We start from the raw sequence: 56478 nt of genomic DNA on the forward strand, positions 1-56478 counted from the left end.
GGCCAGATCCTCCGGAATGGAGGGGCTCAGGTGATGGCACACCATGAGCATGTCGAGATGCTCGTCGAGGGTGTTGACCGTATGCGGCCGAGTCGGATTGGTGGAGCTGGGCAGCACATTCGCGTACGCGGCGACGGTGATGATGTCGGGCGCGTGCCCGCCGCCCGCGCCTTCGGTGTGATACGAGTGGATGGCCCGTCCGCGAATCGCGGCCAGGGTGTCCTCGACGAATCCGGCCTCGTTCAAGGTGTCCGAATGCAGCGCCACCTGGACGCCCGAGGCATCGGCGACGGTGAGGCAGGCGTCGATGGCCGCCGGGGTGGTGCCCCAATCCTCATGCAGTTTGAAACCCGCCGCGCCGCCGCGCAATTGCTCCCACATGGCTTCCTGGCGCACGGTGTTGCCCTTGCCGAGCAGCACGATGTTCACCGGCCAGCCGTCGGTGGCCTCGAGCATGCGGCCCAGATGCCACGCACCGGGGGTGACGGTGGTGGCCTTGGAACCCTCGGCGGGTCCGGTACCGCCGCCGACCAGCGTGGTGATGCCGCTGCCGATGGCCTCGTCCAGGATCTGCGGGCAGATGAAGTGCACGTGGCAGTCGATGGCCCCGGCGGTGAGGATGCGGCCGTTGCCCGCGATGATCTCGGTGGAGGGTCCGACCACCAGATCCGGATGCACCCCGGTCATGGTGTCCGGGTTACCGGCCTTGCCGATGGCGCTGATACGGCCGTCGCGAATACCGATGTCGGCCTTGATGATTCCCCAGTGATCGATGATGACCACACCGGTGATGACGGTATCGGGGGTGCCCTCGGCGCGGGTGGCGCGGGCCTGGCCCATGGATTCGCGCAGCACCTTGCCGCCGCCGAAGACGGCCTCGTCACCGGCGAGTCCCGGTCCGCCGCTGCGGTCTTCGGTGATCTCGATGAGAAGGTCGGTGTCCGCCAGGCGGATTCGGTCGCCGGTGGTGGGCCCGAACAGCTGGGCGTAGCGGGCGCGGGAGAGTTCGGCCATCAGGCGTCCAGCTTTCCGGGAGGGGTCAGGCTGATGCCGTGCACTTCGCGGGTGCCGCCCAGCGGAACGAGCGAAACACGCTGGCCCAGACCGGGTTCGAAGCGTACGGCGGTACCGGCGGGAATATCGAGGCGGCGGCCGTGCGCGGCCTCGCGATCGAAGGCCAGCGCGGAGTTGGCCTGCGGGAAATGCACGTGGCTGCCGACCTGAACCGGCCGGTCGCCGGTGTTCACCACATCGACCTCGATGCGATCGGCTCCGGCATTGAGCTCGATAGTGCCTTCGGCACAGAGGAATTCACCAGGCACGAGCGGAGCTTGCGGAGCTCGCATTGGATTCAGCATGACTCAGCCGATCGGGTGGTGGACGGTGACGAGCTTGGTGCCGTCCGGGAAAGTCGCCTCAACCTGTACGTCGTGAATCATCTCCGGCACCCCCTCCATGACATCCGCGCGCGTGAGCACGGTCCGCCCCGAGGTCATCAATTCGGCGACGCTGCGCCCGTCCCGCGCCCCCTCGAGCACATGATCGACGATGAGCGCCACCGACTCCGGATGGTTCAGCTTGAGTCCGCGAGCCTGCCGCCGCCGGGCCAGCTCGGCCGCATAACTCAGCAGCAGGCGTTCCTGCTCGTGCGGCGACAGTCGCATTCGGGCTCCTCGGCGAACGGCGTGGCGGGTCGTCGGCCATTCTGACATGACCCGCGTTACCTGGATGTTTCGTCCGAGATCAGCCCTATCGCGCCGCGATTCAGCCCTGTGCGGCGAGGTTCTGCAGGCGCACCTGACCGCGCGCCACGGTCCGATCCTGTTCATCGGTGATCACCACGACCCACAGCTGCTGGGACCGCCCGCGATGAATCGGCGTGGCGACCCCGCGCAATACGCCCTCGCGCACCGCCCGCAGGAAGTCGGTGTTGTTGTTGACCCCGACCACGGTCCCGCGATCGCCCAGCCACACGCTGCCCGCGACGCTGGCCAGGGTTTCGATGACGGTGCAGTACACCCCGCCGTTCACGATTCCGGCGGGCTGATGCTGGCTCGGCGTCACAACCCATTCGGCCGCAACCCGATCCGGGCTCATCTCGGTCATCTTCAGCCCGAAGGTGTCGACGAAGGTGCCGGCGGCGAATTGGTTCATCAGCTCGGGAGTCACATCGGCCATGGACTTGATCGAGGAGAAGTCATCGGTCATGACCTCACACTCGCATGTCCGCCCGAAATACGAAGCGGCGGGCTCCCCTTGGATAGGGGAACCCGCCGCGGCAATGGACCGGGGGTCTCGGCAGCCCTCCGGACACTCACTCGGTCCCAACGCCGATTCCAAGTGTAGGTCAGGCTTACCTAACAAAGCAAGCCCTTCACTCGGTCCGGCCACTCCGCTGAATCTTGTCATTGACAACTTAACTTCCATTGTGGAATGTTGGTGGTATGCCAAAGATTCCGTGGATCGCGGTCGCCACCCCCGCCACCCCCGAGGTGCAGTGCATGGCCTCACGCCTGCAGGTCAAATCGCTGCGCGATGTGCCCGGCTTCCTGATCGCCTCGATGGCGCTGTGGCGGCAGGCCCGCCGCTCGCCCGGAGCGGTCGGCGTGGCCCTGGACGCCGAACTGTTCAAGGGCACCTTCTGGACCTATTCGGCCTGGACCGATAAGGCCGCCATCTACGCCTATGCGGGGGCGGAGCCGCATAAGTCGACCATCGAGCGCAAGCGAAAAGTCATGAAGGATGCCACTTTCACGTTCTTCAGCGCACCGGCCGCCGAGCTGCCGATGAGCTGGGATGAGGTCCGCACGCGGATCGCCGCGCAGGCCGAAGCCGACCGGTCGGCACACCGACCCGAGGAGTAACCGGGATTCGGCGGCGATCACTGCCACTATTGGCCGGGTGACCGAACTGCTGATCGTGAGCGTGACCGCGCTCCTGGTGATCGCCGCCTCGGCCGTAGCGGGTCCCCGGCTCGGGATCGCGTCCCCGCTGGTGCTGGTGGCGATCGGTGTCGTGGTGAGTTACCTGCCGATGTTCGCCGGAGCCCATATCGAGCCCGAGTGGATTCTCGAAGGGGTGCTGCCGCCGCTGCTGTACTCCTCGGCGGTCTCCATGCCCGCGATGAACTTCCGGCGCGAATTCGGCGCCATCAGTGGACTTTCCGTGGTGCTGGTGGTGGGCACGGCACTGGCGCTGGGCCTGTTCTTCATGATCGTCATCCCGGATGTGGGCTTCGCGTGGGGTGTGGCGCTGGGCGCGATCATCAGCCCGACCGATGCGGTGGCGACCTCGATCATCAAACAGACCTCGGTCTCCAAACGCGTGGTCGCGATGCTGGACGGCGAGAGTCTGCTCAATGACGCGACCGCGCTGGTGCTGCTGCGCACCGCGATCGTCGCCACGGCCGCGACCTTCTCGTTCTGGAGTTCGGTCGGCATGTTCGTGTACTCGGTGCTGGTGGCCGTCGTGATCGGCTGGTGCGTCGGGCGGCTCAATCTGATGATCCGCAAGCGCGTGACGGATTCGACGGTCAATACCGTCATCTCCTTCACGGTCCCGTTCGTCGCGTCGGTGCCCGCGGAGCTGCTGGGCGCATCGGGTCTGGTGGCGGCGGTGGTGGCCGGTCTCATTACGGGAATCCGTGCGCCACGGGATCTTTCGCCGCGCAACCGGCTCTCGGATTCGCAGAATTGGCGCACCATCGAACTCGTGCTGGAGGGCGCGGTCTTCCTGACCATGGGTCTGCAGATCCGCACCATCGTCGCCAAGGTGCACGACGATCACGGCGGAGTCGGCACGGCCGTGCTGATCGCGGCGGGCGCGCTGATCTTGACGCTCGCGGTGCGCGCGGCGTTCGTCGCCCCGCTGTTGCGCGTGCTGTCGAGCAGCGTCCGCCGCGGTGAACAACTGCAGCCCCGGCTGGAGAGCATGCAGGAGAAGATGAGCACCGATGCGGGCAAGCAGGAAATGCTGTCCCGGTCGACCAGCCGGCGCACACTCTCCGAGCACGATATCGACCGCCTCGCCCGGCGAGTCACCAAGGGGCTGGCCAATATCGAGTACTTCCTGCGCGAACCGCTCGGCCCCCGCGAGGGCGCGGCGGTCGTCTGGGCGGGGATGCGCGGCGCGGTGACCGTGGCCGCCGCGCAGACCCTGCCCGAGGACACCCCGCAGCGTTCGGTACTGGTGCTCATCGCGTTCGCGGTCGCGCTCATGTCACTGGTCGTGCAGGGCGGCACCATCGGGCCGCTGTTGCGGATCCTGCCCGCCGATACCGATCCGGGCGAGTCCGAGGAGCAGACCCAGACCGAACTGACCCGGATCATGGAAATGCTGCGCGAGAGCGCGCAGACGGTGCCCGAACCGCCGCATCCCGACGGTGAGCCCAGCCGGGAGACCTTCGAAACCTCGCGCGACCATCGCCTCGCCGTCATTTCCGCCCAGCGCTCCGCACTGCTGGACGCCCGCGATAACGGCACCTTCGACGCGGATGTGCTCGCGAACGCACTGGCCAATCTCGACGCCACGGAGATCGCGATCGAGCTGCGCGGCACGCTCACCGGCTGAACGCGCCCAGGGTGTCCGCTGGGACAATCGGGCACCGGGGAGTTTGAACGGCTGGACAAGAACCGCTGGTACGTGGCGTACGACTATCGAATGGTCCACGTTCCAACTGTTCTTAAGGATCCGTTCCCATGAAGAAGAATCTCGTCACCATCGCCGGCACCGGAGTCATCGCCCTGGCCGCGCCCGCGCTCATTCTCGCGGCGGGCACGGGTACCGCGAGTGCGGCGACCGTGACTCCCCCGGCTCCCGCCGCACAGCAGCAGCCGTCGAATCCGATCGCGAGCGGTGCGGCGGTCGGCGCGGGTATCGGAGCCGGTGTCGGTGCGGTCGGCGGCGGCATTGTCGGCGGGGTCGCCGGGCTGCCGGTGGGTCTGGCCGGAGCCGCGATCGGCGTGCCGATCGGTGCGGCCACGGGCGCTGCCATCGGCGGCGTGATCGGCCTGCCCGCGGTCCCGCTCGAAGGGGTCACCGTTCCGGGTGGCGCCATCACCGGCGGATTGGTCGGCGGCGCACTGGGTTTCGCGGCCGGTGAGGCGGTACCGGTGGCGGTCGGCGCGGGTGTCGGCGCGGCGATCGGTACCGGTGTGGGTGCGGGCATCGGTGCGGCGGTGGGCGCGACGAACCCGAACGCGGTACCGAATGTGGTGCACTGACCGCATCCGCGACGGCTACCCGGGATCGCGGACCGCGATCACCGGAGGCCGCGCCGCAGGCGTAACAGCCGAAGTTCCAACTGCGCCAGCAATATCGCGTCCGCGTCCTGCAGATCCAGTCCGCTGACCTCCTGCACCTTGCGGAGGCGATATCGCAGCGTATTGATGTGCACATGCAGCCGGGCCGCCGCCGCGTCCAGCACGCCGCCCGATTCGAAATACGCGGACAGCGATTCCAGCAGTTGCCCGTTCGTGCCCTGTTCATCGGCCAGCACGCGCAGCGGGCCCGAGAACGGCGGCAGGTCAAGCGAATCCGCGTAGTCGGCGAGGCGGCCGAGCAGCATCGGCAGCGCCACATCCGCCAATCGCGCACTCGCGGAGCCGGGTTCGCGCAGCATGGCGGACAGGATCGCATCGGCCTGCGCCCGCGCCACGGCGACCCGCGACACCGCCGCGATCGCGGGGGCGACGGCAATGCGATAGTCGGTGCCGTCGAGCGAGCGGCGCAGGAAATCATCTGCCAGCGAACGAGTTTCGGTGGCGGCGGCATCGTCGTCGAGTCCCGGCCAGCCCAGTAGCGCGTAGAGCACGCCGTCATTGCGCAGCACCACGCTGGATGGATGGACGGCGCTGAGATAGTGCTCGAAGAGGCTGTCGACTCTCCGCCGATCCGCGATCAGCGAACCGTCTCCCCTACCCGGCGCATCGCGCGGATCCTCCGCGCCGATCGCCAGCACCACCAGCGGTCCGGGCGTCAATCCGAGCCGATTCGCCGCGATCACCGCTCCCGGCCCACCCGCGAAGATGGTCTCGCCCAGTTCACGGCGCTGCTGCCGGATGGCCGAGGGCGGATTCATGGTCAGCTGTGCGAGCTGCAATGCCACGATGCGCGTCAGGTAGCGCAATTGCCCGGCGGTTTCCGCCGATAGCGGCTCATGCACCACGATCCAGATGTAACCAAGGATGACGCCGCCGCTGCGCACCGCGATCGCGACCCGGGGCATCGGCTGACCGTCGATCGAATGCGCGGGCACGAATACCGGATCCGGGGACTTCGCGATTTCGGCGAGCACGCCCTCCTCGGCGAGCAGTCGCACCCAGCCCGGCCGGACCGATCGCACCAGAATCGATTCGACGCGCAGTCCATCGGCCCCCTGCTGTCCGGTCGACCAGGCCAGCACCTCGGAGGTTTCGGATTCGATGGTGACCGGTCCACCGACCAGGGTGCTGATCGAATCCGCCAGTGCGAAAAGCTCATTCGCCGCCGAACCGTCGGCGGCGGGCTGCGATCGAACGCGGTCGATGAGCCGCTGGCGCAGGCATACCGCCAAATCCAGCCAGGACATATCCTCGCGCACCCAGACCACCGCGATATCGGCGGCCAGATCCGCGGCGATCTTCGCGGCCGTCCCCTTGACGACCACCCCGGCGACGCCATCGCGTTCGCCGGCGGCCAGCAGCGCGCGCACCCGGTCCTCATCGTCCACCCCGACGGCCAGGACCAGCGCACCCGGCTCGACGAGCGAATCGGCCGAGTCGAATAGTTCGATACTCGTCACCGGGCGATCCGCCGAACCATTCGCTTCGAGCAGTCGCGCGATATCGTCGTCGAATCCAGCGACGATATGCCGAACGGTAGCCACGACACCATTCATAGTTCCGAAGGTAACCGCTTATTGCCAAATACCGCACGCGTACCGGTAGTGAAAAAGTAGACACCGGCGGGCGGTGCGCGGACTGTCGGCGCGAACAAATACCGGCTTTCACCCTTGATCACCGGGACAAGACCGGCCACCCCCGAGCCCGGAAGCATCACGGTATGACGTTCACCGGATCATGGCTCCGCAGGCAGTGGCCGACCCTCGTAATCCTCACCGTCGCGGGTCTGGCCGCATCGATCTACGGCGTATTCGCACCCGTGCATCCGGCGCGTAAGCACGGTTCCATCGATCTCGTCGTGCGGCCGGAGCGCATAGCGAACGGCTGGCTCGTCTATCGCACCCCGGATCGGGCCGATGCCGCTCACCGCAACCGTGTGATCGACTGGGCGACAATGATTTCCGGCGATGCGGCCATCGTATGCACTCCGGATTGCGCACACCTGGCCGATAGCGCCTACCGCGGCCCCTGCACGCTGGACCACCTTCGCGCCGATATGGCCCGGCCGAACTCCATGCCGGACATGACAATCCACCTGGAGGACGGACTGGTGACGAGAATCGTGGAACTCCCGCACCGATGCGCCCGTCCAGGAAGATAGCTAATCAATTGCCATAAGTGTCATCAATGGCGTTGTGCAAATTCATGGACCTCCGACTCGGAATTTCTCATTTCGACAGTTTCGGATTCTTCAGCGGGCTCCGCATCACCGACATATGCCGACCAGAGTCGACGGTAGGGACCGTCGGATTCGAGTAGGTCCGCATGTCGTCCGGTTTGCAACAGGCGCCCCTCGCCGACCACCACGATGAGGTCGGCGGTGGCCGCGGTCGCCAGGCGGTGCGCCACCACGATGGTGGTGCGGCCCGCCGTCAGCACCTCCACCGCGGTCCGGACCCGGGCATCGGTGGCCAGATCCAGCGATGCGGTGGCCTCATCGAGGATGAGGATGTCCGGATCGACCAGTTGGGCCCGGGCCAGCGCCAGCAGTTGACGCTGGCCCGCGGACAGGGCCGCACCGTGTGCGCCGATGGGCTGGCGGTAGCCGTGTTCGAGGGCGGCGATCATCTCGTGCGCGCCGACCGCCCTTGCCGCCCATTCGATTTCGGCCGGGGTGGCATCGGGTTTGCCATACGCGATGGCGGCGTGCACGGTATCGCCGAACAGGAACGGTTCCTGCGGCACCACACCGAGGCGATGCCGATAGTCACGCAGCCGGTAGTCGCGGATATCGACGCCGTCGACCAGCACCGCGCCGTCGGTGGTGTCGTAGAGCCGCGCGAGCAGTTTCACCAGGGTGGATTTGCCCGCGCCGGTCTCGCCGACCACGGCGACCTGCTGACCGGGCGCGATCCGCAGGTCGATCCCGGACAGCACCCGGTTTCCGGCGGTGTCGTAGGCGAAACCGACTCCGCGGAATTCGATATCGCCCGCGAGCCCTTCGACCGGGCGGGCATCGGGCGCGTCCGGGGTGGCGACCTCCTCACGCATGAGCACGCCGAGGCGCTCCACGCCGATCACCGCCTGCTGATAGCTGTCGAACACCTGTGACAGCTGCTGGATGGGCGCGAACAACAGATCCACGTACAGCAGGAATGCGATCAAAGTGCCTGCGGTGAGCACACTTTCGCGGACCTGATGCACACCCACCGCAAGCACGGCCGCGGTGGCGATGAGCGACATGATCTCGATGAACGGGAAGAACAGCGCCATCAGCGTCTGACTGCGCAGTCGCGCGTTGCGGTATCCCCAGGAGCGCCGGTCGAATTCGCGCTGATTCACCGCTTCGCGGCGGTACGCCTGGGTCACCGCGATGGTGTCGACATTCTCCTGTAGATAGGCGTTGGCGGCGCTGACCTGCTCACGCGCCAGGTTGTAGGCGGGCACCGAGGCGCGGCGGAAGGCGATGGTCGCCACCACCAGCACCGGGAGCAGCGGCAGCACCACCAGGGCCAGCCCGGCGTCGATGACGACCAGCGCGACCACGACTCCGGCGATGGTGAGGGTGCTGGTGAGCGCCACCGCGAGACCGGTCTGCAGGAAGGTGGACAGACCGTCGACGTCGGTGATCATGCGGGTCATGATGCGCCCGGCCAGTTCTCGTTCATAGAACTGCAATCCCAGGCGCTGCAATTGCGCGAACACCTTGACCCGCAGGCCGTAGAGCAGCCGCTCCCCCGCGCGCCCGGTGACCCGGACCTGCGCGACCGTGATCGCCCAGTCCACCGCGACCACCACCAGCGCCAGGCTCGCGGCGATCAGCAGGACGCCGCGCGCGTTCTCGAGCACGCCGTGGTCGATGCCGAAGCGCACCAGGAAGGGGATCAGGATCTGTGCCAGGGCGTCCAGGGCGACCAGGCCCAGACCGGCCAGCAGCGGCAGCGCGAACGGGCGCAGCAGTCCCGACAGATCGAAGGAGGTGTCGGGGGTGTGCGAGAAGTGTTCGGGCACTTCGGGTTCCCCGGACAGCGGTGGCAGGCGATCGATGAGGGCCTGTACATCCCCGCTCGGCGGTGCGCCCGACATCATGCCGCCGCCGACGCCGCCCATCGGCCCGGGCGCGCCCGCGGCGCGCTGGGAGAACGCCTTGGCGATCTGTTCGAGCACCCGGCTCTCGTCGCCGTCGGATTCGGCCTGCGCCCAGAGTCCTTCGGTGGGAACCGATTCCGCATCGGTCTCCAGATCGATGGCGATGCTCGCCGGATCGGGCGGGGTGAACAGGGCATGGAACAGCTCACCCGAGCGCTGTAGTTCGTGCAGCGTCCCGAGTTCGGCGATGCGGCCGTCATCGAGTACCGCGACGCGGTCGGCCAGCGCCAGTGTCGAAATGCGATGCGCCACCACGATGGTGGTGCGCCGTCGCACCTCGGCGGCGATGCGGGCGAAGATCTGCTCCTCGACCTGGGCGTCGATGGCCGAGGTGGCGTCATCGAGCACCAGGATCGGCGCATCGGTGATCAGTGCGCGCGCGAGTGCGAGGCGCTGGCGCTGGCCGCCCGAAAGCCGCTGTCCGCGTTCACCGATGAGCGTATCGAGCCCGTCGGGCAGCGCGGTTACGAATTCGTCGGCGGCCGCCAATCGCAGTGCGTGCCAAACCTGCTCGTCATCCGCCTCGGGTCGGCCGTAGGCGACATTGGCGCGCACCGTATCGGCCATCAGCGAGGTGTCCTCGAACACCATGGCGACCTGGTCGCGCAATTCCGGCAGTTCTCGAATATCGGTGCCGTCCAGCAGGATTCGACCACCGTCCGGATCGAAGAGCCGGGGCAACAGCTGCACCAGAATCGATTTGCCGGAGCCCGCCGCGCCCGCGATGGCCACCGTCTCGCCCGCGTCGACGATCAGGTCCAAGCCGTTCAATACCGGCGGCTGATCCTCGAATCCGAAACGCACATCCTCGAATTCGATGCGCGGCGCGTGTTCTGCCCGTACGGTATCGAGAGCCCTGGTTCCCGCCGCCCCCGTCTCGGCGGGAACCGGTGTCTCGATCACCTCGCGCACCCGATCCAGGGATGCCTTGCCCTGCTGGCTCACCGTGAGCAGCATGGAGAACATGCGAATCGGCGTCACGAATGATCCGAGATAGGTCATGAACGCCAAAAAGGTGCCCAGCGTGATGGATTGGTGCAGGGCGAGCAGCCCGCCCACGATCAGCACCAGCGCCTGACCGGCGGCCGGAATCGCCTGCATCAACGGTGTGAAGCGGCTGGTGATCCGGGTGATCCGCAGTCGCGACCGATACAGATCGCGCGCGGATTCGGCCAGCCCGTCCAGCTCGCGTGATTCCTGTCCGAAGCCCTTCACCACGCGCACCCCGGTCACCGCGGCCTCCACCCGCATGGCCACCTCCGCGGCGCGCGCCTGGGCGTCCCAGTTGGCCGGGAACAGTTCGCGCTGACTGCGTTTGGTGATGAACCACAGCGCCGGGATGACCAGCAGCGCGATCGCGGTCAGCGCCGGGGACATGGTCGCCATCAGCACCAGCGACACCCCGAGCAGTACCGCGTTCCCGGTGACCAGCGGAACCAGTTGCAGGAACATCTGAATCAGCGTCACATCGGTGATGGCGCGGCTCACCACCTGCCCGGTGTACAGCCCGGCCCGCTGCCGCCCGTTCAACCGCAGCAGCGCCGCGAACAGATCGCGGCGCAGATCATGCTGCACATCCAGGGACAATCGCGAGGACCCCACCCGCCGGGTGTATCCGGCCCCGAACCGCACCACGCCGATGACGAGCAGCAGCGCCACCCACGGCACCACCGATGCCGCACTCGCGGTGAGCGTATCGACCACATGCCGCACGATCAGCGGCAGGATCGCGGTGAGCACCGCGGCGATCACCGACCCGACCGCCGCGGCGACCACCGTCCGCCGGTGCGCGCCGCATCGCCGCAGCAGATACCGAATCCACCCGGTGGCCTCGGAACCGGCCGCCGGGGCCGATTCCGAGGCCGCGGAACCGAAACAGTCCGAGCCCGAACTCATCCGGCGACCACGAGCGCGCCGGCGGCGTCGAACTGGTTGACCGGGCGTTCGAGCCCGTAGTGCCCGCGCAGGGTGGTCTCGGTGTACTCGGTGCGGAACAGGCCGCGCCGCTGCAGGATCGGCACCACCTCGTCGACGAAGCGCTCCAGGCCCGAGGGCAGCACCGCGGGCATGATGTTGAAGCCGTCGGCCGCACCGCGGGTGAACCACTCCTCGATGGTGTCCGCGACCTGTTCGGCGGTACCGGCGAAGGTGTGGTGCCCGCGCCCGCCGCCGAGCCGGGCGATGAGCTGGCGCAGCGTGAGTCGTTCGCGCCGAGCGAGATTCACGATCAGCGTGAACCGGCTCTTGGCCCCCTGGATCTCATCCTCGGTGGGCAGATCGTCGGGCAGTTCACTGTCCAGGTCCAGATCCTCGACCGGAATGCCCCAGGTGCGGGCGAGCTGACGCTTGGCGTATTCGGGCGAGATGAGCCGCTCCAGTTCGGCATCCAATTCCCGGGCGTGCTCCTCGGTATCGCCGATGACGGGCACGATGCCGGGCAGGATCTTGATGGTCTCGGGATCGCGGCCGATCGCGACCGCGCGGCGCTTGAGGTCGGTGTAGAACTCCAGTCCGTCCTCGATGGTCTGCTGCGCGGTGAACACCGCCTCGGCGTAGCGGGCCGCGAATTCCTTTCCGTCCTCGGAGGATCCGGCCTGCACCAGCACCGGATAGCCCTGCGGGGAGCGCGGCAGGTTCAGCGGTCCGGCGACCTTGAAGTACTCACCGTCGTGATCGATCTTGCGGACCCTGTCCGGATCGGTGTGGATACCCGATTCCTTATCGGCGAGCACCGCGTCATCGGCCCAGCTGTCCCACAGTTTCGTTGCCACATCGACGAATTCGGCGGCCTTGGCGTAGCGCAGCGCGTGATCGGGCACATCGTCGAGGCCGAAATTGCGGGCCGCGTCCGCACCGGCGGTGGTGACGATATTCCAGCCGACCCGGCCGCCGGACACCCAGTCCACCGAGGCGAATCGGCGCGCCAGGTTGAATGGGGAGTTGTAGCTGGTGGACGCGGTGGCGATGAGCCCGATCCGCGAGGTCTGCACCGCGATCGCGGTGAGCAGGACCGTCGGCTCGAGCTTGCCCGCCGGGCGGCGGCCGGTATCGCCGAACAGCACCGGGCTGTCCGCGAAGAAGATGGAATCGAGCTTGCCGCGTTCGGCGATCTTCGCCAGATTCACATAGTGGTCGATCTTGGTATTCGCGTTCGGATCGGATTCCGGCAGCCGCCACGAGGCCTCGTGGTGGCCGGTCGACATGAGAAACGCGTTGAGGTGCAACTGCTTCGGGGACATGCGGTTCCTTACTCAGACTCCGGCCGGGACGACGCCCAGCGCGGTCAACAGGGTGCGGCGGTAACGCTGGAATTCGGGCTCGCCCGGATCACGTTGCGCCGGCAGATCGATGGGCAGGTCGACGGTGAGACGTCCGGCGTCCAGCACCAGTACGCGCTGTGCCAGCGTGATCGCCTCGTCCACGTCATGGGTGACCAGCAGGACGGTCGGGGTGTGTCGGGCGATCAACTCGCGCAGCAGCTCGTGCATCTTGATGCGGGTGAGCGCGTCCAGCGCGCCGAACGGTTCATCGGCCAGCAGCAGATCGGGCTCGCCGACCAGGGCGCGGGCCAGCGCCACGCGCTGCTGTTCACCGCCGGACAGTTCGGACGGCCAGGCGCGGTCGCGGCCGGTCAGCCCGACCTCGGCCAGCAGGTCGCGGCCCTCCTGGCGGCGGCTGCGCGGTTGTCCGTACAGCACATTGCTCAATACCCGCTGCCACGGCAGCAGTCGCGAATCCTGGAATACCACCGAGGTTTTCGCGGGCACCCGGAGCGTGCCGGACCCCTCGACATCGCGATCCAGTCCGGCCAGTGCGCGCAGCAGCGTACTCTTACCGGAGCCGCTGCGGCCGAGCAGGGCGACGAACTGACCGGGCGGGATGGACAGCGAGATATCGTCCAGCACAGTGCGATTCCCGAAGGAGCGCACCAGATCCCGGGTGCGGACGCCTAGTTCGAGATCGTGCGACGCCATGACAGCACCCTGCCTTCGATCAGTCGGATACCGGCATCGGAGATCAATCCGAAGACCCCGTACAGCACCAGGCAGACCAGGATGACATCGGCCTGACCGTAGTTCTGAGCGCTACTCATCATCTTTCCCAATCCGTCTGTGGCATTGACGGATTCGACGACGACCAGAAACAGCCAGGCCGAGGTGACCCCGAGCCGCAGCCCGAGGAAGAAGCCCGGCAGCGAACCCGGGATCACCACGCTGCGAATGAACTGCAACCGCGAAACCCCTTGCACCTCCGACAGTTCCACGAATCGCTTATCGATGGCGGTGAGCGCGGCATGGGTTTGCAGGTATACCGCGACCACCACGCCCAGAGTGATCACCACGATCTTGAACGTCTCACCGATGCCCAGCCACAGAATCATCAGCGGAATCAGGCCCAGGCTCGGAATGGCGCGCTTGACCTGTAGGGGACCGTCGATCAGCGATTCGCCGAGCCGGGACAGTCCCGCAATCAGCGCCAGCACGGTGCCGATCACAACGCCGACGCCGAGACCGATTCCGGCGCGGGTCAGCGAGGCGAGGGTGTTCTCGACCAGGGTGCCGTCGCGGAACAGGTCCCAGCCGGTGCCCAGGACGGTCCACGGCGCGGACAGTTTGCGCTGATCCAGCAGGCCGTAATAGCTGCCCGCCGACCAGGCGGCGAGCACCACGACCACGCCGAGCAGGCGGGCGAACGGTACCGGTTTACGAAGTCCCAGGCGGCGCAGGCGACGCCGTTCCACGAAGGTCTCGGCGGGCCGGGCGGTGGTGAGCGCCGGGCGCGGCAGTGCGAGTGTCATTGCGACTCCTTGGTCCGGTACTGGGCGGGCACCGCATCGGAGGCGAGCTGTTCGAAGCGCCTGTCGAAAAGCTGGGCGGCATCGAAACTCGAACCGAAATAGCCGGAGCGGGTGACCAGGTCGATGGTTTCCTGCTCCCACTTGATGGCGTCATCCCATTTCGCGGGGTAATACGGCTTTTCCACGGTGCTCAGAATTCGGCGCGCGGAATCCGGTGTGACCTTCTGGTCCTTCACGTAATACGCGTCGAGCCATTGGTCCGGATGCTCCCAGGCCCAAATATCGGTGCGCGCCCAGATCTTCACGAATTCGGTGATGGCGGCGAGTTTTCCGGAATCCTGGAGTACGGCGGTCGGCGCCCAGAGAATGGTCAGCGCGTCCACCGCGGGCGTTTTCACCGCGCGAGCGCCCTGTTCCCCGTACTGCGCCAGGTAGAGGGTGAGCTGCGGTTCGGCCAGCGGGGCGACATCGATCTGCTTGCCCTGCAACGCGGTGAGGAACTGCGGGCTGTTCAACTCGACGAGTTTGACATCGCTCACCGAGAGGCCCGCAGCCTGCAGGGTGCGCAATACGACCACGCCCTGCGCCTGCCCCGGCGAGAAACCGATGCGCTTACCGCGCAGGTCGGAAAGACTGTTGATCGCCGAATTCGGCGCTGTCGCAAGCTGATACAGCGGAGTCGAGCGCACCTTGACCCCGACGATCTTCGCGTCGACGCCGGTGGCGTGCGCGTGGATCGGCGGAATTCCGGCATTGGTGGCCACATCCAGCGCGCCGCCGCGGAAGGCCTGGATCACATCGGGTCCGGCCTGCACCACGGGCCAGTCGGACACGGTGAAGGGCAGGGTGTTCGACTGTCCGGACGCCTCCAGGGCGACCCGGGCGGTATTCACCGAAATGGAGAGTTTGGTGCCGGGCGGCACGCTGGTCGGCAGCGCCGCCGAAAGATCGGTATCGCCGCCCTTGGTGGCGCAACCCGCGACCAGTAGTGCGGCGGCCAGGACCAAACCTAGCCCGGGAATAGCAGAGCGCATTGGTGACTCCTGATAGAACTGCGACGGAACGAAATAGAGGAATCCGGGCAGCGAAGACAGGAGCGGGTCTCGGAACCGAGGGTGGCGGCAGGATTTCGCATAGCAAGACTCTCGCGGAAAGCGTTGCGATCGGGCAACATTCGTTCGACTTAAAATAAGTGCGAATCAAATCCCGACCGGCCGCACCGCCTGTTCGGCGGCGGCCACCACCGCGAGCGGATCGGTGAACAGCCGCTGTAGCACCGCGGCCCCGGCGGCGGTCTCCAGCACCCGCCCGAAGAACGACGATCCCGAGATCACCTCCTCGGGCCGCTCGCAGGCCGAGAACCGGCGCACGCCATCCAGATACGCCGCGCGCACGCCCGGCACCCGAATGAGTCCGGGATCCACGATCACCACCGCGTCCGGATCGAGCAGGTCGATCACCACCGCCACCACCCGCGCCAGAATGCGCGCGCGATTCACGAACAGTGTTTGCGCCGCCGGGTCGCCGACCGCCACGGACACCAGATCCGGAACACCGCGCACCGACAGACCCAGTTCGTGCGCGGCGGCCACCAGCGCGCGATCGGTGCACTGCGCCAATTCGGATTCGGCGGTATCACCCCCGGCCAGCCGGGTGATCGCGCCCGCGGCCGAGCGCGGGCCGTAATGCACCCGCCCGTGCACCGAGAACGCGACGTCGATGACATTGCCCGCGAACAGCACCACGGTGGCGGCGGTGCTGCCCGCATGCCCGAAGAGCTGTTCAGCGTGCACCAGCGCGCGGGTGTGACTGTCCAGGGTCACCGGCAGTCCGGTGTGCTCCGAAAGGTAGTGCCGCACGGCCACATTGCGCCACGGCAGGGTGCCGTGCTCGATAACCGTTCCGGCCGCGCTGTCCACCCAGCCGCCGATGGCGACGCCCAATCCGATGACGCGCTCGGTCAATTCGGCCCGCAACCGCCGCACCTCGGCGGCAGCGGCGGCCAGAATCACCTCCGGTGCCAGGGTCGCGTGCGGTATGCGATGCGAAAGCCGCACGGTCCCTGCGATATTCAACACCGCGACGGTGCAGTGGTCCGCGGCGATATGCACCCCGATCACCACATTGCCCGCGATATCGAGCACCAGCGGCGAATGCGGGCGACCCATCCCCGCAGGCCCGGCGGTTTCGGGCAATTCAATGAGCAGTCCGGCCGCGGTCAGCGCCCGCACCTGCGAGGTCACGGTCGCGGGCGACAATCCGGCCGATTTCGCGATCACGCTACGCGGCGCGGTGCCCTCCTCGAGCACCGCCCGCAGCACCGCTCCCGCACTCTTGTCCCCGCTCACCATCCCCGCACCTCCACCGGAGCGACACCGATCAACGCAGCGGGAAGCCCTGTGCCGCAAGCTGATCGCGGAGGCGATCGCGGCCCTTGAGCGCGGCGGCCGAGGCCAGCCGGGCCAGGACGCGCTCGGTCCAGGAATGTTCGAGGCGCTGTTCGGAGTAGAACTCGGCGATCCGGGTCTCGTACTCGGCGATATGCGCGCTCTGCGCGCCAGCGTCGTATGCCTCGGCGTGCAGTACGGCGTCCTGCGGCAGGCGCGGCTTCACCCGCGCGTCCTCGGACGGATCCGGAGTGCCGACCACCAGGCCGACGACCGCGAAAACCCCAGGCGGCAAAGCCAATTCGGCCGCCACCTGCTCCGGATGGTTTCGAATCGCGCCGATGTACACGGTGCCCAGGCCCAGCGATTCGGCCGCCACCAATGCGTTCTGCGCGGCCAGCGCCGCGTCCAGGAACGCCACGTAGCTGGACTCCAGGTAGTCCGCGCCCTCCAGCGGGGCGTCGCGCTCGGCGGCCAGTCCGCGCAACCGGGCCAGATCCGCGGTCCACACCAGCAGCACCGGGGCCTGCCGGATATGTTCCTGATCCCCCGCCAGCGCGGCCAGTCGCGCCTTGCGTTCGGGATCGCGCACCGCGATCACACTCCACGCCTGCAGATTCGAGGAGGTCGGCGCGGATTGCGCGGCCGAGATCAGCAGCCGCAGCGTCTGGTCCGAGATCGGATCGGGCAGATACCGGCGTACCGAGCGATGCTCGTGGAGCACCCGCAGCACCGGATTCCAGTGCGCGGGCTCGACCGGGGCGGGGTCGCGGTAGCGCTGGGCCACCACCTGTTCCGGGGACGGGGCGATCTGAGTCATGGCGAGTATCGTCGCCGTGATGACCGCCCGAGTCAGCTATTGACCGCAGCTCGATTCGAACCCACAGCCGGGCCGGGGGCTCACAGCTCCGCGAGCAGCGGGAGCAGCTGCGTGCCCTGACGTTCGATCTCGGACAGGTACGGGGTGTCGGACAGCACGAAATGCGTGATGCCGAGATCGCGATAGCGCCGCAGGGATTTGGCGACGTCCTGCGCCGAACCGACCAGCCAGGTGGTGCCCGCGCCGCCCCCGCCGAAGCGGCCCGGCGTGGTGTAGAGGTTGTCGTCCAGCACCTCCCCGCGTGCGGCCAGATCGAGCAGGCGCTGCTGTCCGACCGCCGTCTGCCGCCAATTCTGCTGTTCGCCTTGCCTTTCGGCCATCTCCGCCACCTTCGCCTCGGCATCGGCCCATGCCTGTTCGGTGGTATCGCGCACGAAAGTGGTGACGCGCAAGCCGAATTCGAGCGGTGCGTGCTCGCGGCCCAGTTCATCGCTCAGCGCGCGCAGTCGTTCGATGCGCTCGCGCACGCCCTCCAGGGGTTCACCCCAGAACAGCTGCACATCGGCCTCGGTCGCGGCGACCCGTTCGGCCGCATCGGACGCGCCGCCGAAGTAGAGCGTGGGATGCGGGCGACCCTCGCGCGGCGTAATCCGGGGCACCACGGTGGAATCGGTGACCTGATAGTGCTCACCGCGGTAGGTGACGTTCTCCTGCGTCCAGAGCTTGCGCACCAATTGCAGAAACTCTTTCGTGCGCCCGTACCGCAGCGCCTGATCCTCCTCGCTCTCGCCGTACGCGGGAAGATTGTCCTTACCGGAGACGATATTGATCCGGACCCGGCCACCGGAGAGGTGATCGAGCGTCGCTGCGGCGGTGGCGAAATTCGCGGGCCGCCAGTAACCGGGGCGGACGGCGATCAGCGGTTCGAATTTCTCGGTGCGCGCGGCCAGCGCGGTGGCGACGGTGAAGGTATCCGGACGCCCCCACCCGGTACCCAGCAGCGCGCCCTTCCAGCCGTGTTCCTCCAGCGCCCGCGCCTGCGTGGTCAGCGCGTCCAGACTGTTGTGGCCGATGCCCGCGGTATCCCCGCGATGCCCCGGATCGATCTGATTGGGGATGTACCAAAGGAATTCGACGCTCATAGCGATGATTGAACCCGCGCGCGCACCATCCGCTGAGAGATAAATTCCGCGCGATTCCAGACAACGCTCACCACACCCGACAGGGCGGGGTCACCGCGTATCCGTCCGCGCGGCGTGGGAAGTCAGACGCTCGGCATCGACCACGGCGATGATTCGCCCCTCGTGCGTGATGACCACCGGGCCGGTTCGCCCGTCCAAGCGCGCGACCGCGTCCGCGAGCGGAGCCGTGCTGCCCACCACCGGCAGCGCCTCGGACAGGTGCTCGCTCACCGGATCCGTATCAGGTGCCTCGGCCAGCCCGGTCCGGGTGATGCTGCCGAGCAGTTCGGTCGCCACCAGCGGTCCGGATGCGTTGCGCTGCAACACCACCGGGAGCGCCTCGGCCGTGCCGAGCAATTCCCGCGCCGATGCCACCGGTGCGCCCGACAGCACCACGGGCACGGCCTCGCCGCCCAGATCACCGAGGATCGATCCGACGGTCGGTCCGGCGACCGGACCGGTCAGCTCGAAACCGAAGGTGCCCAGCCACTCGTCACTGAAGTACTTCGACAGGTAGGCCCGCCCGGAATCCGGTGCGAGCACCACCACGACGTCATCGGGTCCGAGTGCACGCGCGGTACGGAGCGCGGCGGCGATCGCCGTCCCGGAGGATCCGCCGAGCAGTAGCCCTTCCTCCCGCGCCAGCCGGTGCAGCACCCGAATCGCCTCGGCGTCGACGACCTGTTCGATACGGTCGACCACATCCACCCGGTACGCCTCCGGCCACAGATCCTCCTCTGTCTCGGGGTGCAGGAAGTGACCGACGGCCTCCACGAACCAGATTCGGCCGTCGCCGCCACCGTACACAGAGGTTTCCGGGTCCGCGCCGATCACCCGCACCGACCCGCCGGATACCTCCTTCAGGAAGCCGCCGGTACCGCTGATGGTGCCGCCGGTGCCGATGCCCGCGACGAAATGCGTTATGCGCCCATCGGTTTGCGCCCAGATCTCGGGACCGGTGGTGGCGCGGTGCGCGGCGGGATTGGCGGGGTTGTCGTACTGCCCGGCGAACCACGCGCCGGGGATCTCCTCCACCAATTTCAATGCGACACTGCGCAAATGCTCCGGATGCCCGACCGGCCGCAGTCCAGGCGTGATGTGCACTTCGACACCGTAGGCGCGCAGCAGCGCCTTCTTCTCGGCACTCACCTTGTCCGGCACCACCACGATGGTGCGGTAGCCGCGCGCCGCGGCGATGGCGGCCAAACCGAGTCCGGTATTGCCGGAACTGGCCTCCACCACGGTGCCGCCCGGACCCAGTTCCCCGGACGCCTCGGCGGCCAGCAGCATGGCGCGCGCCGCGCGATCCTTCACGCTGCCACCGGGATTGAGGTATTCGAGCTTGACGTACACGGTGGCCTGAATGTCATCGGTGACCCGGTTCAGCCGCACCAGCGGCGTATTGCCGATGGCATCGGCGAACGAGTCGTACGTGCCCGCGGTGGCGGCGGATACGGCGGTCATGCGGCGGCCCTGCCTGTCTCGCCGAGCGCGTCGAACAGCTCCCGGCGTAGTCGGAGATATTCGGGATGGTCGTGATCACGCGGGCGTGGCAGGTCGATCGGTAAGTCCCACACCACTTTTCCGGGCCCCGGATGCAACATCGGGCCACCACTTCTCGGCGACCGCCGGATGTGAACGGAGCCAGCCGATGAGCGCGTTCTCACCGTAGTGCGCCAGCAGCGGATTGGCGGCATCGGCGCTCACCCCGCGTGCCCGCGCGGCCAATTCGGCGGGCAATTCAAGGGGTTCGACCACGGCGTCCAAGCGCGGACCCAGAAAGAACGGCACCGAATACCGGTCGACCCCGGCGGGCGGGCTCACCACCCGATGATCGGTGGCGATCAGATACCCCTGCGTCGCGATCTCCAGCATCTCACCGATATTGAAGACGAAGCTGCCCGGCACCGGTGTCACGTCGATCCAGCCGTCCGGGCCGCGCACCTGGAGCCCGCCGACCTCGTCCTGTTGCAGGAGCGCCAGATAGCCGTAGTCCTTGTGCGCGCCGACGCCCTGATCGTCGCCGGTGGTGTCGCGGCCCGGATAGTGAATGATCTTCACGTGCGTGGTGGCCTCCGCATCGAACCAGGCGTCGAAGTAGCCCTCGTCCTGTCCGAGCGCGGCGGCCAAGGCGCGCAACACTTCCCGGCTCACCCGCAATGCCTCGGCCTGCCAGGCCAGGGTGACCGCGCGCAATTCCGGCAGTGCGGGCGGCCACTGATTGGGTCCGATCAAACGCTGCCAGATCGGATCCCCGGCCGCCCCGGACAGCGCGTCCCGCTCGGGCCCGATATCGATCTGCTCCCGCCGATCCGGCGCGCCCGCGGTGTATTCGTGCCCGGTCGAGGTGTAGCCCCGGAACTGCGGTGAATGAATATTCTCGATCTCGAGCCGCTGTTCCAGCGGTAGCGCGAAGAACCGCCGCGCCACCTCGAAAATACCCTCGGTCAATGTCTCCGGCACCCCGTGCCCGACGACGTAGAAGAATCCGACTTCGTGTGCGGCGTAACGCAACTCGTCGAGAAACGCGTCCCGCTCCGGCCCGCGGAAACGGGAGATGTCGATGAGCGGCAATCGATCGGTCATCACAGATCCTTCGCGAGGCGGGCCCGGACAGTGCTCCCTTTCGAAGCTAACCGCCCGCACCGCGCGGTGAACCACTTGCGCTCACCGTGATCGGTTTCCCGTCGCCGAACTCACCGGGCAGCCCGCTCGAAGCAGCTGCCCGGTATCACAAGCGACCTATCGGACGACGTAACCCCGGCGCACCGGCAGACCGCGATCCTCCAGCGCCGCCAGCATGTCCTGCCCGCGCTGCGCGCCCACCGTCGAGGAGGTATTGGCCAGCGCCGGAACATAGGTCGCCGCACCGACGATCGACTCGGCCACCAGCGACCAGAATCGCCGCACACCCAATCCGGCGCAACGCAGCATGGCTTCCTGGATCAGCCGCAGCGCCGGTTCGCACCGGTGCGCCAGCCAGACGTACAGCGCGGGCTCGCACGGCAGCGCCACCACACCCGGCTCACCGGTCAGCCGGTCGCCGTCGACCACGCGAATCGTGGTGTCCGCCAGCCCCGCCCAGTCGATGCCGCCGTCATTGTCGGTATGGATCCACAGATTCTCCAGGCCCGGATCCCAGGCCCGGCCCTCGGACACCAGCATGGCCATGACCCGGCCGATGACCGCGTGGATGAGCGCGGTGGCCACCACCTCCGCGGCGATCTCGGGATTGCTCATCTCGGCGGCGTGGCGGCGGTACATCATCTCGATCCGGCCTTCGCGTATTCCGTCCGCCAACCGCCACCATCTCCGTTTGCCCTGTTCGGACATGGCGGCGACGGCATACACCCGCGGGTGTTCGGGTTGCAGGCCGCGCAGCCGGGCGCAGGCCCTCCCGAAGGCGATCCGGGAATCGCGAGGCGGGCACACGGTTACGGGCTCGAACATCGAACCTCCTCTTTCATCGGACTTCCGGCCACTGTGTACGCAACGAGAATTGAAGATAGGTTAGGCTTACCAAGCTAACGAGAGCAATCAATGTGTCAGGAGTAGTTCGTCACCGTGCCCGCCGTAGTCACCATCAGACGGCGACGTCTGTCCGGACTCCTTCTCCTGGCCGTGCTGCTGGTCTGCGCGGTGCTCGCCAGCATCGCGCTCGGCTCACGTTCCCTACCTCTCAGTGCGGTATTCGACGCACTCACCTGTCCGGGCGGGTTACCACTTTCCTGCCCCGCCGACGGAACCGCCGCGCAGATCGTGCGCGAATTGCGGCTCCCCCGTACCGGACTCGCCCTCGTGACCGGGCTGGCATTGGGCATGGCGGGTGCACTCATCCAGGGCTATACCCGAAACCCGCTCGCTGATGCGGGACTGCTCGGAATCAATGCGGGCGCGGCATTCCTGGCGGCGCTGAGCATTCACCTGTTCGCACTCACCGCGACCACGCAGTACATCTGGTTTGCCCTGGCGGGTGCGCTGATCGCGGGCATCGTCGTATTCGGGGTGTCCTCGATCGGCGGCGGTAAGGCCAGCCCGCTGAGCCTGGTGCTGGCCGGTGCCGCCGTCACCGCGTTCCTGCAGGCCATGACCAATATCGTTGTGCTGCTTGACGAGAACGCGCTCAATACCTATAGGTACTGGGTCGTCGGCGACGTCGCGGGCCATGACGCGGCGGTATTCCAGCAGGTGCTGCCGTTCCTCATCGTGGGCGCGGGCCTGGCGTTGGCCGCCTCACCCGGGCTGAACCTGCTCGGTCTCGGCGATGACGTGGCGCGCGGCCTGGGCGTGAATCTTGCCCGCAATCGGGCATTGGGCCTGGCCGCGGTGGTGCTGCTCGCGGGCGCGGCCACCGCCGCCGTCGGCCCGATCGCCTTCCTCGGCCTGATCGTGCCGCATCTCGCGCGCTCCGTCACCGGCCCCGATTACCGCTGGCTGGTGCCTTATTCGGCCCTGCTGGGAGCCATCACCCTGCTGATAGCCGATACCGTGGGCCGCGTGATCGCCCGCCCCGGTGAACTCCAGGCCGGAATCACCCTCACCGTGATCGGCGCACCGTTCTTCATCCTGTTGGTCCGCCGCCGAAAGCTGGTGAGCCTGTGAGCGATCCCACCCACATCGACCGCACACCCACCGACTCCACTCCCGGACAAACGGACACGACGGCCGATCACGCCATCGCGGTGAAACCCCGTGCCGAACAGGCGGAAACAACACTCGGTCGTGCCATCACGGTGAAAGCCGCTGCTGGACAGCCGAAAGCGGCGGCGCGGGTCGAACCCGAATCCGCGCGGCTGCTGGGCCGGACGCGACCGGCGGTGCGCATCGCCGGATATTCGGCGGTACTGCGGGCGCGGGCACTGCTCACCGTCGCCGTGCTCATCGCGATTCTGCTCACCCTTTTCGCGCTCGATATCAGCACCGGCGAATTCCATATTCCACTCGGGCGCGTGCTGGATGTGCTGGGCGGCGGCGGATCTCGCGCACAGCGGTTCGTGATTTTCGACTCACGTCTGCCGCGTGCGCTGACCGCCGTGATCGTCGGTGCCGCACTGGGTCTGGCGGGCGCGATCACCCAATCCATCCTGCACAATCCGCTCGCGAGCCCGGATATCCTCGGCATCACCTCGGGCGCGAGCTGCGGTGCGGTGCTGATTCTGGCCGGAACCGGTGGCGCGACCACGGGAATCGCGGCGACACTGGGCATTCCGCTTGCCGCACTGGCGGGTGGTCTGCTGACCGCGGTCGCCATCTATCTGCTCGCATGGGGCCGTACCAGCACGGGCGATCACGGTGTCATGGGATTTCGCCTGGTGCTCATCGGCATCGGCGTGAATGCCGCACTGCTGTCGGTCGTCAGCTGGCTGCTCACTCGCGCGACTCTCACCGATGCCGCGCACGCGCAGCTGTGGCTCACCGGATCATTGGATCGGTCGGACTGGTCCACCCTGGTGCCCGCCGGAATCGGTTTGGGAATCACGCTGCTGGTAGCCGCCGCGTCGAGTCGCACCCTGGCCGCGCTGCGGTTCGGCACCGATACCACTCGCGTTCTGGGCGTTCGCATTCAGACCCAGCAGGCGCTGCTTCTCGGCGCGGGCGTGACCGCGGCCGCGCTGGCGACCGCCGCGGCCGGACCCGTCGGCTTCGTCGGCCTGGCCGCACCGCAGATCGCACGCAGGCTGCTGCGCACCCCCGGGGAACCCATCGTCGCCTCGACGCTGATCGGCGCGATCGCCGTGGTCGGGGCGGATCTGGTGTCCCGCACCATACTTCCCGTCGATCTGCCGGTCGGGGTCGTGACCGCCGCGGTCGGCGGACCGTTCATGCTGTACTTGCTCGTACGCGCCAATCGGAAGGCGACCCTGTGACGATTCGAAGCGAAGCAGTGACCACCGCAAGCGATACCGCGGACTCCTCCACTGCCACAGTGACTCTCGCCGCCGAGAACATCACCCTGGGATACGGCGACCGCGTGATCGTCGACGGCCTGTCGCTCGATATCGCACCCGGTGTGATCACCACCGTCATCGGCCCGAACGGTTGCGGCAAGTCCACCCTGCTGCGCTCGCTGGGCCGATTGCTCAAACCGCGAGACGGCCGAATCGTCTTGGACGGCAAGGCGATATCGTCCATGAAGACCCGCGATATCGCCCGCATGGTCGGCATGCTGCCGCAGACCCCCGTCGCCCCCGAGGGCCTGACCGTCGCCGATCTCGTCGCGCGCGGCCGTCATCCGCATCAATCCTGGTTGCGGCAGTGGTCCGCCGATGACGAGACCGAGGTCGCCACGGCGCTCGCGCAGACCGGTATCGCCGATCTCGCCGACCGCACCCTCGATGAACTCTCCGGCGGCCAGCGCCAGCGCGCCTGGATCTCCATGGCGCTGGCACAGGGGACCGATATCCTGCTGCTGGACGAGCCGACCACCTACCTCGATCTCGCGCACTCGCTCGAGGTGCTCGATCTGGTGGATCGCCTGCACGCCGATTTCGGCCGCACCGTGGTCATGGTGCTGCACGATCTGAACCTGGCCATCCGCTACAGCGATGAGCTCATCGTCATGTGCGCGGGCCGGATCGTGGCGCAGGGCCGCCCGGCCGATATCGTCAATTCCGAGCTGCTGCTCGAGGTTTTCGGTCTGCGCGCCGAAGTTCTGGAGGATCCGGTCTCCGGCCGCCCGATGATCGTGCCGATCGGCACCCGGCACGTACATGGCGCCGACGGGCAGGATCCCGCGCCGACCAGCGAGCTATGACCAATCCCACACAGCTACCGACCGGTTACGACGACTTGTAGTACGCATTTGTGTCGTTGCCTCCGTAAACTTATGGGATGGCAGGTCTTGGTGAACTCGAGAAAGCGGTCATGGACCAGTTGTGGTCGGCCGATGAACCCCAAACGGTGCGGCAGGTGCACGAGGCCCTCGCCGAACGCCGCGAGCTCGCGTACACCACGGTGATGACCGTTCTGCAGCGTCTCGCGAAGAAGAACCTCGTACTACAGCAGCGCGATGACCGCGCGCATCGGTACGCCCCCGTGCACACTCGCGACGAACTCGTCGCCAGTCTCATGGTGGACGCATTGCAGCAGGCCGACGAAGTAGGCTCGCGCCGAGCCGCACTCGTGCACTTCGTGGAACAGGTAGGAGCCGATGAGGCTGCCGCTTTGCGAGACGCACTCGCTAAGCTCGAAGCCACCGAGGCGGCACGCAAGGAGCCGAAAGACTCCAAGTAGCCCCGACCTCGGCCCAGGCCCCCACAACGCAGTGAGCTGAGGAATGGATCTGACAGCGCCGGTTTTCGCCGGTCTCGCCCTCTTGTTGGCGGGACCGATCCCGGCGCTGCTCAGCCGAGCCACCTGGCCGTATCGGAGTCCCCGTGCGGCGCTGGTGCTCTGGCAGGCCATCGCTCTCGCCGCCGTCCTGTCCGCCTTCGGTTCCGGGCTCGCCATCGCCAGCAGACTGCTGGTGCCCGGCGGTGACGGACGGCCCACCACCACCCCGAGCAAGGAGATCGCCGCCCTGGGCCTGCCACTTTGGCTCGCCCTGGTGACGGTCTTCGCGCTCACCCTGCTCATCGGGGCGCGGCTGATCTTCTCGGTCATCCGCGTCGGCGTGCACACGCGCCGGCGTCGCGCCAAACACCGCATGCTGGTCGATCTGCTCGATCAGGGCGGCGTGGCACGGAAATCCGCGGATATCCGGGTGCTCGCCGCCACCGAACCCATTGCCTACTGCCTGCCCGGGCTGCGCCGCCGCGTCGTGCTCAGCCAGGGCACCGTGACCAATCTTTCCCAAGAGGAGTTGACCGCAATCGTCAGCCATGAGCGCTCGCATCTGCGCGCCCGCCACGACCTGGTGCTGGAGGCGTTCACCGCCGCACACGAGGCGTTCCCCCGGGTGGTGCGCTCCAAATCCGCACTCGATTCGGTGAAACTGCTGATCGAATTGCTGGCCGATGATTCCGCGGTCAAGGTCACCGGGCCGACGCCGCTGGCGCGCGCCCTGGTCGCCTGTTCGAATTCGCCCGCGCCACAGGGTGCGATGGCGGTCGGCGGGCCCACCACCCTGATTCGCATCCAGCGCCTGGCCGGGCCGATCGGTGATATTCGCATCGCCAGCGCCGCCTATCTGGCCGCCGCCGCCATCCTCGTGGTTCCGACCCTCGCGGTCGCGATTCCGTGGTTGCAGGAACTGAGCCGATTGCTCAGCCGTGCCTGAGCCGCGGAGCACGACGCCCCAGACGGATACCGCGGCTCCCGCGGCCGCACCCCGTTTCGCCTCTTCCGCGGCGGGCGCGCGCCGGTTCGCCGATCTGGGCCTGCCGCCCATGCTGGTACAGGCATTGCGGCGCAATGGGATCGATACGCCGTTCCCCATTCAGGCCGCCGTGATCCCGGACATTCTGGCCGGTCACGATGTATTGGGCCGGGCCGCAACGGGTTCCGGTAAGACCCTGGCGTTCGGGCTGCCGATGCTGGTGCGGTTGTCCGGTGCCTCGACCGCGCCGCGCCGTCCGCGCGGGTTGATCCTGGTGCCCACGCGCGAACTGGCGATCCAGATCGAGACCGCGCTCGATGAGCCGTCGCTGTCCATGGGCCTGCGGCTCGCCATCGCCGTGGGCGGACTGGCGATCAAGGCGCAGGACGAGAAGCTGGGTCGCGGCGTCGATCTGCTCATCGCCACGCCCGGGCGGTTGACCGATTTGATCGGCCGCAAGGCCGTGGATCTGTCGGATGTGCAGGTGCTCACCGTCGACGAGGCCGACCATATGGCCGACCTCGGCTTCCTGCCGCAGCTGACGGCCGTGCTGAATCGTGTTCCCGCCGAATCGCAGAAACTGCTGTTCTCGGCGACCCTGGACGAGGCCATCGGCGAACTGGTGCAGCGGTACCTGCACTCCCCCGTCACCCATACCGTCGCCGAACAGCCCAATGCGAGCGCGCCTGCCGCCGATGCCGTTGCCGCGGAATCGGATTCCGATCTCCCCGATATCGCGCACTACGCCCTGCATGTGCGCCGTATCGAAAAGCGCCCGGTGGTCACCGAAATCGCGGGCCGCAAGGGCCGCACCCTGCTGTTCGTGCGCACCCAGCACGGTGCGGACAAACTGGCAGGCAAACTGCGCGAGGTCGGTATCGCCGCCGCCGCGCTACACGGCGGTCAGGGCCAGAATCAGCGCACCCGAACCCTCGCCGCGTTCGCGGACGGCAGCTGGCCGGTGCTGGTCGCCACCGATATCGCCGCGCGCGGTATCCATGTCGACGATGTCTCGCTGGTCGTGCACGTCGATCCCCCGGCCGATCCGAAGGACTATCTGCACCGGACCGGCCGCACCGCCCGCGCGGGCGCGTCGGGCACCGTGGTCACCGTCGTCACCCCGGACGATCGTCAGGAAGCCGCCGAATTGGCCCGCCGCGCAGGGGTTTCCGTCACCGATCTGGAAGTGCGGCCCGGTGATCGCCGCCTGGCCGAGATCACCGGGGCGCGCCGCGCCTCCGGCCGTCCCATCCCCGATCCGGCCACGGTCGCGGCGGCCGCCAAAGCCGCTGCGGCACCACCGGATCCGGCACCGGAACGCCCTCGCCATCGCATCGATCCGCGCACGGGCGGGCGCAAGCACACCAAGAAGCATAAGCCGAAGTCACGCGGCGGCCGCTGACCGCGCCGACCGGACTTCGCCGAGGTAAAGTCCGCCCCGTGAAGTTCATGTTCGGATGCGCCCTTGCCGTCGCCTGCGCGGCGACGGGAATGCCTGTGGCGCAAGCGGTTACCCCTCCCACCTGTACCGAGACACCCAACGGGTACACGGCGGAGTGGCAGGCCAGTTGGTCGATGTACGAAGCGGGACAGCACAATCCGGCCGAGTCCCGCGCCGCGGTGGTGGTAGATCTCCCGATCACCATCAACGCCCCGCTCGAGCGGGTCTGGTCGGTCTACTCCAACCTGCACAACGATATCGGCCGCCACCCCTTCCTGAAGGATGTGATCACCCACCGCACCTGCGACGATTCCGGCGTCCAGGTGGTGGATTTCACCGCCCTGGAAGACATTCCGATGGGCCCGGTCACCTTCCCCGGCCACACCCAGGCCGAACAGCGCCTGCACCCCGCCGAGCGCTACTACACCTCGGACAGCTGGGATATCCCGAATATCACCACCCACCAGTTGATCACCTTCACCGCGAACGGCGATGGCAGCACCACGGTCAACGAGCACATCACCTTCCTCGCCGATGCGACCCTGATCCAATTCACCGCCGATAACGGCGCATCATCCCACCGCGCCTACCAGGCCGCCCTGAAGCGAGATATCGAGAACGGCACCCTCTGAACCCGATCCGCCACGGGCCGCCGCCCCGGACACGATTCGATCGCAGGCCCGACACACCGGCAATCGCAGCCGATTTGCGGGCGCGCAGTGCGCGATTCACCGGTTAGGCAACCATTCAGCAATCATCATCGGGACCCCTCGGGGCGAGAAGTCCGACCCCGCTACCAGTCAATGGCGAAGGTCGTCCGCTGCCCCGAGCGGGTCACCATCACGAATGCGCCCCCGTACCAACCGGTGAGCACCGAATCGCCCGGTCTGCACGAGAGCTCCCAGCGATCCTGGATCGACGCGCACGATGCGGACTTCAGCGGCAGCAGGCCGCGCTCGAAATCGGTGTTCGGGTGGAACAACTCCCGATACGAGTCGAACCGCTCCGGTCCGGCGGTGAACCGATAGGTGGCGTGACAGGACACATCCACGAAGCCACCGCACCAGCTACGACCACGGGTGAAGTGGTAATCGGCGGGCAGCTCGATTCCCATCTCCACCAATCGCGCCCGGGGATCGCGCTTCACCTCATCGCTGAACGCATCACACCAGATATGCCACGCTCCGGGAGTCAGCAGCGCCGCACCCGCCAGCGCCGAGGCGACCCCGCGCTGAAAGCTGCCCGGACCGCGCGGCCGAGCCGAGCCGAAAGTCCGCGGCCTGCGGCCGAAGACGGCGAACACCCCGGCGAGCGCGACCCCCGCGCCCGCGATCAGGAACGCCTTCCCATCGGCAGCCAATTCCCCGCGACCCGGCACCGCCGGGGTCAGACCACCGGAGATCTTCCAGGTCGCCAGCAGCGACACCATGAGCGCGAGCGGCATCCACAACACGCCCGCGACCCAGGCGTCGGTCCGCGGCACCTCCGGCTCCCCACCCGGGACGTCATACCGCCGCGCCACCACCTTTCCGACGAGGCGGATTCCCCCGATCAGGCCGACGATCGCCTGGATCGGCGCGACCACGATTCCGAGCGGCAAGGTGAGCCACCCGACCAATACGCCCATTGCGATCTGCCGCACGCGCAGCCACGGCGACAGCATCAGCACGGCCGGAATGATCGAGAGCGAGATCAACTCGTACGGAAGCCCCAGCAGCACAACCATTTCGACGAAGAGCCCAACCCCGACCGCACTGGCGAATCCGACCGGACCGAAGACCGGACCCTCGTACCGCGAACGCAGTCGCCGGAAGTGAGTATCGGCGCTCATGCGCACATTCTGCCCGTGAGACGCCGGGAAAGCTCAGCGGCGGCGGGCCCAGCCGCCCCGGGAGCGCCACTGGCCGCCCGACGGAATGCGGGAGCTGAAGCCCGCCAGGTGTAGTGAAAGGGCAAGCAGCCCACCGATGATCAGTAGCTCCACGCCGAATGTGGTGCCTCGATTGACGAGTTCCAGTAGTAGCGCGATGGCGAACAGGACTGCGGCTCCGATAGCGAACATATCGTCGCGATACCCAGCCGCAGCCGTTTCGATCGTCCTACCGGGATGCCGATCAGGTCAGGCCGGCGGCGCAGCTGGATCACATGTGAGCGAGGCGACAACCGAGTTTCGAGTACACTGGCCTGCTGCATGCGTGACACCAGGTAGCGCGCCAATACCTGACATCGAAGCATGGAACACGACAACCCCACGTCAAACCATGAGGCGGCAAACACCGTGCAGTTCCTCCCCGGGCAGACTCCGCCCTACGACCTGACCTATGACGATGTCTTCCTCGTCCCGAATCGGACGGATGTGGCGTCGCGATTCGATGTCGACCTGTCGTCGAGCGACGGAACCGGCACCACCATTCCCCTCGTGGTCGCGAATATGACCGCCGTCGCCGGCCGCCGCATGGCCGAGACGGTGGCCCGCCGGGGCGGCATCGTGGTGCTGCCGCAGGATCTTCCGATCCAGGCCGCGGCCGACACCATCGCCTTCGTCAAGAGCCGCTCGCTCACCGCCGACACCCCGGTCACCCTGGATCCGGAGGATTCGGTCTCCGACGCGCTGGCGCTGATTCACAAGCGCGCGCACGGCGCGGTGGTGCTGGTGCAGGACAACCGCCCGGTCGGCGTGGTCACTGAGGCCGCGTGCAGCGATGTCGACCGTTTCGCGCGACTGAGCACCGTCGCCGACACCAACTTCGTCAGCGCCCCCGCCGATGCCTCCCCGCGTGAGGTCTTCGACCTGCTCGAGGCCGGGCACTCCAAGCTCGCCGTCCTGGTGAACGCGGACGGCACCCTCGCGGGCGTGATGACCCGCACCGGCACCATTCGCGCGGGCATCTACCAGCCCGCCGTCGACGCCAACGGTCAGCTGCGCATCGCGGCGGCGGTCGGCATCAACGGCGATATCCCTTCCAAGGCAAAGGCTCTCGTCAACGCGGGCGCCGATGTGCTGGTGATGGACACCGCGCACGGCCATCAGCAGAAGATGCTGGAGGCGCTGCGCTCGGTGGCCGCCCTGGATCTGGGTGTGCCGCTGGTCGCGGGCAATGTGGTCTCGGCCGCGGGCACCCGCGATCTGATCGAGGCGGGCGCGGACATCATCAAGGTCGGTGTCGGCCCCGGCGCCATGTGCACCACCCGCATGATGACCGGCGTCGGCCGCCCGCAGTTCTCCGCGGTCGCCGAATGTGCCGCCGCCGCAGCCGAATTCGGTAAGCACGTGTGGGCCGACGGCGGCGTCCGGCATCCGCGCGATGTGGCCTTGGCCCTCGCGGCCGGTGCGGCCAATGTCATGATCGGTTCCTGGTTCGCGGGCACCTACGAGTCGCCCGGCGATATGCGCATCGATCGCGACGGCAACCGCTACAAGGAGAGCTTCGGTATGGCCTCCAAGCGTGCGGTCGCCGCGCGCACCGCCACCGATTCGGCCTTCGACCGCGCCCGCAAGGCGCTGTTCGAGGAGGGCATCTCCTCCTCGCGCATGCGCCTGGACGCCGAACGCCCGGGTGTGGAGGATCTGATCGATCACATCACCTCCGGTGTGCGCAGCTCCTGCACCTACGCGGGCGCACGCTCCATCGCCGAATTCCATGACCGGGCCGTGCTCGGTGTGCAGTCGGCCGCCGGTTTCGCCGAGGGCCGTCCGCTGCCTTCGGGCTGGTAAACCGGCTCGAATCGGGCAGCCATCCCGGCGGGGACCGTACGGAACCCGCCGGGTTTTCCCATGCCCGGCCAGGTCACGCTGAAGGCGAGCGGGCCAGCCGGTAACATGTCGACCATCGGATCGTGCCGACCCGTCACGATCTACCCCATGCGAAAGGAACCAGTTGTCACCCGCGTCCGAGGGCGCCGTTCAGGAGGGCTCCTCTACCGAGCCGGGTGACAAACCCGGCGCCATCGCTCCCTCAGCCACACAGACGGCCGGGTGGTGCTGACCGTGTCAGCCCTGCTCACCGTTCTCAGCCTGATCGGTTTCATCGCACTGACCGCCGGTACAGCGTTATTCGTTGCCGCGGAATTCTCGCTCACCGCCCTGGAACGCAGCACCGTGGAGGCGCACGCCCGCGACGGCGACCGCCGCGCCCGGCAGGTGCGCCAGGCGCATCGCACGCTCTCGTTCCAACTCTCCGGGGCGCAGCTAGGCATCACCATCACCACTCTGATCACCGGTTATATCGCCGAACCGGTATTGGCGCGGCTGCTGGAACCCATATTCGACGCCCTCGGCCTGGATGCCGGTACCTCGCATGGCATTTCGCTGGCGCTGGCACTGATTCTGGCCACCTCGCTGTCCATGATCTACGGCGAACTGGTGCCGAAGAACATCGCCATCGCCTCACCGCTGGCCACCGCACGCTGGACCGCGGGGCCGATGATGTGGTTCTCCATGGCATTTCGCTGGCTCATCAATTTCCTCAATGGCGCGGCCAACTGGGCCGTGCGACGCCTGGGCATCGAACCGGCCGAGGAATTGCGCTCGGCGCGTTCCCCGCAGGAATTGGGTTCCCTCGTACGCACGTCCGCATTGCACGGCGCGCTCGATCAGCGCACCGCGCAGGTGGTGGATCGCTCACTGCAATTCGGTGAGCGCAGCGCGGAGGAGCTCATGACCCCGCGCGTGAAGATCGAATCCCTCGATCAGAACTGCACCATCGCCGATCTCATCGAATGTGCCAGTCGCACCGGGTTTTCCCGCTTCCCGGTGATCGACGGGGATCTCGACAACACGCTCGGCGTGGTGCACGTCAAACAGGCGTTCACGCATCCGGCATCGCAGCGCCGGATCATCAAGCTCAAGGACATCTGCCAGCCCGTGCCGATCGTGCCCGCCAGCCTGGACGGTGACGAAGTGCTCGAACGCGTACGCGCGGACGGTATGCAGGTCGCGCTGGTGGTCGACGAATACGGCGGCACCGCCGGCATCGTCACCATGGAGGACCTGATCGAGGAAATCCTCGGCGACGTCCGCGATGAGCACGATGAAGAGGAACTCGATGTGCGCCGCACCTCCACCGGCTGGGACTGCTCCGGGTTGTTGCGCGTCGACGAGGTCTCGCGCACAACGGGTTACGACGCACCCGACGGCGAGTACGAAACCCTCGGCGGTCTGGTGCTGACCCGCCTGGGCCGCATCCCGGTCACCGGCGATGAGGTACTGCTGCCCGAACCCGGCAACAACCACGCCATGGATCCGCACACCAGCGGCGGCTGGATCGCCAAGGTGGAACGCATGGACGGCCGTCGCATCGACCGGGTGCTGCTGCGCCCCGTCGACGCCGAGGGCCTGGCGGAATGGGAGCTGCACCATGGGTGATTGGACAGCGGTACTGCTGGCCCTGGGGCTGCTGCTGGGTAACGCGTTCTTCGTCGGTGCGGAATTCGCCCTGATCTCCGCGCGCCGCGATCGCCTGGAAGCGCTTGCCGCACAAGGTAAGCGCAGCGCCAATACGGTGATCGAGGCGGCGCAGAATCTGTCGATGATGCTGGCGGCGGCGCAGCTGGGCATCACCATCTGCTCCATCCTGCTCGGCCGCGTCGGCGAACCCGCTGTGGCGCATCTGCTTTCGGGTGTCTTCGATCTGGTCGGCATGCCCGATTCGCTGCTGCACCCGATTTCGTTCGCGGTGGCGCTGGCGATCGTGGTGGTGCTGCACATCCTGCTCGGCGAGATGATTCCGAAGAATATCGCGCTGGCCGGACCGGAACGCTCCGCGCTGCTGCTGGTTCCGGTGCATCTGATGTGGTTGCGCCTGGCGCGGCCGCTGATCGCGGTCTACAACCTGGCGGCGAATCTGTCGCTGCGGGCGCTGCGCATCGAACCCAAGGATGAACTCGATTCGACGGTGTCCTCGGTGGAATTGGCCGAGATGTTCGGTGAATCGCATTCCGAGGGGCTGCTGGACGAGGAGGAGCACCGCCGCCTGACCCAGGCGCTGGGCTCCAGCGACAGCATCGTCGCCGATGTCATGGTGCCGCTGGACAAGACGCGGTCGGTCCCGCTGCGCGGGGAGGGCACCACGCTCGGCGATATCGAGAACGCGGTGACCGAGACCGGTTTCTCGCGCTATCCGGTGCGCGCCGGTGACGGTTCGCTGGTCGGCTATCTGCATGTCAAGGATGTGCTGGATCTGGTGGCCGATGATCAGGCCGGTCCGTCGACGCCCATCCCGCGCACCGATATCCGCCCGCTGCCCACGGTCAGCACCGGCGCCACCCTCTTCGAGGCCCTGGCTCGGTTGCGCCGCACCAATTCCCATCTGGGCCGGGTGGTGGACAGTCGCGGCAATACCGTCGGCATCGTCGCACTCGAGGATCTGGTGGAGGAGTTCGTGGGCACCGTCCGCGACGCCACCCACCGCATCGCGGAGTAACCATGCCGGTTGTGCAACAGGAGATTCCGGTGCTCGCGCCCGCCGATTGGCGGGCGCGAGCCGCCGCACACCGGGAACGGGTCGAACGACTGGTCGGCCCGTATCTGGCGCAGCGTGCGGCCGGGACCAAACATCCGGTCATCGACTTCCTGTTCACCTACTACGGCAATAAGCCCGCCCAGCTGCGACGCTGGCACCCGGGTTTCGGCATCGGGCTGGCGGATGCCGCCGACTACGCCGAAACCCGGGGCTATCACCTGAATTCGGATACCGCCGCGTACACCGCCGACCCGGCGTTCCTCGAAAAGCGCCGGGACACCATCGAATTCGTCACCCGACTGCTCTCGGCGACAGCCACCCGCCCGGCTCAACTGTCCTGCTTCGGGCTGCACGAATGGGCGATGGTGTACCGCACCGATGAGGTCCGCCATCAGCAGGTGCCACTGCGGCTGGGCACCGCCGGAACGGACGCCGTGGTCGAGTCGATGCAGTTGCGCTGCACACACTTCGACGCCTTCCGATTCTTCACCCCCGAAGCGGTTCCGCTCAATATCGAGCCGCTGACGCGCGCGGATCAGGAACATCGCGAACAGCCCGGCTGCCTGCACGCCAATATGGATCTGTACAAGTGGGGCTTCAAGCTCACCCCGCTGATCGCCTCGGACCTGCTGTTCGACTGCTTCGAATTGGCCTGCGCCGCCCGGGAACTCGATATGAAGGCCAGCCCCTACGACCTCTCGTCCTACGACTACGAGCCGATCCGCATCGAAACCCCGTCGGGCCGAGCGGAATACGTGCGCAGACAAGCGGACATCGCAACCCGCGCCGCTGTCCTGCGCGACCGCCTCTCCAACAGCTGCCGCGCACTCCTCGACTAACGCTGTGCCGGTTCAGTTCTCGCGGGCAGTAGCAACCGATTCAGCAGGCCCGCGGAGACGGCGGCCAATAGCGCTCCATCCACGTAGTGGAATGCCATCGCCCCGAAGTACGTGGGCCCACCCCAGGCATTGACGACGAAGTTCGGGTCCAGACCGCCCAGCACCTGCATACCGCAGCGATAGGGGAAGTACACCAGCATCGCCAGCGGTATCACCGACAGCAACAGGCGCGGCAGCGCGGACACCCGACGAAAGATCGACCGCACCGTCCACGCGAGCCGATGCTCCGCGGTGCTCCCCAAGGGCGCGAGCAGCAGCCGCGGAGACCGAGTACCGCTGCGACGCAACACCATCACCGCCACCGAAGCGGCCAGCACATACAGCACCACATGCGGCCAAAAGGCATCGGTACCCGCCACTTGCACCTCACGCTGCCCCGACCGACCGAGATAGATCGCACCGCCGGAAACGATCCCCGCCACCAGGGAAATCCCGGCAACGCACACCGCCGGCCGCGAGAACGTGAACCGGAACCCGGATGCCGAGGATTCGCGCGGCCCCGGCCCGAAGCCGGAGGCCTGGGATCGCGGAGCCGAACCCAAGCCGGAAGCCTGGGATGGCGGGGCCTCCGATCCGAAGCCGCAAGCCTGGGATCGCCGGGCCTGCGAACCCAAGGCGGAAGCTTGGGATCGCCTGGCCTCTGACCCGAAGTCGGAAGCCGGTGGGCGCGGCTGGCGCGATGCGGGGCCGACTGCCGCGCTGTGCGTGGCGCGGCGGGCGGGGTCGGGGGCGGAGGTGTTCATGGCTGTAACTGTCGCGTCCCGACGCGGGTCTCGTCGTCCATCCCGGGCCTGGAATCAAGGCCCGGCGCGCGGCTGATTCGCGGTGGCATCTCCACCTCGGGGATGACATCGCGGGGCCGATGTAGGGCCGTCCATCAGCGGATTACCGTCAACGCCATGGTGATCACCTCATTGCCGCCGGAACGGACCGTGCGGGCGGCTCCGTGGCATCAGCGGCTCATCCCGGCCGGGCGGGCGGATCACACCGGCCCCGATTGGGTCGATTTCGCCATTGCCGCAGCCTGTTTCGCGGCGTTCACGGTGCCGGTGCTGATCACCGGGAACGGTATCGGCTCGCGGACCGCGATCACGCTGTTCGGTCTCGCGGCCGTTCTTCCGCTCGTCGTCCGGCGGCGCTGGCCAGTGGCGGTCGCCATCGCGGTTGCGGTGGTGCTGTGCGCCGCCGCGCTGGCCGGTGTTCGGTTCACGCCCTGGGTCAGCAATACCGGTCCGGCTTTCGCGGTCGCGGTGCTCACGCTCGCCGATCGGCGGTCGCGGCGCGAATCGCTGCTCGTCACCGGCCTCGGGCTCGTCGCGATCGCCATCACCGCGCAGTTCGGCCTGAGTTGGCATCCCGATCAGGATCAGGACTTCGTACAGCTGTTCATCGCGATTCCGGCGTGGCTGGCCGGTGACGCATTGCGCACCCGGCGTGAGTACCGGCGCGATATCGCTGTGCAGCAACAACTTCGGGCCGTGGATTCGGAGCGGCGGATCCGCGCCGAGGAGCGGTTGCGGGTATCGCGCGATGTGCACGACCTCATCTCGCACACCCTGAGCATGGTGGCCGTGCGCGCCGGGGTGGCCCGGCTGCTGCTCGACGAACAGCCGGACGAGGCGCGCCGAGCGCTCAGCGCGATCGAGGACGCCAGCCGGTCGGGGCTGACCGAATTGCGGCAGGTCCTGGCGCAATTACGCGAACCGGGGCAGCGGGAGGAGCCGGGCGAACCGGGCCTCACCGAGATCAACGGCCTCGTCGACGACCTGCGCCAGAGTGTCGCGATCGTGGATTACCGCGTCATCGGGCAGCCCCGCGACTATCCGGCACTGCTGGAGACGACCGCCTACCGCATCGTTCAGGAAGCGCTCACCAATATCGTCAAACACTCGCGCGCCACCCACGCCGAACTCGAAATCCGGCATACGCCAACCGAATTGACCATCACCGTCACCGACGACGGACCCGCCGCACCACCTACCGGGAACGCGTCCACCGGCTCCGGTCTCGGCCTGATCGGCATGCGCGAACGGGTCTCCCTGTTCGGCGGCCATTTCGACTCCGGTCCGCGTCCGCAGGGCGGCTTCGCGGTCACCGCGACCTTCCCCGTCGATAATGACCCCCATGCCTGACGCCGCCCCGATCCGGGTACTCATCGCCGACGACGAAGCCCTGGTGCGCGCGGGCTTTCGCGTCCTGGTCGACTCCGCACCCGATCTCACCGTGCTCGGCGAGGCGGGCAATGGCGCGGAAGCGGTGCAACTGACCCGCCGCCTGCGCCCCGATGTGGTGCTGATGGATATCCGCATGCCGATCATGGACGGCCTGGAAGCCATGCGGCATATCGCCGCCGACACCGCGCAGCAGCCGCGCGTACTCATCGTGACCACCTTCGACCAGGACGAACACGTCTTCCAGGCACTCCGCAGCGGTGCCAGCGGCTTCCTGCTCAAAGACTCACCGCCGGAACAGCTGCTGCACGCGATCCGGGTGGTGGCCCAGGGTGATGCCCTGCTGACACCCAGCATCACCCGCCGCATGATCGACGAATTCGCCCGCCGCCCAACCACTCCCGATCGGCGGCCGGATATCCGCACCGGACTCACCGACCGCGAGTACGAGGTCCTCATTCACGTCGCGTCCGGCCGCACCAACGCCGAGATCGCGAGCACCCTGCACGTCAGCATCGCGACCGTCAAAACCCATATCGGCCATCTGCTCACCAAACTCGATGCGCGCGACCGCACTCAACTGGTGGTGCTCGCCTACGAATCCGGAATCGTGGTTCCCGGAGCCTGATTCACGCGCCGTCGAGGGCGCGCAAACCGGATTCGATTGCGGCGATGCGCTGTCGGGCCGCCTCGAGCGGGAACGGAGATCGCAGTTCGATGGACAGGCGATCGCCGAAGGTGGACAGCACGTAGGTGCCTGGCGGGGCGACCGGGGCGTCCGGGTCGGTGCGCGGCTCGAACATCACGCTGCTGAAGTCCTCGAATTCGAGACCGGGGACCCGCGGTGTCGGTACCACGCCCCAGTTGCTGGAGATCACGATCACCGGTCGCTGGGATTCGGGCACCAGGGCGAATTGCGCGACCGCGGTGGTCATGGTGTCGAAGAATCGCAGTCCCGCCTGGTGAATCTCGCCGTTCTCCAAGCCTTTTCGCAATTCCTCGGTGACGGCGCGAGCGACCGTCGCGGTATCGCCGAGATCGCCGGCGGGGACGAAACTCGCGAAACCCAGCGGATTGGTGGCGGCCGGTTTCGGCACCGGCGGTGCGATCCGATTGCGCAGATCCACCGCGTACGTGTAGGCGAGGCGCTCCCCCGCCACCCCGTTCATTTCGGCTTCGACGCGCAGAATCACCGCGGAGACAACGCCGTTGAGGGTGGTCTCGTATTTGCGCGCGCGGGCCAGCAGTCCGGAGGTCGTTTCCGCGTCCAGGCGGACACGGGCGGCGGCGATCGTGTACATCCGCATCGCATCCGATACCCGAGCCGGTGGCCCGGACGGCTCGGCGACTGCCGTGGCCGCGCTCGGCACCTCCGCGATCGGGTTGTCCGCCTTGACGATTCCCCGATCGGCGAGCACCTGTTCGAGCGATTCGGGATAGTCCCGCGGGGTGAGGTCGACCGCTTCCCCGGATACGGCGGCCGTGTACAGCGACCACAAATCGGCCAGCAACTCGAGCGAGTGATATCCGTCGGCAACGCTGTGATGGGTGAACAGCGTGACCGCCGCCCGATCGCCGTCATGCGCCACATGCAGACCGGACAGCGCGCGGCTTTGATCCCCGCAGACCCCCGGAATCGGCGCGTCGATATCCCCCGAGCTCACCACGATCCCCGGTAGCGGCCCCGGTCCGGCCACAATCGCGTACCCCCGGTCCTCGGGCTCCAGCACCGCCGACAACACCGGATATCTGCGCCGCAATCCCGCGAACGCGACCGAGAGCGCCGGGATATCGAGCTCACCGCGTACCCGCAGGCGATAACCGATATAGGCGCCCGCCATGGCGAAAACCAGCTCGCTGGGGGCAAGAGAACGCACACGACCAACAGACACACAGGCTCCTCGGGGAGTTGGAATGGCGGGGGGGTGAGAACTCAACCCACTATTCCGGGCTCGACCGCCCTGTGCCACAGCATTATTCGCCCGCCACCGGCGCGGCCCCCGGACCCGGGAGTATGTCGACATCCGATGCGTGCATGGGTGTGCCGCAGTGCGCGCAGGTGAGATCCACCGAACTGATCGCACCGCAGGCGTGATGGCGATAGAGCACCGGCGGCCCCGCCTCCCCCGCCAGCCACTTATCCCCCCAGCCGACCATGACCATGAGGACATCGATCAGCTCGGTCCCCTTCTCGGTCAGCACATACTCGTAGCGCGGCCGGTTGTCGTACGGCCGACGCTCCAGCACACCGCATTCGACCAGGTGATTCAGCCGCTCGGTCAGCACCTTGCGAGAGATCCCGAGATCGGACTGGATCTGCTCGAACCGACTGAACCCCACCCAGATATCCCGCAGGATCAACGGCGACCACGGCTCACCGATCACATCCAGGGTCCGCGCGATCGAGCAGGCCATCTCACTGAAGTTCGTGCGTTGCATGAAAGAAGTCTACCAATTGGGGTTCCCTAAGGGAACTTAAGGCGCTACGGTTATGGCGTCTCCTAAAGGAACTAACCCGCATCTCCGATACGAGGTATCGCCATGACCATCACCCCCGAAATCCGCGCCGCCCTCGACAGCACCCCGGTAGCCCACCTGGCCACCCTCCTCCCCGACGGCTCCCCCCACTCCATCCCCCTCTGGGTAGGCACCCACAACGACCACATAGCCATCCTCACCGGCCCCACCTCCCGCAAAGCCCGCAACCTCCACCGCGACCCCCGAGTAGCCCTCTCCCTCACCCCACCCGACAACCCCTACCAATCGATCATGATCCGCGGACGAGTAACCCAATGGCTCGAAGGCGACGAAGCCTGGAAAGTCATAGACGCCATCGCCACCAAATACATAGGCCAGCCCTACTCCCGCGAGGAAGACCGAGTAGTCGCCCTAATCACCCCCGACCACCAAACGATCGGGTGATCGCTTGCGGTGCAACTACTTCGGTAGCGGTGGCGGCGGAAGCGGGAATCGAGGCGAAGGTTGCGGCGGGAGCCACGGCGGCAACGGAAGCGGTACGTAGAGCGGGCGGGCCTCGCCGGAAGGCATTCGGGTCCAACCGGATTCACCGAACTGCCAGCGCTCGCCGCTGCCGTCGAGGGCGGTGTAGACCGCGCCGATCGGCAGGTCCGTTACTTCGTCGGTGCGGGCGCGCAGCGCGTCCACCGCGAGCCAGTAGGTGAAGTGGGCGGCCGGGGAGTCGAACGTCGCGTATTCGAGGGCCGCCATGAAGTGAGCGTCTTTTCGATAGGTGTCGCCGTTCGGGCAGACCCAGTAGAGGGTTCGACTGATGGATGGGTTCTGGAGGGCGCGGGGGCCGACACGTTCCGCGCCGCAGGTCGGACATGGTGACACCGGGCGGGGAGCGTATTTCATGATGAGCCAGTGCAGATCGATGATGCTGTGCTCGGTGGTGGCGGCGATCATTCGACCGCCGGGGACCAGGCAGTCCGGGCACGTGATTCCGATCATGCCGACCCCCGTTCCGGGCCAGCCCGGAGGCCATTCCGCGCCGCACCGTTGACAGCCGAATTGACCGCGGTGGGGGCCCTGCACATCGAATGCGTGCAGGAAGCCCGGATTTTCGCGGAGCGGCCCGAGGTAGCCGGGGTACTGGCCCAGTTGAGAACGTGGCCATTCGCGCTCACCATCACTGGGCCAGAGCGCACCGATGCACTCGGCGACGAGTTGCCGGGTCCATTCGCGGGCCGAGCCGGGCGGCAGCGATTCATCGTTGAGCAGCTTCGCGAAATCGGTTAGATCCCTGTTGAACTCGCCGTTCACCTCGGCGAGGCGCCGCACCGACCCCGGGTCGAAGCCCGCCGCCTCGGCCGCACCGAAATCGGCGATAGCGAGCGCCCGATCACGGCGCTCACGCACCACCGCGGCCTGTTCGGCTCGAACCCGCTGCGCCGCTTGCTCATCGGCGCTTCCGGGCCAGGGCGGTACCGAGGGATCTCCGAGTACACGACGTGGCATGGTGCCGAGCATGCCAGTTCGAAGGCGCGGGATCGGCGTGGCGGTTGTCACCCGGTCGGGGTTATTGCCGGGTGGGATGGGCAGGGAGTAGGTGTTGGGCATGGGGACTTTTCTTGTGACCGGTGGGACCGGGGTGCTGGGGCGGGTTATCGTCGAGCGGTTGCGGGAGGGCGGGCATGAGGTGCGCGTGCTGTCGCGGCGGGCGGGGGCGGGGACGCATGTGGGGGATCTCGAATCCGGGGCGGGGGTGGTCGAGGCAGCGTCGGGGGTGGATGCGATCGTGCATGCCGCGTCGAATAGCCGGAGGTTCGGGAATACCGATGTGGCACAGACGGATACGGTGATTCGGGCCGCTGCTGACGCGGGGGTGGGGAATCTCGCCTATGTCTCGATCGTGGGTATCGATCGAATTCCGTTCCGCTACTACCGGAATAAGCTGGCGTGTGAACAGCGGATTGTCGAAAGCGATGTGCCGCATACGATTCTGCGGGCGACACAGTTTCATGAATTGATCGCCTCGGCATTGCTTGTCGCCGGGCGGCTGCCGATCACGCCATTGCCCTTGGATTTCCGATTTCAGCCGGTTGCCGCCGCCGAGGTCGCGGTCCGGGCGGCCGAGTTGGCGGTGGGATCGCCGCTGGGATTCGCCCCGGATTTCGGCGGCCCGCAGGTGCTGACACTGCGCGAGTTGATTGATATTTGGCGACAGGTTCACCCCCACCCGAGGGCGGTTCCGATGCCGTTGCCAGGTCGCATCGCGAAGAGTTTCCGGGCCGGGTTCAACACCTGCCCCGATCACGCCGATGGCACTCTGAGCTGGTCGGACTATGCCAGGACAGCCACCGTCGATCCGTACGCTGCCAGGAAGTAGCCCTCGACCCCGTCCCGGACCCCGATCCGGCTCGATCAACCCGGTTTCGAGAACTCGTTCATCGCGGACCTACCGAGCAGTCAGTTTATGAGTTACGGTTCCGACACGTAACCGTGACCACACTGCATACCCCCGTGTGCGGGCCGTCACGACGGCAGCTCTTGAGGGAATGGGGGCACCGCGATGAGGCGGTTCTCGGGAATGCGACGGTCAAGGCCCGCAGGGCTTTTCGCGGCGGCGCTATTGGGCGCGGCCATGCTGCCGATGAGTGGGGCATCGGCGGATCTGACGGACGATATCGGCAATGCGGTACAGCAATTCCTCGATGTGGGACGCACCTCGGTGCCGCGCGCGGACTGCGGGCCGGATTCGCTGCCGGAAAGCGGAATGCAGGGCGATGTGCCCGCCGCGGACCGCAATAGCGGGCGCAGCACGCAGGGGTACCGCTGCAATATCTCGTTCGTCGGCGGGTACGTCGGCAGGGGCGCGGGCATCACCTCGACCACCTTCGAACACTGCTCGTACACCGGCTCGATGTTCCCGGGCAATATTCTCGGCCCCGCCCAGGGCGTGCAGGTGCTCGATGTCTCGGATCCGGCGAATCCGGTGGTGACCGCGAGCCTGACCGAACCTGCCATGCTGGCGGGCACCTGGGAATCACTCAAGGTCAATACCGAGCGAAAACTATTGGTGGGCACCGGCGTTCCGATCGGCACCGGTGCGGGCTATCTGTCGGTGTACGACATCTCCGATTGCGCGCATCCGCGCCTGCTGAATCCGGGCGCGGGCACGAATCTGCTCATGCCCATTCCGATCACCACTCACGAGGGCGGCTTCTCCCCGGACGGCCGCACCTATTGGGCCTCGGGCATCGCCCCCGGTTTCGTGAGCGCCGTCGACCTCACCGATCCGGCCACCCCGCACGTGATCTGGCAGGGCCTGACCGGCATCGAGGCGCACGGCTTCGGCATCAGCCCGGACGGCAATCGCATGTACCTCTCGGCGCTGGGCGGATTCACCACCCTCGATATCAGCGCGGTACAGCGGCGCGATCCGAATCCGCAGGTCAACCATATCGGCCGGGTGTTCTGGGCGGACGGCTTCGCCACCCAGCACAGCATTCCGGTCACCTATGACGGCAAGCCGTATCTGTTCACCGCCGATGAGGGCGGCGCGGGCGGAGTGAAGCTCATCGATATCTCCGATGACACCAATCCGAAGGTCGCGGCCAAGATCAAGCTGGAGATCAACCTGCTGGAAAACCAGGATTCGGCCATGGCCTCATCCATGGGCGGGTCGGTGTTCTCCTACGACGCGCACTATTGCGCCGCGGACCGGCCCGATAATCCGACCGCCCTGGCCTGCGGCTGGGAGGAATCCGGGATTCGCGTCTTCGACGTGCGAGATCCGTTCCACGCCAGGGAGATCGCGTACTACAACCCGCCCGCCCGCACCGGCCGGAATCTGGAGCTGTGGAATTCCCCGCACGCGCTGGCGTCGATCATCGGAGTCCCCGGACTGCAATTCCCGTCCGCGGCCCGGGCCATTCTCGAAGGCAAATTCGATCCGGCACAGGCGCTTTCGTCACGCACCGGCATGGTCGCCTTCGGCGACCTGTCCACCGACTGGTGTTTCGCCCCACCGGAATGGCACGGCAGTCAACTGTGGACCACCTGCAATGACAACGGCTTCATGGTGCTGCAACTCGCCGACGATATCTACACCCCGCCCGCCGATCAGCATTCGATCGTGGGTTCATGATGACCGATCGCCGGGTACGCGTCGCCGTCATGGCGGTGCTGGCCGTGCTGCTGTGCGGCGCGGGAATGCTGCTGCGCCCGCTGGTGATTCCCGATAACGAGTCGGCCCCGGCGGTGCTGAATCCGACCGAGATCGGCTTCACCCAGGACATGCTGGCGCACCATCAGCAGGCGCTGGTCATGGTGCAACGATTGGACACCGGCGTCGATCCGTCCATTCGGCAACTGGCACAGCAGATCTCCGATACCCAGCGCGTGGAGATCGGCACTCTGCTCGGCTGGTTGCGCCTGGCCAATGCCTCACCGACCAATCCGCATCCGATGTCCTGGATGAGCGCTATGGATATGCCCGCCGGACACGATCACGCGTCCATGGCGAGCAGCGCCGCGACCACCATGCCCGGTATGGCGACCATGCGGGAGCTCGATGCGCTCTCCGCCGCCAAGGGTTCGGACGCGGAATCGCTTTTCCTGCAACTGATGCTGCGTCACCACACCGGCGGCGTCGGCATGGCCAAGGACGCCGATAAGCTCATCGCCTCCGGGCCGGTGAAGGAATCGGCCCGCGCCATGATCACCGAGCAGTCGCAGGAGGCGGGCATCATGACGCTGCTGCTGGCCCAGCGCGGTGTCCAGCCGCTGTCATGAGAGTCCCACTGACCGGACGGAAAGCCTTGACTCGGGCAATGGCCCCCTCGGTATGGTCGGCGCTATGAGCTTGGCAGGACGGGTAGCACTGGTCACCGGTAGCGGGCGCGGTATCGGCCGCGCCATCGCACTGGCCTTGGCGCAGGACGGCGCGGATGTGGCGGTGAACTACCGCTCCGATGCCGAGTCCGCGGACGAAACCGTCGCCGCCATCCAGGCTTTGGGCCGCCGCGCCATCGCCGTCCAGGCCAGCGTGGATTCGGTCGAGGACGACGAGCGGATGGTGGACCACATCATCGACGAGTTCGGTCATATCGATCTGCTGGTCAACAATGCCGGAATCGCCAGTCGCGGACGGTTCGTCGCCGATACCGATCCGGCCGAAATGCTGCGGGTGCTGTCCACGCACGCGCTCGGGGCGCACCATATCTCGCGACTCGTATTGCCCTCCATGCGATCTCAACCGCGCGGCGACATCATCATGATCTCCAGTGTCGCGGCCACGTCGTACGCGCCCGGTGGCGCGCCGTACACCATGGCGAAGGCCGCGCTGGAGGCGCTGGCGTTCACGCTCGCCAAAGAGGAACGCGCCCAAGGTATTCGAGTCAACGTGGTCGCACCCGGGCTGGTCGACACCGAAATGGGCCGTCGCCTGGTCAAGGCCGTCACCGGAAAGGATGACATTCGCGCCCTGGACGCGCACTCCCCCTTCGGCCGGGTCTGCCGCCCCGAGGACATCGCCGATACCGTCCGCTTCCTGGTCTCACCACGGGCCGAATATCTCACCGGTCAGAAGGTGACCGTCGACGGCGGCGGCGGAAACGTCGGCTGACCACGGTTCGGCTGTGGAACTTCTCACTCGGTAACCCGGGTGCTGCGCCGCGCCGCCCGGCGTTATCGTCGAGAGGTTGATCGACGACGTGAACGGAAGGGCCTCGGCAGCATGACCATTCCGCTGGATACGCTCACCATTCCCGACCATATCCACGGCTACCCCGAGCTGGCCTTCGGCGGCTATGTGGCGGGCATGCTCGCGGCACGCAGTGCCGCACCCACCGTCCGGGTCGACTTCCGCCGCGCGGTCGGTATCGCCACCCCGGTACTGCTCGCCGCCGAGGACGGGCACGCGAGGCTCACCTCACCGGACGGCACCCTGCTGGTCGAAGCCGCCCCGGCGGTGCTCGATATCGATGTCCCGCCCACCCCGTCCTGGGCCGAAGCGAAGACCGCGACCGAGACCGCGCTGTCCTCACCCCACCGAAAAGTCAGCGACTGCTACGGCTGCGGTGTGGCCTGTGCACCGGGCCGGGGCGTACGGCTGTTCGCGTGGGCGGTGCCCGAACGCCGCGTACTGACCGCCGCCTGGACCCCCGATCCCGGGCTCGCCGCCGAAAACGGTGAGCTGACAACGGAATCGGTCTGGTCCGCACTGGATTGCCCGGGCGGGCTCGCGGCCTGGATCTACTCCGGTATGGCACCGGGCGCGTTCACGGCCGCGTTGACCGCGACCCAATTCCAGCCGATCCACGCGGGCGCGGAGTACATCTCCCATGCCTGGCCGATCAGCGGCGAAGGACGTAAACACACTGTCGGCGTAGCGCTTTCGACACCGGAAGGCGAACTGTGCGCGGTCGCCGAGGCACTCTGGATCGAACCGCGCACCGCCCAACCCGACGCCAGCTGGACATAGGAACCGTCGAAAGGTGTGGATCCCGGCCAAAAGCACGCCGGGATGACGGGGCCGCTACTCCGGCCAGGCCGAGTTCTCGATTACCTCGACGAAGTTCGTGCGGGTGAAGCCGGGCGAGAAGCGTTCCAGGACATCGGCTTTGACATTGCCGAAGGTGGTGGCCGGGCGGTCGGCGATGCCCTCGGTGAAGGCGGCGAGGATGCGGCGCTTGAAGTCCGGTCGAGGATGCTCGGCCACCACGGCGGCGCGGGTCTCGGCGGGGAGGTCGTTGTAGCCGATGCCGAGGACGTCGTATTCGACGCCCGCGGTGACCAGGGCGATTTCCGGGGCCATATGGGTGGGGATCTCCGGGGTGGTGTGCAGTGCGATGGCCGTCCAGACGGTGTCGGCGGCGGATGCGGGGATGCCGTGCGCGAGCAGGAACTCGCGGGCCTGATCCGCGCCGTCGATTTCGAAGCGCTGATCGGTGCTGCGGTACTTCTCGGTGAGGCCGAGGTCGTGGAACATGGCTCCGACGTAGAGCAATTCGGGGTCGTAGGCGAGGGCGCGGCGCTCGCCCTGAAGTGCGCCGAACAGGTAGACGCGGCGGGAGTGGTCGTAGATCAGCGGGGTCGCGACATCACGCACCAGTTCGGTGGCCTCGGTCGCGAGGCGGCTGTCGGGGATCTTGATATCGGCGATGCGAGTCATGAATAGAGCATCGGCCGCGCGCCCACCCCGGCGCCGTGTCCATATGGCCACACACCCCACAGATTTGGCCATTATCATCGAGGTGTGCCGCATAAGAAGATCGCCATGCTCGCCTACGACGGGGTGCGGCTGCTCGATGTCACCGCACCGCTCGAAGTGTTCAGCACCGCAATCGAATTGGGCGCGGACTATGAGCTGCGGGTCTATTCGCCCACCGGCAATCCGGTGACGACCTCGGTCGGAGCCACCCTGGGCGTCACCGGCTCATTCGCCGAGGTCACCGATGCGCACACCGTGCTGGTTCCCGGCTCCCCGAGGCTGCCCGCCGCACCCGCCCCGGCCGAATTACTGGACGCCGTAGGCGAACTTGCGGATTCCGACCGGCAGATCGCCTCGATCTGCACGGGCGCGTTCGCCCTCGCAGCCACCGGCCTGCTGGACGGCCGCCGCGCCACCACCCATTGGCGGCACGCCGCGACCCTGGCCCGCGCCTATCCTCGCGTCACCGTCGAACCCGATGCCCTGTACGTCCGGGACGGCCGGGTCCTCACCTCGGCGGGCGTGAGCGCGGGCATCGATCTATCGCTGGCCATGGTGGAAGCCGACGCGGGTACCGAATTGGCCCGCGAAGTCGCCCGTGACCTGGTGGTCTTCCTGCAACGCCCCGGCGGACAATCGCAATTCTCCGCCGCCTCGCGAATCGCCCGGCCCCCGCACGATCCGCTGCGTGCGTTACTGGACAACATCGTCGCGGACCCGGCGGCCGATCATGCACTGCCCACGATGGCGGATCACGCGGCACTCAGTGTGCGCCAGCTGACCCGCCTGTTCCGCGAACACCTCGGCACCACCCCGGCCGCCTTTGTGGAGACGGTCAGGCTCGAAGCGGCGCAGGCGCTATTGGAGGCGGGCGAGTCCGTCACCCAGGCGGCCCGCCGATCCGGCCTGGGCAGCGACGAATCGCTGCGTCGAGTGTTCCTGCGGCACTTGGGCGTCACGCCGTCGGCGTACCGGGCGCGCTTCCGCTCGGCCCGGCCCGAGGCTCATTGACTCATGACCTTGAGCCGACGCTGATTCCCGCCGAACCGGAAGACGCCGACAAGCAGCGACTTCCGGCACTTCAACGCAAGCCTCAGAGGTTCCCTACGGCGCGCTCCAGGCGCTGGGCGACCAGTTCCCGCGCCTGTTCACGCAGCGCGGGCCGGAAACCGCTGGGGTACACCGGATCACCGGGTGCGTAGGTCTTGAGCACCTCCTTGGCGAGGGTGATCTTGTGCACCTCGGTGGGGCCGTCGGCGATCGCCATGACCTGCGCGTAGTTCATCATGTCGACGAACGGCAGATCGGTGCTGACGCCGATCGCGCCGTGCAGATGCATGGCGCGCTGAGCGATATCGTGCATGACCTTCGGCATCGCGACCTTGATGGCGGCGATGTCATGACGCACCTTGCGGTAGTCCTGTTCCTGATCGATGCGCCACGCGGTGCGCAGTACCAGCAGCCGGAACTGCTCCATCTCGATCCAGGATTCGGCGATCTTCTCCTGCGTCATCTGCAAACCACCGAGCACACCCTTGCGCATGGGCCGCGATACCGCGCGCTCGCACATCATGTCGAATGCCTTGCGCACCATGGCGACCGTGCGCATGGCGTGATGCACGCGGCCGCCGCCCAGACGGGTCTGGGCGACGATGAAGCCGAGCCCCTCGGCACCCAGCAGCGCGTCCGCGGGGACGCGCACATCGGTGAAGCGCAGATGCCCTTCGTTCTCGCTGAACCCCGGCACGGTGAAGTTCCGCACGATCTCCAGGCCGGGAGCGTCCGCGGGCACGATGAACATCGACAGCCGCTTATGCGGTTCGGCCTCGGGATCGGTGACGACCATGACGATGTGGAAGCTGGCGAATTCGGCGGCCGAGTTGAACCACTTCTCGCCGTTGATGACCCACGAATCGCCGTCGCGCACAGCGCGAGTCTTGAACGCGGTCGGATCGGAGCCGCCGGTGGGCTCGGTCATGACGTAGCAGGAGCCGATCTCACCGTCGAGCAGCGGTTGCAGATACTGCGCCTTCTGCTCGGGCGTGCCGAAGTGCGCGAGGATCTCGGCGTTACCGGAATCCGGTGCCTGACAACCGAATACCAGCGGAGCCCACTTCGAGGTGCCGATCACCTCGTTGAGCAGCGCCAGCTTCACCTGACCGTAGCCGGGCCCGCCGAGTTCCGGTCCGAGGTGGCAGGCCCACAGCCCCTGCTCTTTCACCTTCTCCTGCAACGGTTTCATCAGCGCCCGGATCTCCGGGTTCTTGCGGTCGTAGGGTTCGGGGTAGAGCAGGTCCAGCGGCTCGACCTCGGTGCGCACGAACTCCGCGACCCAGTCCAGCTTCTTCTGATATTCCGGGTCGGTTCCGAAATCCCAAGCCATGGTCAGCCTTTCATTTGTTGTCGGCCGGTGCCGCGACACCGTCGAAGATGGTGGTGCTGAGAATGTCCGCGATCTGATCGGGGGTGTATTTACCGTCGTCGCGGTACCAGGCGCTGACCATATTCAGCATGGCCACAACGCTTTTGGTGATGACGTGATCGTTGGTGCGGAGCAGGCCCGCCGCGTAGCCGTCGTCGACGACGCGCTGCCAGGCGCGCTGGATGCCGTCACGCAATATCTGAAGGTCGGCGGCGCGTTCGCCGGTGAGCGCACCGGCGTCGCGCAATGCGATGGTGACCTCGTGCCGATGTTCGACGATGAGCCGCACATGAGTGCGAATCAGGTTGCGCAGCTTGGTGACCGGATCATCGGGACCGTCCGCGATCGCGACGGCGGCATCCAGCATGAGCTGGGTGTAGCCGCGCCGGATCTGGAAGAGCAATTCCTCCTTGGATCCGATGTGGTAGTACAGCGCACCGCGTTGCACCCCGGCCCGATCGCCGATCTCGGCGACGCCGGTGGCGTGGAAACCCTTCTCCGCGAACAGTTCCATGGCCGCGCGCGTGATTCGCTCCAGGGTCTCCCCCGGATTCACCTCCGAGGCGGGCGGGCGGCCGCGACGGCGGACCGGTTCGACGGTCATCGCCAGCCACCGTCCAGCGCCAGTGTGGCCCCGGTCGCGAAAGCCGAAGCGTCGGAGGCGAAGAACAGTGCCGCGCCGACGATATCGGCGGGCGCTCCGATTCGCCGCAGGGCGGTGTGCTCCCCCAGCGCCTCCTTCATCCCGGGCGGCCAGGCTTTGGCGATATCGGTATCGAACGGACCGCAGCGAATGGTGTTGACCCGCACCGCCGGTCCATAGGTGTGTGCGAGCCCGCCGGACAGGGCCTCAAGACCGGCTTTGGCGGCGGCATAGGGCACGGCCATCGGCTCGGGATGGGTGGCCTCCATCGAGGAGATATTGATGATCGATCCGGCACCGGCGGCCGCCATCCGCGCACCGATCACCGCCGACAATCGGAACGCGCCCTTGAGATTGGTGCCGATGATCTTGTCGAACATGGCTTCGGTGACCTGATCCAGGCTCGGATACAGCAGTGACATGCCCGCGTTGTTGACCAGCACATCCACCCGCCCGAACTCGGCGTAGACCGCGTCCACGAGTGCGTCGCACTGCTCCCACACGCCCACGTTGCAGGCCACCGGCAGCGCCCGGACCCCGTATTTCTCCCGCACGGCGGTGGCGAGTGCGTCACACGCCTCGACCTTGCGACTGGCGATCACCACGTCGGCGCCCGCTTCGGCGAAGGCCAGCACCATCTCGCGGCCGAGTCCCCGACTACCGCCGGTGACCACACAAACCTTGCCGGACAAGGGCTTTCCCATGGGCCGCACCTTCGCGTTCACTCGCGGACATTAATGTTCCGCTCAGTACATTAAATGTACCGGACGATACAATCAAGGTCCCGGATCGCCCGGAAATCCCAGGCCGCGAACGCCCGCCCCATACCCGCGAGTAACATGACGGGCGTACTTTTTGACCCGGCTTTCTCGAAACGAGGCAGTAGATGACAGAGCGGATTCAGGTCGGCGGGCTCCAGGTCGCGCGCGTTCTTCACGATTTCGTGGAAAACGAGGCTCTTCCCGGTACCGGCGTAGACTCCGCCGCGTTCTGGTCGGGCGCCGAGAGTGTGATCAACACCCTGGCTCCCCGTAACCGTGCTCTGCTGGCAGAACGCGACGACATCCAGGCCAAGATCGACGAGTGGCACCGCGCCAACCCCGGCGCCGGCTACGACAAGGCTGCCTACAAGCAGTTCCTCACCGAGATCGGCTACCTGCGTCCCGAACCGGCCGATTTCCAAATCGGAACCGAGAACGTGGACGCCGAAATCGCCACCCAGGCAGGCCCGCAGCTGGTCGTGCCGGTGATGAACGCCCGCTTCGCCATCAACGCGGCGAACGCGCGCTGGGGCTCGCTGTATGACGCCCTCTACGGCACCGATGCCATCTCCGAGGCCAATGGCGCGGAAAAGGGCAAGGGCTACAACAAGGTTCGCGGTGACAAGGTCATCGAATGGGCCCGCAATTTCCTCGACGACGCGCTGCCGCTGATCACCGGATCGCACCTCGGCACCAGCAAGTACGCCATCGTCGACGGCGAACTCGAGGTCACCCTCGAGGACGGCACCGATATCGGCCTGGCCGACGGTGACGCGCTGGTCGGCTACCTCGGCACCCCCGAGGCCCCGACCTCGCTGCTGTTCAAGCACAACGGGCTGCACATCGAGATCCAGTTCGATGCCGAATCCCCGGTCGGCTCCACCGATGACGCCGGTATCAAGGACGTCGTGCTGGAGTCCGCGGTCACCACCATCATGGACTTCGAGGATTCGGTCGCCGCCGTGGACGCCGAGGACAAGGTCCTGGGCTACCACAACTGGCTGGGCCTGATGAAGGGCGATCTGGCCGAGAAGGTGTCCAAGGGCGGCAAGACCTTCACCCGCACCATGAACCCGGACCGCGTCTACACCGCGCTCGACGGCAGTGACCTTGTGCTGCACGGTCGTTCGCTGCTGTTCGTGCGCAACGTGGGCCACCTGATGACCTCGGACGCCATCCTCGACAAGGACGGCAACGAGGTGCCCGAGGGCATTCTCGACGGCCTGTTCACCGTGCTGATCGCCAAGCACGCGCTCAACGGCGACACCCAGCTGAAGAACACCCGCACCGGCTCGATCTACATCGTGAAGCCGAAGATGCACGGTCCGGACGAGGTCGCCTTCACCAACGACCTGTTCGCGGCCATCGAGGATGTCGTGGACGTGCCGCGCAACACCCTCAAGGTCGGCATCATGGACGAGGAGCGCCGCACCACGGTGAACCTCAAGGCGTCCATCAATGCCGCCAAGGATCGCGTGGTGTTCATCAACACCGGCTTCCTGGACCGCACCGGCGATGAGATCCACACCTCCATGGAGGCCGGGCCGATGGTCCGCAAGGCCGAGATGAAGGCCCAGCAGTGGATCAAGTCCTACGAGGACTGGAATGTCGACACCGGTATCGCCGCGGGCCTGCCCGGTAAGGCGCAGATCGGCAAGGGCATGTGGGCCATGCCCGATCTGATGGCCGATATGCTGGCCCAGAAGATCGTGCACCCCAAGGCCGGCGCCAACACCGCCTGGGTCCCCTCGCCCACCGCCGCCACCCTGCACGCCACCCACTACCACCTGGTGGACGTGTTCAAGCGGCAGTCCGAGATCGCCAAGGGCGGCCCCCGCGCCACCGTCGACGAAATCCTCGAGATCCCGCTCGCCCAGGACACCAACTGGACCGCGGAGGAGAAGCAGCAGGAGCTGGACAACAACTCCCAGGGCATCCTCGGCTACGTGGTCCGCTGGATCGACCAGGGCGTCGGCTGCTCCAAGGTCCCCGACATCAAGGATGTCGGCCTCATGGAAGACCGTGCCACCCTGCGCATTTCGAGCCAGCAGGTCGCCAACTGGCTGCGCCACGGCATCGTCACCGAGGCAGACGTCATCGCCTCCCTCGAGCGCATGGCCCCCGTCGTCGACCAGCAGAACGCCGGCGACTCCTCCTACCACGCCATGGCAGTCGACTTCGAAGCCTCCATCGCCTTCCAAGCCGCCAAGGAACTGGTCCTGGAAGGCACCAAGCAGCCCAACGGCTACACCGAGCCCATCCTGCACCGCCGCCGCCGTGAGGCGAAGGCCCAGAAGTTCCTCTGACAATTCAGCGAATCGAATAACACAAACCCCCGATCGGCTTGTCCGATCGGGGGTTTCGCTTCAGGCGGGGATGAAGCCGCTGACCAGGAAGAGGACGACGATCCCGCACTAGGCGATGGTCAGGGCGATCTTGCCCCTGGGGTGGCCGGTGACCAGGTAGTCGATGGCGGCGGGGGCGTCGGGGAGGGCGAAGGTGCGGTCGATGTGTGGGCGCCACGCGCCTGCTGTCGCGAGTTCGGCTACGTCCCTGAGGGTTTCGGGTTTGGGTAGGGATATCAGGCCCGCCAGGCGGTGTTTCACGAATGGGGAGCCTAGTTGGGCCCGGAGGGTGCGGCCGGTGCCGCCGAACCAGGGGCCGCCGCCTTCACCGCCGCCGACCACCAGGGTGCCGGTCGGCGTCAGCAGGGCGCGCAGTTCGGGGAGCGGGCGGTTGCCCGCCATATCTAGGATGTAATCGTAAGTGCCGGTAAGGGATTCGCGTTTGTAGTCGATCACCTTTGCCGCGCCTAGCGAGGTTACGAATTCCGCGGAGTCGCCGCTGCACACCCCGGTGACGTGGGCTCCGAGGTGGTGGGCCAGTTGCACCGCGAGATGGCCGACGCCGCCGCTGGCGCCGATTATCAGTACATTCCAGCCGGATTCGACGCGGCCCACATCGCGCAGACCGGTCAGTGCGGTCATACCCGAGATCGGCAGGGTCGCGGCCTCCAGGAAATCCAAGTTCTCGGGCTTGGGCTGGAATTTCGATTCGGCGGCGCAGGCGTATTCGGCGAAGGAGCCGCCGGTGGTACCGAAGACCTCATCGCCGCGCACGAATCGGGTGACATTCGCACCGACCGCTTCGACGACCCCGGATACATCCCAGCCGCGAATCGTCTCCTTGGGCCGCCGCAGGCCCAGCGCCGCTCGGGCGATCAGCGGACGCCCGGTCATGATGTGCCAGACGCCGGGGTCGACCCCCGCCGCGTGCACGCGAATCATCACCTCGTCCGGACCCGGTTTCGGGGTCGGGACATCGGCGTAGGCGAGCATGTCGACGGTGCCGTAGGCGTGCTGGGTGATGGCCTTCATCAGGATTCTTCTTCCGGATAATCGAATACATCGTCCAGGGGCGCTTGGAACACCCTGGCGATCTGGAATGCCAATTCCAGCGAGGGCGAATACTTGCCCTGCTCAATGGCATTGACGGTTTGACGGGTGACGCCGATCCGATCGGCGAGTTCGCCCTGGGTCATCTCACCGGTCGAAAAGCGCAGCGCGCGAATGTTATTGGTGACGCGAGTGGGTTTCACCACGGCCAGTACCCCCGCCGGTAGGCAATGACCTTGGCGGTGGAACCGACCACCGCCGACAGCGTGAAGCCGAGGTAGATCGCGTTCGCGATCCAGAACCGCTCGGCATCGGCCATGGTCAGCAGCAATGCTCCGGCCGCGCCCAGCACCACGAACGCATTGCCGACCAGCGACCCCATGCGATCGATCTCCCGATCGCGCTGATCCTTGCGATCACCGTCGCGCGCGGCGATCGAAACGCCGATGGTCGCCACGATCGACACCAGGATCGAAGCCCCGACCGCCCACAGCAGCGGTGCGATGTAACCCACTCGCGCCAGCCCATCGGGATGCGACCGCGTCAGTATCACGACCAGGTAGATCGGATACGAGACGACGGCCGCACCTCCGAGGATCCAGGTGCGCTTCTCTTCGAACGGCATACGCTCAGAGTAAAGAAAACACGACATCATGTAAAGAATCTTTTACATCACCCGACCTTCCCAGGAATGTTGGTCACCTCGAGCGTGAAACCACATGCGGTGCTGTTGGATTGACCTCATGGACAACACTTCGAGGGGCGAAGTTTTCCGCAGGCTGCACGATCGAGGCGTATTCGTGGTGGCCAACGCGTGGGATGAACACAGCGCCCGGATACTCACCGACCTGGGCTTTCCGGCACTGGCGACCTCCAGCTCCGCACTGGCTCAGACCCTGGGCCGCAAGGACGGGATCAACGCGCTGGACCGCTCCGAGGTCCTGGCCAATGTCGAGGCGATCGTGGCGAGCACCCCGCTGCCGGTCAGCGCGGACCTCGAAAGCGGTTACGGCACAACGCCCGAGGAAGTCGCCGAAACCTTCCGCCGGGCCATCGCGACCGGCCTCGCCGGTGGATCCATCGAGGACGCCTCCGGAATCGCCGACAGTCGCATCCGCGATTTCGGCGAATCGGTCGAGCGTGTCGCGGCGGCGGCACAGGCCGCCAAGGAGTCACCGACTCCTTTCACCCTCACCGCCCGCGCCGAGAATTACCTCTACGGCATAACCGATCTCGACGACACCATCGCCCGGCTGCAAGCCTTCGAAGCCGCGGGCGCGGACGTCCTCTACGCCCCGGGCCTGCCCGCAGATGCCATTCGCACGGTGTGCTCGGCACTGTCCAAGCCGGTGAATGTGCTGGCGGCCGGTCCGATCACCGCGCTCTCGGTCGATGAGCTGGGCGAACTCGGCGTGCGCCGCATCAGCGTCGGCGGTGGCCTGGCCCGCCTCGGCGCGGACTGGGTGACCGCCGCCACCGACATCGCCCGCCACGGCACCTTCGCGGGACTGCGCTAGCGAGGCAGATCACCGAATCACCGGAACAAAGACGCGATGCGGGCCGTTATCCAATCAGGCTCCCACAAAAATGAGCCGACAACGGCATGCACGTTGTGCCACCATGAGTTTCGACGATGATCACTCGGCCTGACCGGCCGTAAGCAGCAGGAAGGAGGAGGCGGCAATGAATCCGGTAT

Annotated in this window: 56 protein-coding genes (2 of these 56 only partly in view); 27 read left to right on the plus strand and 29 right to left on the minus strand. The window is 66.9% G+C overall.

The features are described 5' to 3' along the window. From ACFC0O_RS41170 to ACFC0O_RS41185, 4 genes are all read right to left on the minus strand, one after another. On the minus strand, nt 1–1014 hold the 5' portion of the coding sequence (locus ACFC0O_RS41170; RefSeq protein ID WP_375967669.1) for an urease subunit alpha. 708 nt of this gene lie to the left of the window's left edge; 1014 of the gene's 1722 nt are visible here — the first part of the coding sequence; the start codon lies at nt 1012–1014; the stop codon falls past the left edge of the window. After that, complete coding sequence (locus ACFC0O_RS41175; RefSeq protein ID WP_375967671.1) at nt 1014–1346, minus strand: urease subunit beta; 333 nt, start codon at nt 1344–1346, stop codon at nt 1014–1016. The genes ACFC0O_RS41170 and ACFC0O_RS41175 overlap by 1 nt, the downstream gene beginning before the upstream one ends. Before the next feature lie 15 nt (nt 1347–1361). Then, nucleotides 1362–1664, minus strand: a complete 303-nt coding sequence (locus tag ACFC0O_RS41180) for an urease subunit gamma (RefSeq protein WP_364633777.1) — start codon at nt 1662–1664, stop codon at nt 1362–1364. 100 nt (nt 1665–1764) lie between these two features. Then, nucleotides 1765–2178 carry a PaaI family thioesterase gene (locus ACFC0O_RS41185; protein WP_364635979.1) on the minus strand — a complete coding sequence of 138 codons (414 nt, stop codon included), beginning with the start codon at nt 2176–2178 and terminating at the stop codon, nt 1765–1767. A gap of 266 nt (nt 2179–2444) precedes the next feature. Between ACFC0O_RS41185 and ACFC0O_RS41190 the strand changes: the two genes are divergently transcribed. From ACFC0O_RS41190 to ACFC0O_RS41200, 3 genes are all read left to right on the plus strand, one after another. Then, the gene (locus ACFC0O_RS41190; protein ID WP_375967673.1) at nt 2445–2864 is read left to right on the plus strand and encodes a hypothetical protein; all 420 of its coding nucleotides are present in this window, start codon (nt 2445–2447) and stop codon (nt 2862–2864) included. Nucleotides 2865–2901: 37 nt separating this feature from the next. Continuing rightward, the gene (locus ACFC0O_RS41195) at nt 2902–4569 is read left to right on the plus strand and encodes a cation:proton antiporter (RefSeq protein ID WP_375967675.1); all 1668 of its coding nucleotides are present in this window, start codon (nt 2902–2904) and stop codon (nt 4567–4569) included. 128 nt (nt 4570–4697) lie between these two features. After that, nucleotides 4698–5222: a hypothetical protein gene (locus ACFC0O_RS41200; RefSeq protein WP_375967677.1), complete on the plus strand. Its 525-nt coding sequence runs from the start codon at nt 4698–4700 to the stop codon at nt 5220–5222. A 38-nt stretch (nt 5223–5260) separates the two neighbouring features. On the opposite strand, the gene ACFC0O_RS41205 is transcribed toward ACFC0O_RS41200, so the two are convergent. Further along, a complete protein-coding gene (locus tag ACFC0O_RS41205) occupies nt 5261–6865 on the minus strand; it encodes a PucR family transcriptional regulator (protein WP_375967679.1) in 1605 nt (534 codons plus the stop codon). 176 nt (nt 6866–7041) lie between these two features. Between ACFC0O_RS41205 and ACFC0O_RS41210 the strand changes: the two genes are divergently transcribed. After that, nucleotides 7042–7482, plus strand: coding sequence for a hypothetical protein (locus ACFC0O_RS41210; protein ID WP_375967681.1), 441 nt, complete (start codon nt 7042–7044; stop codon nt 7480–7482). Between the two features lie 23 nt (nt 7483–7505). Here ACFC0O_RS41210 and ACFC0O_RS41215 read toward each other — a convergent pair whose 3' ends face one another. The 11 genes from ACFC0O_RS41215 to ACFC0O_RS41265 all read right to left on the minus strand — a co-directional run bounded on the left by ACFC0O_RS41215 (nt 7506) and on the right by ACFC0O_RS41265 (nt 22106). Continuing rightward, nucleotides 7506–11366 (minus strand): ABC transporter ATP-binding protein, encoded by a 3861-nt coding sequence (locus tag ACFC0O_RS41215; RefSeq protein ID WP_375967683.1) that lies wholly within the window; start codon nt 11364–11366, stop codon nt 7506–7508. Beyond that, entirely contained in the window at nt 11363–12709 is a 1347-nt protein-coding gene (locus ACFC0O_RS41220; RefSeq protein WP_375967685.1) for an LLM class flavin-dependent oxidoreductase, read from the minus strand. Before ACFC0O_RS41220 ends, ACFC0O_RS41215 begins: the two co-directional genes overlap by 4 nt. 12 nt (nt 12710–12721) lie before the next feature. After that, nucleotides 12722–13444, minus strand: a complete 723-nt coding sequence (locus tag ACFC0O_RS41225; RefSeq protein ID WP_375967687.1) for an ABC transporter ATP-binding protein — start codon at nt 13442–13444, stop codon at nt 12722–12724. Continuing rightward, the gene (locus tag ACFC0O_RS41230; RefSeq protein WP_375967689.1) at nt 13420–14268 is read right to left on the minus strand and encodes an ABC transporter permease; all 849 of its coding nucleotides are present in this window, start codon (nt 14266–14268) and stop codon (nt 13420–13422) included. The genes ACFC0O_RS41225 and ACFC0O_RS41230 overlap by 25 nt, the downstream gene beginning before the upstream one ends. Continuing rightward, nucleotides 14265–15302 carry an ABC transporter substrate-binding protein gene (locus ACFC0O_RS41235; protein ID WP_375967691.1) on the minus strand — a complete coding sequence of 346 codons (1038 nt, stop codon included), beginning with the start codon at nt 15300–15302 and terminating at the stop codon, nt 14265–14267. The genes ACFC0O_RS41230 and ACFC0O_RS41235 overlap by 4 nt, the downstream gene beginning before the upstream one ends. A gap of 165 nt (nt 15303–15467) precedes the next feature. Further along, nucleotides 15468–16616, minus strand: coding sequence for an ROK family protein (locus ACFC0O_RS41240; RefSeq protein WP_375967692.1), 1149 nt, complete (start codon nt 16614–16616; stop codon nt 15468–15470). Between the two features lie 31 nt (nt 16617–16647). Then, complete coding sequence (locus ACFC0O_RS41245; protein ID WP_375967694.1) at nt 16648–17475, minus strand: NADPH-dependent oxidoreductase; 828 nt, start codon at nt 17473–17475, stop codon at nt 16648–16650. 80 nt (nt 17476–17555) lie between these two features. Then, nucleotides 17556–18617 (minus strand): LLM class flavin-dependent oxidoreductase, encoded by a 1062-nt coding sequence (locus ACFC0O_RS41250; RefSeq protein ID WP_375967695.1) that lies wholly within the window; start codon nt 18615–18617, stop codon nt 17556–17558. 90 nt (nt 18618–18707) lie between these two features. Beyond that, nucleotides 18708–20120, minus strand: coding sequence for a pyridoxal-phosphate dependent enzyme (locus ACFC0O_RS41255; RefSeq protein WP_375967697.1), 1413 nt, complete (start codon nt 20118–20120; stop codon nt 18708–18710). A gap of 75 nt (nt 20121–20195) precedes the next feature. Further along, nucleotides 20196–21242 (minus strand): isopenicillin N synthase family dioxygenase, encoded by a 1047-nt coding sequence (locus ACFC0O_RS41260; protein WP_375967698.1) that lies wholly within the window; start codon nt 21240–21242, stop codon nt 20196–20198. 156 nt (nt 21243–21398) lie between these two features. Next, on the minus strand, nt 21399–22106 hold the full coding sequence (locus tag ACFC0O_RS41265; RefSeq protein ID WP_375967699.1) for a hypothetical protein: 708 nt from the start codon (nt 22104–22106) through the stop codon (nt 21399–21401). A gap of 114 nt (nt 22107–22220) precedes the next feature. On the opposite strand from ACFC0O_RS41265, the gene ACFC0O_RS41270 reads away from it, so the two are divergent. The 7 genes from ACFC0O_RS41270 (at nt 22221) to ACFC0O_RS41300 (ending at nt 28986) form a co-directional block, all read left to right on the plus strand. Further along, nucleotides 22221–23258, plus strand: coding sequence for a FecCD family ABC transporter permease (locus tag ACFC0O_RS41270; protein WP_375967700.1), 1038 nt, complete (start codon nt 22221–22223; stop codon nt 23256–23258). Between the two features lie 191 nt (nt 23259–23449). Continuing rightward, entirely contained in the window at nt 23450–24523 is a 1074-nt protein-coding gene (locus tag ACFC0O_RS41275; protein ID WP_375967785.1) for a FecCD family ABC transporter permease, read from the plus strand. 59 nt (nt 24524–24582) lie between these two features. Next, nucleotides 24583–25410, plus strand: a complete 828-nt coding sequence (locus ACFC0O_RS41280) for an ABC transporter ATP-binding protein (RefSeq protein WP_375967787.1) — start codon at nt 24583–24585, stop codon at nt 25408–25410. A gap of 77 nt (nt 25411–25487) precedes the next feature. After that, the gene (locus ACFC0O_RS41285) at nt 25488–25889 is read left to right on the plus strand and encodes a BlaI/MecI/CopY family transcriptional regulator (protein ID WP_067562558.1); all 402 of its coding nucleotides are present in this window, start codon (nt 25488–25490) and stop codon (nt 25887–25889) included. A gap of 43 nt (nt 25890–25932) precedes the next feature. Further along, nucleotides 25933–26874 (plus strand): M48 family metalloprotease, encoded by a 942-nt coding sequence (locus tag ACFC0O_RS41290; RefSeq protein WP_364633733.1) that lies wholly within the window; start codon nt 25933–25935, stop codon nt 26872–26874. A gap of 109 nt (nt 26875–26983) precedes the next feature. Beyond that, a complete protein-coding gene (locus tag ACFC0O_RS41295) occupies nt 26984–28315 on the plus strand; it encodes a DEAD/DEAH box helicase (protein WP_375967789.1) in 1332 nt (443 codons plus the stop codon). A gap of 47 nt (nt 28316–28362) precedes the next feature. Beyond that, a complete protein-coding gene (locus tag ACFC0O_RS41300; protein WP_375967791.1) occupies nt 28363–28986 on the plus strand; it encodes a hypothetical protein in 624 nt (207 codons plus the stop codon). 161 nt (nt 28987–29147) lie between these two features. Here ACFC0O_RS41300 and ACFC0O_RS41305 read toward each other — a convergent pair whose 3' ends face one another. Beyond that, nucleotides 29148–30185: a hypothetical protein gene (locus ACFC0O_RS41305; RefSeq protein WP_375967703.1), complete on the minus strand. Its 1038-nt coding sequence runs from the start codon at nt 30183–30185 to the stop codon at nt 29148–29150. 33 nt (nt 30186–30218) lie between these two features. Continuing rightward, nucleotides 30219–30416 (minus strand): hypothetical protein, encoded by a 198-nt coding sequence (locus ACFC0O_RS41310; RefSeq protein WP_364633729.1) that lies wholly within the window; start codon nt 30414–30416, stop codon nt 30219–30221. A 216-nt stretch (nt 30417–30632) separates the two neighbouring features. Here ACFC0O_RS41310 and ACFC0O_RS41315 point away from each other — a divergent pair, with 216 nt between their 5' ends. The 4 genes from ACFC0O_RS41315 to ACFC0O_RS41330 all read left to right on the plus strand — a co-directional run bounded on the left by ACFC0O_RS41315 (nt 30633) and on the right by ACFC0O_RS41330 (nt 35654). Beyond that, nucleotides 30633–32069 (plus strand): GuaB1 family IMP dehydrogenase-related protein, encoded by a 1437-nt coding sequence (locus tag ACFC0O_RS41315; protein WP_375967793.1) that lies wholly within the window; start codon nt 30633–30635, stop codon nt 32067–32069. Between the two features lie 273 nt (nt 32070–32342). Continuing rightward, nucleotides 32343–33719 carry a hemolysin family protein gene (locus tag ACFC0O_RS41320; protein WP_375967704.1) on the plus strand — a complete coding sequence of 459 codons (1377 nt, stop codon included), beginning with the start codon at nt 32343–32345 and terminating at the stop codon, nt 33717–33719. Further along, nucleotides 33712–34776, plus strand: coding sequence for a hemolysin family protein (locus ACFC0O_RS41325; protein ID WP_375967705.1), 1065 nt, complete (start codon nt 33712–33714; stop codon nt 34774–34776). Before ACFC0O_RS41320 ends, ACFC0O_RS41325 begins: the two co-directional genes overlap by 8 nt. Before the next feature lie 2 nt (nt 34777–34778). Further along, nucleotides 34779–35654 carry a 3-methyladenine DNA glycosylase gene (locus ACFC0O_RS41330; protein WP_375967707.1) on the plus strand — a complete coding sequence of 292 codons (876 nt, stop codon included), beginning with the start codon at nt 34779–34781 and terminating at the stop codon, nt 35652–35654. Here ACFC0O_RS41330 and ACFC0O_RS41335 read toward each other — a convergent pair. Then, a complete protein-coding gene (locus ACFC0O_RS41335; RefSeq protein ID WP_375967709.1) occupies nt 35651–36136 on the minus strand; it encodes a hypothetical protein in 486 nt (161 codons plus the stop codon). The two genes, ACFC0O_RS41330 and ACFC0O_RS41335, sit on opposite strands and share 4 nt — an antisense overlap. Before the next feature lie 477 nt (nt 36137–36613). Here ACFC0O_RS41335 and ACFC0O_RS41340 point away from each other — a divergent pair, with 477 nt between their 5' ends. Both ACFC0O_RS41340 and ACFC0O_RS41345 read left to right on the plus strand, forming a co-directional pair. Further along, nucleotides 36614–37846: a sensor histidine kinase gene (locus ACFC0O_RS41340; RefSeq protein WP_375967711.1), complete on the plus strand. Its 1233-nt coding sequence runs from the start codon at nt 36614–36616 to the stop codon at nt 37844–37846. After that, the gene (locus tag ACFC0O_RS41345; RefSeq protein ID WP_375967712.1) at nt 37839–38513 is read left to right on the plus strand and encodes a response regulator; all 675 of its coding nucleotides are present in this window, start codon (nt 37839–37841) and stop codon (nt 38511–38513) included. Before ACFC0O_RS41340 ends, ACFC0O_RS41345 begins: the two co-directional genes overlap by 8 nt. 1 nt (nt 38514) lies before the next feature. Here the strand turns inward: ACFC0O_RS41345 and ACFC0O_RS41350 are convergent, their stop codons facing one another. Further along, nucleotides 38515–39777: a hypothetical protein gene (locus ACFC0O_RS41350; protein WP_375967713.1), complete on the minus strand. Its 1263-nt coding sequence runs from the start codon at nt 39775–39777 to the stop codon at nt 38515–38517. A gap of 82 nt (nt 39778–39859) precedes the next feature. Next, the gene (locus ACFC0O_RS41355; RefSeq protein ID WP_375967714.1) at nt 39860–40324 is read right to left on the minus strand and encodes a winged helix-turn-helix transcriptional regulator; all 465 of its coding nucleotides are present in this window, start codon (nt 40322–40324) and stop codon (nt 39860–39862) included. 102 nt (nt 40325–40426) lie between these two features. Between ACFC0O_RS41355 and ACFC0O_RS41360 the strand changes: the two genes are divergently transcribed. Continuing rightward, nucleotides 40427–40807: a PPOX class F420-dependent oxidoreductase gene (locus tag ACFC0O_RS41360; RefSeq protein ID WP_375967716.1), complete on the plus strand. Its 381-nt coding sequence runs from the start codon at nt 40427–40429 to the stop codon at nt 40805–40807. A 15-nt stretch (nt 40808–40822) separates the two neighbouring features. Here the strand turns inward: ACFC0O_RS41360 and ACFC0O_RS41365 are convergent, their stop codons facing one another. Then, on the minus strand, nt 40823–41965 hold the full coding sequence (locus tag ACFC0O_RS41365; RefSeq protein WP_375967717.1) for a hypothetical protein: 1143 nt from the start codon (nt 41963–41965) through the stop codon (nt 40823–40825). Here ACFC0O_RS41365 and ACFC0O_RS41370 point away from each other — a divergent pair. From ACFC0O_RS41370 to ACFC0O_RS41390, 5 genes are all read left to right on the plus strand, one after another. Beyond that, nucleotides 41964–42734 carry an SDR family oxidoreductase gene (locus ACFC0O_RS41370; protein ID WP_375967718.1) on the plus strand — a complete coding sequence of 257 codons (771 nt, stop codon included), beginning with the start codon at nt 41964–41966 and terminating at the stop codon, nt 42732–42734. The genes ACFC0O_RS41365 and ACFC0O_RS41370 overlap by 2 nt on opposite strands. Before the next feature lie 201 nt (nt 42735–42935). Further along, complete coding sequence (locus ACFC0O_RS41375) at nt 42936–44495, plus strand: LVIVD repeat-containing protein (protein ID WP_375967720.1); 1560 nt, start codon at nt 42936–42938, stop codon at nt 44493–44495. Next, on the plus strand, nt 44492–45142 hold the full coding sequence (locus tag ACFC0O_RS41380; RefSeq protein WP_375967721.1) for a DUF305 domain-containing protein: 651 nt from the start codon (nt 44492–44494) through the stop codon (nt 45140–45142). The genes ACFC0O_RS41375 and ACFC0O_RS41380 overlap by 4 nt, the downstream gene beginning before the upstream one ends. A gap of 64 nt (nt 45143–45206) precedes the next feature. Next, complete coding sequence (locus ACFC0O_RS41385; protein ID WP_375967723.1) at nt 45207–45974, plus strand: SDR family NAD(P)-dependent oxidoreductase; 768 nt, start codon at nt 45207–45209, stop codon at nt 45972–45974. Between the two features lie 111 nt (nt 45975–46085). After that, nucleotides 46086–46832, plus strand: a complete 747-nt coding sequence (locus ACFC0O_RS41390) for a PaaI family thioesterase (protein ID WP_375967725.1) — start codon at nt 46086–46088, stop codon at nt 46830–46832. A gap of 54 nt (nt 46833–46886) precedes the next feature. On the opposite strand, the gene ACFC0O_RS41395 is transcribed toward ACFC0O_RS41390, so the two are convergent. Continuing rightward, on the minus strand, nt 46887–47522 hold the full coding sequence (locus ACFC0O_RS41395) for an HD domain-containing protein (RefSeq protein WP_375967727.1): 636 nt from the start codon (nt 47520–47522) through the stop codon (nt 46887–46889). 105 nt (nt 47523–47627) lie between these two features. On the opposite strand from ACFC0O_RS41395, the gene ACFC0O_RS41400 reads away from it, so the two are divergent. Beyond that, entirely contained in the window at nt 47628–48572 is a 945-nt protein-coding gene (locus ACFC0O_RS41400) for a GlxA family transcriptional regulator (protein ID WP_375967795.1), read from the plus strand. 82 nt (nt 48573–48654) lie between these two features. Here the strand turns inward: ACFC0O_RS41400 and ACFC0O_RS41405 are convergent, their stop codons facing one another. Genes ACFC0O_RS41405 through ACFC0O_RS41415 form a run of 3 tightly spaced genes read right to left on the minus strand, consistent with a single transcriptional unit; the run spans nt 48655 to nt 51330 of the window. Then, entirely contained in the window at nt 48655–49944 is a 1290-nt protein-coding gene (locus tag ACFC0O_RS41405; protein WP_375967729.1) for an acyl-CoA dehydrogenase family protein, read from the minus strand. 10 nt (nt 49945–49954) lie between these two features. After that, nucleotides 49955–50587 carry a TetR/AcrR family transcriptional regulator gene (locus ACFC0O_RS41410; RefSeq protein WP_375967730.1) on the minus strand — a complete coding sequence of 211 codons (633 nt, stop codon included), beginning with the start codon at nt 50585–50587 and terminating at the stop codon, nt 49955–49957. Beyond that, nucleotides 50584–51330, minus strand: coding sequence for an SDR family NAD(P)-dependent oxidoreductase (locus ACFC0O_RS41415; RefSeq protein WP_375967732.1), 747 nt, complete (start codon nt 51328–51330; stop codon nt 50584–50586). The genes ACFC0O_RS41410 and ACFC0O_RS41415 overlap by 4 nt, the downstream gene beginning before the upstream one ends. Nucleotides 51331–51512: 182 nt before the next feature. On the opposite strand from ACFC0O_RS41415, the gene ACFC0O_RS41420 reads away from it, so the two are divergent. After that, on the plus strand, nt 51513–53693 hold the full coding sequence (locus tag ACFC0O_RS41420; RefSeq protein WP_375967734.1) for a malate synthase G: 2181 nt from the start codon (nt 51513–51515) through the stop codon (nt 53691–53693). A gap of 108 nt (nt 53694–53801) precedes the next feature. Here ACFC0O_RS41420 and ACFC0O_RS41425 read toward each other — a convergent pair whose 3' ends face one another. The 3 genes from ACFC0O_RS41425 to ACFC0O_RS41435 are packed head-to-tail and all read right to left on the minus strand — an operon-like array spanning nt 53802 to nt 55407. Further along, nucleotides 53802–54764, minus strand: coding sequence for an NAD(P)-dependent alcohol dehydrogenase (locus ACFC0O_RS41425; RefSeq protein ID WP_375967736.1), 963 nt, complete (start codon nt 54762–54764; stop codon nt 53802–53804). After that, nucleotides 54764–54988: a helix-turn-helix transcriptional regulator gene (locus ACFC0O_RS41430; RefSeq protein ID WP_375967738.1), complete on the minus strand. Its 225-nt coding sequence runs from the start codon at nt 54986–54988 to the stop codon at nt 54764–54766. The genes ACFC0O_RS41425 and ACFC0O_RS41430 overlap by 1 nt, the downstream gene beginning before the upstream one ends. After that, on the minus strand, nt 54982–55407 hold the full coding sequence (locus ACFC0O_RS41435; protein WP_375967740.1) for a hypothetical protein: 426 nt from the start codon (nt 55405–55407) through the stop codon (nt 54982–54984). The genes ACFC0O_RS41430 and ACFC0O_RS41435 overlap by 7 nt, the downstream gene beginning before the upstream one ends. A 118-nt stretch (nt 55408–55525) precedes the next feature. Between ACFC0O_RS41435 and ACFC0O_RS41440 the strand changes: the two genes are divergently transcribed. After that, on the plus strand, nt 55526–56299 hold the full coding sequence (locus ACFC0O_RS41440) for an isocitrate lyase/phosphoenolpyruvate mutase family protein (protein ID WP_375967742.1): 774 nt from the start codon (nt 55526–55528) through the stop codon (nt 56297–56299). A gap of 166 nt (nt 56300–56465) precedes the next feature. Further along, nucleotides 56466–56478, plus strand: the start of a protein-coding gene (locus tag ACFC0O_RS41445) for a hypothetical protein (RefSeq protein ID WP_375967744.1). Its footprint extends 113 nt past the window's final position; the window shows 13 of its 126 coding nt (coding positions 1–13); it begins with the start codon at nt 56466–56468; the stop codon falls past the right edge of the window.

The organism is Nocardia sp. NPDC056100 (genome assembly GCF_042266325.1).
Classification (GTDB): domain Bacteria; phylum Actinomycetota; class Actinomycetes; order Mycobacteriales; family Mycobacteriaceae; genus Nocardia.

Coding starts and splice junctions, on each gene's coding strand:
- ACFC0O_RS41260 (WP_375967698.1), bottom strand. CDS start 21,242: ATGACCGATCGATTGCCGCTCATCGACATCTCCCGTTTCCGCGGGCCG.
- ACFC0O_RS41360 (WP_375967716.1), top strand. CDS start 40,427: ATGACCATCACCCCCGAAATCCGCGCCGCCCTCGACAGCACCCCGGTA.
- ACFC0O_RS41180 (WP_364633777.1), bottom strand. CDS start 1,664: ATGCGACTGTCGCCGCACGAGCAGGAACGCCTGCTGCTGAGTTATGCG.
- ACFC0O_RS41225 (WP_375967687.1), bottom strand. CDS start 13,444: ATGGCGTCGCACGATCTCGAACTAGGCGTCCGCACCCGGGATCTGGTG.
- ACFC0O_RS41410 (WP_375967730.1), bottom strand. CDS start 50,587: ATGACCGTCGAACCGGTCCGCCGTCGCGGCCGCCCGCCCGCCTCGGAG.
- ACFC0O_RS41375 (WP_375967720.1), top strand. CDS start 42,936: ATGCGACGGTCAAGGCCCGCAGGGCTTTTCGCGGCGGCGCTATTGGGC.
- ACFC0O_RS41185 (WP_364635979.1), bottom strand. CDS start 2,178: ATGGCCGATGTGACTCCCGAGCTGATGAACCAATTCGCCGCCGGCACC.
- ACFC0O_RS41290 (WP_364633733.1), top strand. CDS start 25,933: ATGGATCTGACAGCGCCGGTTTTCGCCGGTCTCGCCCTCTTGTTGGCG.
- ACFC0O_RS41245 (WP_375967694.1), bottom strand. CDS start 17,475: ATGACTCAGATCGCCCCGTCCCCGGAACAGGTGGTGGCCCAGCGCTAC.
- ACFC0O_RS41385 (WP_375967723.1), top strand. CDS start 45,207: ATGAGCTTGGCAGGACGGGTAGCACTGGTCACCGGTAGCGGGCGCGGT.
- ACFC0O_RS41365 (WP_375967717.1), bottom strand. CDS start 41,965: ATGCCCAACACCTACTCCCTGCCCATCCCACCCGGCAATAACCCCGAC.
- ACFC0O_RS41305 (WP_375967703.1), bottom strand. CDS start 30,185: ATGAGCGCCGATACTCACTTCCGGCGACTGCGTTCGCGGTACGAGGGT.
- ACFC0O_RS41215 (WP_375967683.1), bottom strand. CDS start 11,366: ATGAGTTCGGGCTCGGACTGTTTCGGTTCCGCGGCCTCGGAATCGGCC.
- ACFC0O_RS41235 (WP_375967691.1), bottom strand. CDS start 15,302: ATGCGCTCTGCTATTCCCGGGCTAGGTTTGGTCCTGGCCGCCGCACTA.
- ACFC0O_RS41415 (WP_375967732.1), bottom strand. CDS start 51,330: ATGGGAAAGCCCTTGTCCGGCAAGGTTTGTGTGGTCACCGGCGGTAGT.
- ACFC0O_RS41295 (WP_375967789.1), top strand. CDS start 26,984: ATGCTGGTACAGGCATTGCGGCGCAATGGGATCGATACGCCGTTCCCC.
- ACFC0O_RS41255 (WP_375967697.1), bottom strand. CDS start 20,120: ATGACCGCCGTATCCGCCGCCACCGCGGGCACGTACGACTCGTTCGCC.
- ACFC0O_RS41325 (WP_375967705.1), top strand. CDS start 33,712: ATGGGTGATTGGACAGCGGTACTGCTGGCCCTGGGGCTGCTGCTGGGT.
- ACFC0O_RS41420 (WP_375967734.1), top strand. CDS start 51,513: ATGACAGAGCGGATTCAGGTCGGCGGGCTCCAGGTCGCGCGCGTTCTT.
- ACFC0O_RS41300 (WP_375967791.1), top strand. CDS start 28,363: ATGTTCGGATGCGCCCTTGCCGTCGCCTGCGCGGCGACGGGAATGCCT.
- ACFC0O_RS41435 (WP_375967740.1), bottom strand. CDS start 55,407: ATGCCGTTCGAAGAGAAGCGCACCTGGATCCTCGGAGGTGCGGCCGTC.
- ACFC0O_RS41425 (WP_375967736.1), bottom strand. CDS start 54,764: ATGAAGGCCATCACCCAGCACGCCTACGGCACCGTCGACATGCTCGCC.
- ACFC0O_RS41285 (WP_067562558.1), top strand. CDS start 25,488: ATGGCAGGTCTTGGTGAACTCGAGAAAGCGGTCATGGACCAGTTGTGG.
- ACFC0O_RS41250 (WP_375967695.1), bottom strand. CDS start 18,617: ATGAGCGTCGAATTCCTTTGGTACATCCCCAATCAGATCGATCCGGGG.
- ACFC0O_RS41210 (WP_375967681.1), top strand. CDS start 7,042: ATGACGTTCACCGGATCATGGCTCCGCAGGCAGTGGCCGACCCTCGTA.
- ACFC0O_RS41200 (WP_375967677.1), top strand. CDS start 4,698: ATGAAGAAGAATCTCGTCACCATCGCCGGCACCGGAGTCATCGCCCTG.
- ACFC0O_RS41190 (WP_375967673.1), top strand. CDS start 2,445: ATGCCAAAGATTCCGTGGATCGCGGTCGCCACCCCCGCCACCCCCGAG.
- ACFC0O_RS41340 (WP_375967711.1), top strand. CDS start 36,614: ATGGTGATCACCTCATTGCCGCCGGAACGGACCGTGCGGGCGGCTCCG.
- ACFC0O_RS41380 (WP_375967721.1), top strand. CDS start 44,492: ATGATGACCGATCGCCGGGTACGCGTCGCCGTCATGGCGGTGCTGGCC.
- ACFC0O_RS41370 (WP_375967718.1), top strand. CDS start 41,964: ATGGGGACTTTTCTTGTGACCGGTGGGACCGGGGTGCTGGGGCGGGTT.
- ACFC0O_RS41175 (WP_375967671.1), bottom strand. CDS start 1,346: ATGCGAGCTCCGCAAGCTCCGCTCGTGCCTGGTGAATTCCTCTGTGCC.
- ACFC0O_RS41390 (WP_375967725.1), top strand. CDS start 46,086: ATGACCATTCCGCTGGATACGCTCACCATTCCCGACCATATCCACGGC.
- ACFC0O_RS41355 (WP_375967714.1), bottom strand. CDS start 40,324: ATGCAACGCACGAACTTCAGTGAGATGGCCTGCTCGATCGCGCGGACC.
- ACFC0O_RS41310 (WP_364633729.1), bottom strand. CDS start 30,416: ATGTTCGCTATCGGAGCCGCAGTCCTGTTCGCCATCGCGCTACTACTG.
- ACFC0O_RS41230 (WP_375967689.1), bottom strand. CDS start 14,268: ATGACACTCGCACTGCCGCGCCCGGCGCTCACCACCGCCCGGCCCGCC.
- ACFC0O_RS41330 (WP_375967707.1), top strand. CDS start 34,779: ATGCCGGTTGTGCAACAGGAGATTCCGGTGCTCGCGCCCGCCGATTGG.
- ACFC0O_RS41440 (WP_375967742.1), top strand. CDS start 55,526: ATGGACAACACTTCGAGGGGCGAAGTTTTCCGCAGGCTGCACGATCGA.
- ACFC0O_RS41400 (WP_375967795.1), top strand. CDS start 47,628: ATGCTCGCCTACGACGGGGTGCGGCTGCTCGATGTCACCGCACCGCTC.
- ACFC0O_RS41265 (WP_375967699.1), bottom strand. CDS start 22,106: ATGTTCGAGCCCGTAACCGTGTGCCCGCCTCGCGATTCCCGGATCGCC.
- ACFC0O_RS41395 (WP_375967727.1), bottom strand. CDS start 47,522: ATGACTCGCATCGCCGATATCAAGATCCCCGACAGCCGCCTCGCGACC.
- ACFC0O_RS41345 (WP_375967712.1), top strand. CDS start 37,839: ATGCCTGACGCCGCCCCGATCCGGGTACTCATCGCCGACGACGAAGCC.
- ACFC0O_RS41405 (WP_375967729.1), bottom strand. CDS start 49,944: ATGGCTTGGGATTTCGGAACCGACCCGGAATATCAGAAGAAGCTGGAC.
- ACFC0O_RS41220 (WP_375967685.1), bottom strand. CDS start 12,709: ATGTCCCCGAAGCAGTTGCACCTCAACGCGTTTCTCATGTCGACCGGC.